The sequence below is a fragment of the Cellulomonas sp. APG4 genome, assembly GCF_009996735.1.
GTDB lineage: Bacteria > Actinomycetota > Actinomycetes > Actinomycetales > Cellulomonadaceae > Actinotalea.
In genome coordinates this window covers 1-43,613 of sequence record NZ_JAACYI010000028.1, presented here as the reverse complement: position 1 = coordinate 43,613, position 43,613 = coordinate 1, and the positions used below count along the sequence as shown (strand labels likewise).

45 protein-coding genes, 2 pseudogenes and 1 riboswitch are annotated in these 43,613 nt (G+C 73.2%); of the genes and pseudogenes, 24 read left to right on the top strand and 23 right to left on the bottom strand.

The features are described from left to right. A partial coding sequence (locus GXB85_RS16160) for a sigma-70 family RNA polymerase sigma factor (protein WP_161918692.1) occupies positions 1 to 1,028 on the bottom strand: 1,028 nt, incomplete at its 3' end. Positions 1,029 to 1,249: 221 nt separating this feature from the next. On the opposite strand from GXB85_RS16160, the gene GXB85_RS16155 reads away from it, so the two are divergent. Next, positions 1,250 to 2,017: a hypothetical protein gene (locus tag GXB85_RS16155; protein ID WP_161918691.1), complete on the top strand. Its 768-nt coding sequence runs from the start codon at positions 1,250 to 1,252 to the stop codon at positions 2,015 to 2,017. 115 nt (positions 2,018 to 2,132) lie between these two features. Here the strand turns inward: GXB85_RS16155 and GXB85_RS16150 are convergent, their stop codons facing one another. Genes GXB85_RS16150 through dnaK form a run of 4 tightly spaced genes read right to left on the bottom strand, consistent with a single transcriptional unit; the run spans position 2,133 to position 6,116 of the window. Next, complete coding sequence (locus GXB85_RS16150; protein ID WP_161918690.1) at positions 2,133 to 2,543, bottom strand: heat shock protein transcriptional repressor HspR; 411 nt, start codon at positions 2,541 to 2,543, stop codon at positions 2,133 to 2,135. Continuing rightward, on the bottom strand, positions 2,543 to 3,568 hold the full coding sequence (locus GXB85_RS16145; protein ID WP_161918689.1) for a DnaJ C-terminal domain-containing protein: 1,026 nt from the start codon (positions 3,566 to 3,568) through the stop codon (positions 2,543 to 2,545). Before GXB85_RS16145 ends, GXB85_RS16150 begins: the two co-directional genes overlap by 1 nt. Positions 3,569 to 3,618: 50 nt before the next feature. Continuing rightward, entirely contained in the window at positions 3,619 to 4,260 is a 642-nt protein-coding gene (gene grpE / locus GXB85_RS16140) for a nucleotide exchange factor GrpE (RefSeq protein ID WP_161918688.1), read from the bottom strand. Further along, positions 4,257 to 6,116: a molecular chaperone DnaK gene (gene dnaK, locus GXB85_RS16135; RefSeq protein ID WP_161918687.1), complete on the bottom strand. Its 1,860-nt coding sequence runs from the start codon at positions 6,114 to 6,116 to the stop codon at positions 4,257 to 4,259. The genes grpE and dnaK overlap by 4 nt, the downstream gene beginning before the upstream one ends. A 183-nt stretch (positions 6,117 to 6,299) precedes the next feature. Between dnaK and GXB85_RS16130 the strand changes: the two genes are divergently transcribed. After that, positions 6,300 to 6,839 carry an N-acetyltransferase family protein gene (locus GXB85_RS16130; RefSeq protein ID WP_370524298.1) on the top strand — a complete coding sequence of 180 codons (540 nt, stop codon included), beginning with the start codon at positions 6,300 to 6,302 and terminating at the stop codon, positions 6,837 to 6,839. Between the two features lie 142 nt (positions 6,840 to 6,981). Beyond that, positions 6,982 to 7,836: an SDR family oxidoreductase gene (locus tag GXB85_RS16125; RefSeq protein ID WP_161918686.1), complete on the top strand. Its 855-nt coding sequence runs from the start codon at positions 6,982 to 6,984 to the stop codon at positions 7,834 to 7,836. A gap of 51 nt (positions 7,837 to 7,887) precedes the next feature. On the opposite strand, the gene GXB85_RS16120 is transcribed toward GXB85_RS16125, so the two are convergent. Next, positions 7,888 to 12,150 carry an S-layer family protein gene (locus GXB85_RS16120; protein ID WP_161918685.1) on the bottom strand — a complete coding sequence of 1,421 codons (4,263 nt, stop codon included), beginning with the start codon at positions 12,148 to 12,150 and terminating at the stop codon, positions 7,888 to 7,890. A gap of 252 nt (positions 12,151 to 12,402) precedes the next feature. Here GXB85_RS16120 and GXB85_RS16115 point away from each other — a divergent pair, with 252 nt between their 5' ends. After that, on the top strand, positions 12,403 to 12,969 hold the full coding sequence (locus GXB85_RS16115) for a dihydrofolate reductase family protein (RefSeq protein ID WP_161918684.1): 567 nt from the start codon (positions 12,403 to 12,405) through the stop codon (positions 12,967 to 12,969). Positions 12,970 to 13,015: 46 nt separating this feature from the next. Further along, on the top strand, positions 13,016 to 13,408 hold the full coding sequence (locus GXB85_RS16110) for a YbjQ family protein (RefSeq protein WP_161918683.1): 393 nt from the start codon (positions 13,016 to 13,018) through the stop codon (positions 13,406 to 13,408). 81 nt (positions 13,409 to 13,489) lie between these two features. On the opposite strand, the gene GXB85_RS16105 is transcribed toward GXB85_RS16110, so the two are convergent. Next, a complete protein-coding gene (locus tag GXB85_RS16105; RefSeq protein WP_161918682.1) occupies positions 13,490 to 14,449 on the bottom strand; it encodes a cold shock domain-containing protein in 960 nt (319 codons plus the stop codon). A 131-nt stretch (positions 14,450 to 14,580) separates the two neighbouring features. Between GXB85_RS16105 and GXB85_RS16100 the strand changes: the two genes are divergently transcribed. Both GXB85_RS16100 and GXB85_RS16095 read left to right on the top strand, forming a co-directional pair. Next, positions 14,581 to 15,042, top strand: coding sequence for a DoxX family membrane protein (locus GXB85_RS16100; protein WP_161918681.1), 462 nt, complete (start codon positions 14,581 to 14,583; stop codon positions 15,040 to 15,042). Next, complete coding sequence (locus GXB85_RS16095) at positions 15,039 to 15,674, top strand: TetR/AcrR family transcriptional regulator (RefSeq protein ID WP_161918680.1); 636 nt, start codon at positions 15,039 to 15,041, stop codon at positions 15,672 to 15,674. The genes GXB85_RS16100 and GXB85_RS16095 overlap by 4 nt, the downstream gene beginning before the upstream one ends. A 92-nt stretch (positions 15,675 to 15,766) precedes the next feature. On the opposite strand, the pseudogene GXB85_RS19005 reads toward GXB85_RS16095, so the two are convergent. Further along, positions 15,767 to 15,919, bottom strand: a pseudogene (locus tag GXB85_RS19005) (DapH/DapD/GlmU-related protein); the annotation flags it as partial. Positions 15,920 to 16,153: 234 nt separating this feature from the next. Then, positions 16,154 to 16,294: pseudogene (locus GXB85_RS19000) on the bottom strand (maltose acetyltransferase domain-containing protein); the annotation flags it as partial. Between the two features lie 160 nt (positions 16,295 to 16,454). Here GXB85_RS19000 and GXB85_RS16085 point away from each other — a divergent pair. Next, positions 16,455 to 16,784, top strand: coding sequence for a metalloregulator ArsR/SmtB family transcription factor (locus tag GXB85_RS16085; RefSeq protein ID WP_161918678.1), 330 nt, complete (start codon positions 16,455 to 16,457; stop codon positions 16,782 to 16,784). Next, positions 16,781 to 17,491, top strand: a complete 711-nt coding sequence (locus GXB85_RS16080) for a cation diffusion facilitator family transporter (protein WP_161918677.1) — start codon at positions 16,781 to 16,783, stop codon at positions 17,489 to 17,491. Before GXB85_RS16085 ends, GXB85_RS16080 begins: the two co-directional genes overlap by 4 nt. Positions 17,492 to 17,553: 62 nt before the next feature. Here the strand turns inward: GXB85_RS16080 and GXB85_RS16075 are convergent, their stop codons facing one another. Further along, positions 17,554 to 18,705: an alpha/beta hydrolase gene (locus tag GXB85_RS16075; RefSeq protein WP_161918676.1), complete on the bottom strand. Its 1,152-nt coding sequence runs from the start codon at positions 18,703 to 18,705 to the stop codon at positions 17,554 to 17,556. A gap of 69 nt (positions 18,706 to 18,774) precedes the next feature. On the opposite strand from GXB85_RS16075, the gene GXB85_RS16070 reads away from it, so the two are divergent. Next, on the top strand, positions 18,775 to 19,350 hold the full coding sequence (locus tag GXB85_RS16070) for a TetR/AcrR family transcriptional regulator (protein WP_161918675.1): 576 nt from the start codon (positions 18,775 to 18,777) through the stop codon (positions 19,348 to 19,350). A gap of 65 nt (positions 19,351 to 19,415) precedes the next feature. Here GXB85_RS16070 and GXB85_RS16065 read toward each other — a convergent pair whose 3' ends face one another. Next, a complete protein-coding gene (locus GXB85_RS16065) occupies positions 19,416 to 19,952 on the bottom strand; it encodes a hypothetical protein (protein ID WP_161918674.1) in 537 nt (178 codons plus the stop codon). A 32-nt stretch (positions 19,953 to 19,984) separates the two neighbouring features. Further along, positions 19,985 to 20,326: an HNH endonuclease gene (locus tag GXB85_RS16060; protein WP_161918673.1), complete on the bottom strand. Its 342-nt coding sequence runs from the start codon at positions 20,324 to 20,326 to the stop codon at positions 19,985 to 19,987. Between the two features lie 83 nt (positions 20,327 to 20,409). Here GXB85_RS16060 and GXB85_RS16055 point away from each other — a divergent pair, with 83 nt between their 5' ends. Beyond that, positions 20,410 to 21,033, top strand: coding sequence for a hypothetical protein (locus GXB85_RS16055; RefSeq protein WP_161918672.1), 624 nt, complete (start codon positions 20,410 to 20,412; stop codon positions 21,031 to 21,033). Between the two features lie 12 nt (positions 21,034 to 21,045). Here the strand turns inward: GXB85_RS16055 and GXB85_RS16050 are convergent, their stop codons facing one another. Further along, complete coding sequence (locus GXB85_RS16050) at positions 21,046 to 21,915, bottom strand: AraC family transcriptional regulator (protein ID WP_161918671.1); 870 nt, start codon at positions 21,913 to 21,915, stop codon at positions 21,046 to 21,048. 165 nt (positions 21,916 to 22,080) lie between these two features. Here GXB85_RS16050 and GXB85_RS16045 point away from each other — a divergent pair, with 165 nt between their 5' ends. Continuing rightward, positions 22,081 to 23,631: an SDR family NAD(P)-dependent oxidoreductase gene (locus GXB85_RS16045; protein ID WP_237728344.1), complete on the top strand. Its 1,551-nt coding sequence runs from the start codon at positions 22,081 to 22,083 to the stop codon at positions 23,629 to 23,631. A 204-nt stretch (positions 23,632 to 23,835) separates the two neighbouring features. Then, positions 23,836 to 24,765, top strand: coding sequence for a hypothetical protein (locus GXB85_RS16040; RefSeq protein WP_161918670.1), 930 nt, complete (start codon positions 23,836 to 23,838; stop codon positions 24,763 to 24,765). A gap of 153 nt (positions 24,766 to 24,918) precedes the next feature. On the opposite strand, the gene GXB85_RS16035 is transcribed toward GXB85_RS16040, so the two are convergent. Then, the gene (locus GXB85_RS16035) at positions 24,919 to 25,755 is read right to left on the bottom strand and encodes an alpha/beta fold hydrolase (protein WP_161918669.1); all 837 of its coding nucleotides are present in this window, start codon (positions 25,753 to 25,755) and stop codon (positions 24,919 to 24,921) included. A 131-nt stretch (positions 25,756 to 25,886) separates the two neighbouring features. Between GXB85_RS16035 and GXB85_RS16030 the strand changes: the two genes are divergently transcribed. Further along, positions 25,887 to 26,591 (top strand): TetR/AcrR family transcriptional regulator, encoded by a 705-nt coding sequence (locus GXB85_RS16030; protein WP_161918668.1) that lies wholly within the window; start codon positions 25,887 to 25,889, stop codon positions 26,589 to 26,591. Positions 26,592 to 26,815: 224 nt separating this feature from the next. After that, a complete protein-coding gene (locus tag GXB85_RS16025) occupies positions 26,816 to 27,862 on the top strand; it encodes an NAD(P)-dependent alcohol dehydrogenase (protein ID WP_161918694.1) in 1,047 nt (348 codons plus the stop codon). A gap of 19 nt (positions 27,863 to 27,881) precedes the next feature. Here GXB85_RS16025 and GXB85_RS16020 read toward each other — a convergent pair whose 3' ends face one another. Next, complete coding sequence (locus GXB85_RS16020) at positions 27,882 to 28,553, bottom strand: SRPBCC family protein (protein ID WP_161918667.1); 672 nt, start codon at positions 28,551 to 28,553, stop codon at positions 27,882 to 27,884. Positions 28,554 to 28,737: 184 nt separating this feature from the next. Between GXB85_RS16020 and GXB85_RS16015 the strand changes: the two genes are divergently transcribed. The 8 genes from GXB85_RS16015 to GXB85_RS15980 all read left to right on the top strand — a co-directional run bounded on the left by GXB85_RS16015 (position 28,738) and on the right by GXB85_RS15980 (position 35,835). Continuing rightward, entirely contained in the window at positions 28,738 to 29,826 is a 1,089-nt protein-coding gene (locus tag GXB85_RS16015) for an ATP-binding cassette domain-containing protein (RefSeq protein WP_161918666.1), read from the top strand. Beyond that, complete coding sequence (locus tag GXB85_RS16010) at positions 29,823 to 30,638, top strand: ABC transporter permease (protein WP_161918665.1); 816 nt, start codon at positions 29,823 to 29,825, stop codon at positions 30,636 to 30,638. Before GXB85_RS16015 ends, GXB85_RS16010 begins: the two co-directional genes overlap by 4 nt. A 10-nt stretch (positions 30,639 to 30,648) precedes the next feature. After that, entirely contained in the window at positions 30,649 to 31,254 is a 606-nt protein-coding gene (locus tag GXB85_RS16005; protein WP_161918664.1) for a YdeI/OmpD-associated family protein, read from the top strand. A 66-nt stretch (positions 31,255 to 31,320) separates the two neighbouring features. Continuing rightward, positions 31,321 to 31,731: a YciI family protein gene (locus tag GXB85_RS16000; RefSeq protein ID WP_161918663.1), complete on the top strand. Its 411-nt coding sequence runs from the start codon at positions 31,321 to 31,323 to the stop codon at positions 31,729 to 31,731. An 8-nt stretch (positions 31,732 to 31,739) separates the two neighbouring features. Next, on the top strand, positions 31,740 to 32,075 hold the full coding sequence (locus GXB85_RS15995; protein ID WP_370524297.1) for a YciI family protein: 336 nt from the start codon (positions 31,740 to 31,742) through the stop codon (positions 32,073 to 32,075). Between the two features lie 23 nt (positions 32,076 to 32,098). Then, positions 32,099 to 33,361 carry an RNA polymerase sigma factor gene (locus GXB85_RS15990; RefSeq protein WP_370524296.1) on the top strand — a complete coding sequence of 421 codons (1,263 nt, stop codon included), beginning with the start codon at positions 32,099 to 32,101 and terminating at the stop codon, positions 33,359 to 33,361. Between the two features lie 42 nt (positions 33,362 to 33,403). Next, positions 33,404 to 34,603 (top strand): EAL domain-containing protein, encoded by a 1,200-nt coding sequence (locus GXB85_RS15985; protein ID WP_161918660.1) that lies wholly within the window; start codon positions 33,404 to 33,406, stop codon positions 34,601 to 34,603. A gap of 56 nt (positions 34,604 to 34,659) precedes the next feature. Then, entirely contained in the window at positions 34,660 to 35,835 is a 1,176-nt protein-coding gene (locus tag GXB85_RS15980) for a GNAT family N-acetyltransferase (protein WP_161918659.1), read from the top strand. An 11-nt stretch (positions 35,836 to 35,846) separates the two neighbouring features. Here the strand turns inward: GXB85_RS15980 and GXB85_RS15975 are convergent, their stop codons facing one another. The 3 genes from GXB85_RS15975 to GXB85_RS15965 are packed head-to-tail and all read right to left on the bottom strand — an operon-like array spanning position 35,847 to position 39,678. Next, complete coding sequence (locus GXB85_RS15975) at positions 35,847 to 36,878, bottom strand: ABC transporter ATP-binding protein (protein WP_161918658.1); 1,032 nt, start codon at positions 36,876 to 36,878, stop codon at positions 35,847 to 35,849. Then, positions 36,878 to 38,587 (bottom strand): ABC transporter permease, encoded by a 1,710-nt coding sequence (locus tag GXB85_RS15970; RefSeq protein ID WP_370524295.1) that lies wholly within the window; start codon positions 38,585 to 38,587, stop codon positions 36,878 to 36,880. Before GXB85_RS15970 ends, GXB85_RS15975 begins: the two co-directional genes overlap by 1 nt. Then, complete coding sequence (locus tag GXB85_RS15965; RefSeq protein ID WP_161918657.1) at positions 38,563 to 39,678, bottom strand: thiamine ABC transporter substrate binding subunit; 1,116 nt, start codon at positions 39,676 to 39,678, stop codon at positions 38,563 to 38,565. Before GXB85_RS15965 ends, GXB85_RS15970 begins: the two co-directional genes overlap by 25 nt. Before the next feature lie 65 nt (positions 39,679 to 39,743). Further along, a riboswitch (TPP riboswitch) is annotated at positions 39,744 to 39,879 on the bottom strand. Between the two features lie 48 nt (positions 39,880 to 39,927). On the opposite strand from GXB85_RS15965, the gene GXB85_RS15960 reads away from it, so the two are divergent. Further along, positions 39,928 to 40,359 (top strand): hypothetical protein, encoded by a 432-nt coding sequence (locus GXB85_RS15960; protein WP_161918656.1) that lies wholly within the window; start codon positions 39,928 to 39,930, stop codon positions 40,357 to 40,359. 87 nt (positions 40,360 to 40,446) lie between these two features. Here the strand turns inward: GXB85_RS15960 and GXB85_RS15955 are convergent, their stop codons facing one another. From GXB85_RS15955 to GXB85_RS15940, 5 genes are all read right to left on the bottom strand, one after another. Further along, positions 40,447 to 40,896 (bottom strand): hypothetical protein, encoded by a 450-nt coding sequence (locus GXB85_RS15955; RefSeq protein WP_161918655.1) that lies wholly within the window; start codon positions 40,894 to 40,896, stop codon positions 40,447 to 40,449. Positions 40,897 to 41,089: 193 nt separating this feature from the next. Continuing rightward, positions 41,090 to 41,368 (bottom strand): hypothetical protein, encoded by a 279-nt coding sequence (locus GXB85_RS15950; RefSeq protein ID WP_161918654.1) that lies wholly within the window; start codon positions 41,366 to 41,368, stop codon positions 41,090 to 41,092. Between the two features lie 467 nt (positions 41,369 to 41,835). Next, positions 41,836 to 42,102: a hypothetical protein gene (locus tag GXB85_RS15945; protein ID WP_161918653.1), complete on the bottom strand. Its 267-nt coding sequence runs from the start codon at positions 42,100 to 42,102 to the stop codon at positions 41,836 to 41,838. 265 nt (positions 42,103 to 42,367) lie between these two features. After that, positions 42,368 to 42,550, bottom strand: coding sequence for an IS3 family transposase (locus tag GXB85_RS18995; protein WP_370524294.1), 183 nt, complete (start codon positions 42,548 to 42,550; stop codon positions 42,368 to 42,370). 455 nt (positions 42,551 to 43,005) lie between these two features. Further along, positions 43,006 to 43,613, bottom strand: a 608-nt coding sequence (locus tag GXB85_RS15940; RefSeq protein WP_161918652.1) for an RHS repeat-associated core domain-containing protein, incomplete at its 5' end; no start/stop codon positions are given.

Here is a 43,613-nt window from a genome sequence, read left to right as displayed (position 1 = left end):
CCCCCCCCCCCCCCCCGCCGGCGGCCTCCCGCGGCGGTGTTCCCCCCCCCCCCCCGGGTCCTGCCCCCCGCCTGGGTGTTGACGGGGGGGGGTGGGCCCCCCCCCCCCCCCGCCGCCCCGCCCCCCCCCCCCCCCCCCCCCCCCCCCGCCGCACCCGCGCCCGCCGCACCTGCGGCCCCCGCGCCGGCACCGGCCGTCGCGGCCGCGGCACCCGCCGCACCGCCGAACCCGATGCCCTGGAGCACACCCAGGGCCACGGCACCGAGGACGAGAGGCGCGACGAAGGCGCGCATGCCGTGGTTGACGTCGCCCAGCTCGAGCACCAGGGCGCGGCAGGTGCCGCAGTCGTCCAGGTGCATCTCGACCATCGCGGTCTCGCGCTTGGCGAGGCCGCCGCGCACGTAGGCGCCGAGCTTCTTGTTGACGACCGTGCACGCTTCGTCGGTGGGCGCCGCGAGGTGCTGCTGGAGGTAGGCCTGCCGCAGCCCCTCACGCGCGCGGTAGGCGAGCGCGGCGACGCCGTTGGCCGTGAGGCCGAGGATCGGCGCGATCTCGGCCGGGCTGAGCTCCTCGACCTCGGTGTACCAGAGCACGGCCTGCCAGCGCTCGGGCAGGGACTTGTAGGCCTCGCTGACCACGCCGCGCTCGAAGCCCGCCATCGTGGGCGCCTCGGTCGACTCGACCTCGCCGAACGCGCGCTCGAACGTCTCCATCTCGTCGGTGGGTGCGGCGCGACGGCCCGCCTCGACGCGGGTGAGCGCCACACGACGCAACGCCGTGAAGAGGTAGGCGCGGAAGGCGACGTCGGGCCCGCCGCCCTGGGTGATCGCGGCGAAGACCTTGGAGAAGGCCTCGCTGACGGCGTCCTCGGCGTCGGCGGCGGAGTTGGAGTACTGGCGGGCGACGGCACGCGCGGCGGCGACGTGCCGCTCGAAGAGGACCCCGAACGCGCCGGTCTCGCCCGTGCGGACGGCGGTGATCAGCTCGGCGTCGCTGGACAGGTCCCAGCCGCTGCTGACGCTCGTCACCGCACCTCCTCCCGAGGGTTGCCGCCACGCGTACGGAGGGGGTTCCGCACGCTCCCCCAGGACGTATCGGCACGATGCGGCCCGATCTCGACCGGACAGAACCGACATGTGCCCAGTAGAGAATCCCATACCCCGTCAAGATCAGGTGGGCAGAACGGGTGAATCCGATCTCACCCGCCGAACCCGCGTCATGAGGCGCGCGGGCCTCGCTCTCATCCCGCGTGACTGCGACCGACCAGACCCACGCCGGCACGGCGCCCACCCTGCGCGAGCAGTGGCGCGCCGAGTCGCTCGAGTCCGTGTGGCTGCGCCCCGGTGACTGGTACCACCCCGCCGTCGACGCCGTGACCGAGGCGGTGGCGAGCGGGGCGTGCGCGAGCGCACCCGCGTACCGGCTCGGCGAGGTGCGCGGCGCCGCGGGCGTCGGCATCGCCGAGAGCCTCGACGACCTCGCCGTCCTCTACTCCCTCGTGGGCCGCGAGCCGGGCCTCGACGTGACGCGCGCACTCTGCGAGGGCTGGGCCGCCGCGATGGAGTCCGTGCCGGCGCAGGCGGCCTGCATGGACGCCGAGTCCGGGCTGCCCACGGTCGAGTACCTGGGTGTGCGGCTCGCCGAGACCTACAGCACCGTGCGCAAGCACGCGCACCACGCGTTCATGACGCACTGCCTGGTGCTCGTGGACGTCGCCGCGGAGGAGCTGCCGCCGTGGCGGCGCATGGCCCGCTCGGCCGCGATGGGCCGGGCCCTGACGGCCGCGCTCGGCAACGGCCACCCGATGGCGGCCCTCGGCGGCGGTGCCTTTGCGGTGCTCGTCGCACGCGACTGGGAGCTCGGCGAGACCGTGCGCCGCATGCGCGACCAGGTCAACGACCACGCCGCCCGCCTGCAGATCACCGAGCTCATGCGCACCCCGCCGCGCATCTGGATCGAGCCGCTGCCCGAGACGCACGACCGCGCGGTCGACCTGCTGCACCACCTGCGCCGCTGAGCGCCCCTGACCACCAGCATCCCCCCACAAGGGAACGGGGCCGGTCCGGACTCTCGTCCGGCCGGCCCCGTTCCTGTTCCCGCCCCGCCCGTCGCGTGCGTGCCCGACGGCGTCGTCAGCGGCCCGTGGGCCGCCAGACCACGAGCGCACCCGCGCCCGTCACGCGCGCCGGGCGGTGCCCGCGCGGCACCGCCACCACCTCGCCCTCGGGACCGGCGGCGAACACGCGGTGCCCGGGCTCCGCGACCGCGCGCAGCAGCTCGACCTGCTCACGCAGCCGGCGCACCTCGGCCTCGAGCGCGAGGATCCGCTTGATCCCCGAGAGGTTGATGCCCTCGTCCTGACTCAGACGCTGCACCTCGCGCAGGGTGTCGACGTCGCGCAACGAGTAGCGACGCCCGCGCCCCCGCGCGCGCCCCGGCACCACGAGCCCCAGGCGGTCGTACTGCCGCAGGGTCTGCGGGTGCATGCCCGCGAGCTCGGCCGCGACCGAGATCACGAACACCGGGGCGTCGTACGAGGGCATCAGTGCACCGCCCGCTCCCGCAGCTCGCGGCGCACGTCCGCGCCCTCGGTCGCGGTGCGGAACGCCTCGACGGCCGCGCGCGCCTCGCTGTTGAGCCGCTGGGGCACCACCACCTGCACGGTGACCAGCAGGTCGCCCGCGCCCGACGACGTGGTGACGCCGCGCCCCTTGACGCGCAGCGTCCGGCCCGACGGCGTGCCCTCGGGCACCTTGACGCGCACCGTGCCCCCGTCGAGCGTCGGCACGTCGACCTGGGCACCCAGAGCGGCCTCGTCGAAGGTGACCGGCACGGTGACGCGGAGGTTCTGCCCGTCGAGCGTGAACACCGGGTGCTGCTCGACGCGCACCTTGATGACCAGGTCACCCGCGGGAGCGCCGGCATCACCGGGCCGCCCCTTGCCGCGCAGCCGGATCTTCTGGCCGTCGCGCACCCCGGCCGGGATGCGCGCGGTGACCTTGCGCCCCTCGACCGAGAGCGTGACCGTCGAGCCCTCGACGGCCTGCCGGAAGCCGAGCGTCGTCGTCGCCTCGAGGTCCACGCCGCGCTGAGGGCCGCGCGCGGCACCGAAGCCGCCGCCACCGCCGCCGAAGAGCCCGCCGAGCAGGTCCTCGAAGCCTGCACCCCCGGCGCCACCGCCGGGTGCGCCGCCCTGCGTGTAGCGGACGCGCGGCCCGGCTCCGGCACCGCCGGGTGCACCGCCTCCGAACAGCCCTCCGAAGAGGTCCTCGAAGCCCGCGCCCCCGGCGCCTCCCGGCCCACCCGGACCCGCGGAGAACCGGGCACCGCCGCCGGCCATGGCACGCACGGCGTCGTACTGCCGCCGCTGCTCGGGGTCGGAGAGCACCGCGTAGGCCTCGCCGACCTCCTTGAACCGCGCCTCGGCGTTCGCGTCACCCGGGTTGTGGTCGGGGTGCAGCGTGCGCGCCTTCTTGCGGTACGCCTTCTTGATCGCAGCGTCGTCCGCGTTCTTCGGGACGCCGAGCGTCGCGTAGAAGTCCTTCTCGAACCAGTCCTGACCCGTCATCGCCTACCCCCTTCCCACGTGTCGTCGTGCCTCGTGCTGCGGTCGCCCACTCAGCCCTCGGGCTCGGAGACCGCGACGCGCGCGGCCCGCACGATGCGCTCGCCCACCTTGTGGCCGGGCTGGAGCACCTGCGTGACCGTGGGTTCGGTGACCTCGTCCGAGTGCTGGTGCATGAGCGCCTCGTGCAGGTTCGGGTCGAAGCCCTCGCCCTGCGCGCCGTACCGCTCCCAGCCGAACCTGCCGAGCGCGCCCTCGAGCTTCTCGGCGATCGACGCGAACGGCCCGCCCTCGAGCTCGCCGTGCTGCCGCGCGAGCTCGACGTCGTCGAGCACCGGGATGAGCGCCTCGACGACGGCGACCACGGTCTGGTCGCGCGCCACGAGGCGGTCCCGCTCGACGCGCCTGCGGTAGTTCACGTACTCGGCCTGGAGGCGCTGGAGGTCCTCGAGCCGCTCCTGGGCGAGCTTCTCGGCCCCCTCGGCGGGCACGTCACCCGCGGCCGGGGCGTCCCCGGCCGACGGCGTGCCCGCCGCGTCGCCCCCGGAGGAGGGCTGGGACTGGTCGCCCTCGCCCGCCGTCGTGCCGGGCTGCTCACGCACCTTCCCGGTCTCCGGGTCGATCTTGCGTCGGTCCGTGAACCGCGGCGCCGGCTCCTCGGCGCCGCGGTCCGATGGCGTGAAGTCGTCCGTCACTTCTTGTCGTCCTCATCCACGATCTCGGCGTCGACGACGTCCTCGTCGGAGTCCGTCGCCTCGGTCGCGTCGGGTGCCGGCTGCTCGCCGCCGCCCTGCTCGGCCTCGGCCTTGTAGATGGCCTCGCCGATCTTCTGGCTCACCGCGGCGAGCGCGCCCTGCTTGGCCTTCACGGCCTCGATGTCGTCGCCCTCGAGCGCCGTCTTGAGCTCGGCGACGGCACTCTCGACCTCGGTCTTGACGTCCTCGGGGACCTTGTCGCCGTTGTCCGCCAGCACCTTCTCGGTCTGGTAGGCGAGGGCCTCGGCCTGGTTGCGGGTCTCGGCGTCCTCGCGGCGCTTCTTGTCCTCGGCCGCGTGCTCCTCGGCCTCCTTGACCATGCGGTCGATGTCCTCCTTGGGGAGGGCCGAGCCGCCGGTGATGGTCATCGACTGCTCCTTGCCCGTGCCGCGGTCCTTGGCGGACACGTGCACGATGCCGTTCGCGTCGATGTCGAAGGTGACCTCGATCTGCGGCATGCCGCGCGGCGCCGGCGCGATGCCGGTGAGCTCGAACGTGCCGAGCGGCTTGTTGTCGCGCGCGAACTCGCGCTCACCCTGGAACACCTGGATGAGCACCGACGGCTGGTTGTCGTCGGCCGTCGAGAAGATCTCGCTGCGCTTGGTGGGGATGGCCGTGTTGCGCTCGATGAGCTTGGTCATCACGCCGCCCTTGGTCTCGATGCCGAGGCTCAGCGGGGTGACGTCGATGAGCAGCACGTCCTTGCGCTCACCCTTGATGACGCCGGCCTGGAGCGCGGCGCCGACGGCGACCACCTCGTCCGGGTTGACGCCCTTGTTGGGCTCCTTGCCGCCCGTGAGCTCCTTGACCACCTCGGTGACCGCGGGCATGCGGGTCGAGCCGCCCACGAGCACCACGTGGTCGATGTCGCTGACCGAGATGCCGGCGTCCTTGATGACCTGCTGGAACGGCTGCTTGGTGCGCTCGATCAGGTCGGCCGTCATCTGCTGGAACTGCGCGCGCGTGAGCTTGCTGTCCAGGTGGACGGGGCCGTTCTCGCTCATCGAGAGGTACTGCATCGAGATGTTGGTGCTCGTCGCGGACGAGAGCTCCTTCTTGGCCTGCTCGGCCGCCTCGCGCAGACGCTGGAGCGCGATCTTGTCCTTGGACAGGTCGACGCCCGCGGTGTTCTTGACCTCCTTGATGAGGTGGTCGACGATCCGCTGGTCCCAGTCGTCGCCGCCCAGGCGGTTGTCGCCGTGCGTGGCGCGCACCTGGATGGTCGAGAACTCGTCCTCGTCCTTGCCGACCTCGAGCAGGGAGACGTCGAAGGTGCCGCCACCCAGGTCGAAGACGAGGATCAGCTCGTCCTCCTTGCCCTTGTCGAGGCCGTAGGCGAGGGCGGCCGCGGTGGGCTCGTTGACGATGCGCAGCACGTTGAGGCCCGCGATCTGGCCGGCGTCCTTGGTCGCCTGACGCTCGGCGTCGTTGAAGTACGCCGGGACGGTGATGACGGCGTCCGTCACGGGCTCGCCGAGGTACTCCTCGGCGTCGCGCTTGAGCTTGCCGAGGATGCGCGCGGAGATCTCCTGCGCGGAGTAGGTCTTGTCGTCGATCTGCTGCTTCCAGTCGGTGCCCATGTGGCGCTTGACCGACGAGATGGTGCGGTCGACGTTCGTGACCGCCTGGCGCTTGGCGACCTCGCCGACGAGCACCTCGCCCGTCTTGGAGAACGCGACGACCGACGGCGTCGTGCGCGCGCCCTCTGCGTTGGCGATGACCGTGGGCTCCCCGCCCTCGAGGACGGAGACGACGGAGTTGGTGGTGCCGAGGTCGATCCCGACCGCTCGTGCCATGGGTGATGCCCTCTTCCTTGGATGCGATGTTGAGCCTGCTGCGCTCAAGTCTGCGTCCCACCGAGTCGCGATGCAACTCCGAGGGCCTCAACTTGAGCCCACCAGACTCAACTCCGCTCGTGGTCCGCGTGTTCCCGCATCCCGCCAGCGATGTCCCGACTCCCCCCGGAGGACGTTCGATGCGTGAGCAGCGTCGGAAAGGAGGCGCGTGGACGCACGTGGGGTGCGAGGATCGCGGCCGTGATGCTCCGTGACGCGACCAGCGGCGACCTCGACCTGCTTCACGACCTGCTCCTCGAGGCATTCAATTGGGACGGGACGGCGCGGGTGACCCGCGCGGAGATGCTCGCGGACGAGCACACCGGGCGCTACCTCGGCGGATGGCGACGCCCGGACGACTTCGGGCTCATCGCGACCGAGGACGACGGGCTACCGCTCGGCGCCGCCTGGGCGCGCGCGCTGCCCGCCGCTGCGCCGGGCTACGGCTACGTCGCAGACGACGTCCCGGAGCTCGGCATGGCGGTGGCCCGCGCTCATCACGGCCGGGGCGTGGGGTCCGCACTGCTCGCCGGCCTCCTCGCGCAGGCTCAGCGCCTCGGGTGGCGGGCCTTGAGCCTCAGCGTCGAGGACGGGAACGTCGCCGCGCGCTCGCTCTACGCCCGGCACGGTTTCGTGACCGTCGGCCGCAACGGCGGCTCCGACACCATGCTGCGCACCCTCTGACGCGGCTGAGATCCTGGCGCCCAGATCGCTCACCTCGACGACTCCGTCACCTGCACGACGGGTCGCGGGTGCGCGCGCCGCGGCGCACCATGGGCGAGCCATCCCGCACAGCGGAGGAACTCGAGCAGAGCGGAGCCGCCCCGTGAACGCACCCCTCATCGGAGTGACCGGAGCCACTGGCAACGTCGGCGGCCTCGTCGCCGCGCACCTGGACGACGCCGGTCGCACCCAACGCCTGCTGGTGCGCGATCCGTCGAGCCCCCGTCTGCCCCAGCTCGCCTCGGTCGCCGACGTCCGACGCGTCAGCTACGGCGACCACGCCCTCTCGCGGGAGGCGCTGCGCGGGGTCGAGGTGCTGTTCATGGTCTCCGGTCACGAGAGCGCGAACCGCGCGGCCGAGCACGCCACGTTCATCGACGCCGCCGCCGAGGCCGGCGTGCGGCACGTCGTCTACACCTCGTTCGCCGCGGCAGCCCCGGACGCGACGTTCACCCTGGCCCGCGACCACCACGCCACCGAGGAGCACCTCAAGGCGTCCGGGATGCGGTGGACCTTCCTGCGGGACACGTTCTACCTGGACGTCATGGAGGACTTCGTCGGCGACGACGGCGTGATCCGCGGGCCGGCCGGCGACGGGCGGTGCGCCCTCGTGGCCCGCGCGGACGTCGCCAGGGTCGCGGCCGCCGTGCTCCAGGCGCCCGACGAGCACGCGGGGCGCACGTACGACCTCACCGGTCCCGAGTCGCTCTCGATGCACGACGTCGCCCGGATCATCAGCGAGGTGCGGGGCCGCACGGTGACCTTCTACGACGAGACAGTCGACGAGGCCTACGCGTCGCGCGCCCCCTACGGCGCACCGCCGTGGCAGGTCGAGGCCTGGGTGAGCACCTACACCGCCATCGCGAGCGACGTCATGGCCGAGCCCACCGACGCCGTCGAGCGCCTCACCGGCACCGCCCCAACCTCACTGCGAGAGCACCTGCGCCGGCAGGCCTGACCGCCGTCGCGAAGGGCCCCGACGGCGGCCACCGGCACCACCGGACCCGTCTCAGGCCGGGCGTCGCCGTCCGACGAGGATCGCCGCACCCGCGGTCAGCGAGAGCAGCGAGAGGGCCAGCAGCCCACCCACGTCGGACCCGGTGGCCGCGAGGCCCTGACGGCTCGAGCCCGAGCCAGTGGTCTCCGCCACGCCGCCGCCGTTGGTCGCCGTCGAGCCCGCGCCACCGCCTGCGGTCGGGCTCGAGGCCTGCGGCAGCACGCGGATGGGCACGCTGACGACCACGCCCGAGGCCGCCTTGACGACGACCGTGTGCTGGCCGGCCGGGGTGTCCGCGGGGATGCGCACGGCGAGGCGCAGGCCGCCCGCGGCGTCGGCCGTCGTTGTCGCGAGGAGCCGCGGCGTCGAGTGCAGCCAGACCTCGACGGTCTCGTTCGGCTGCAGCCCCGTCGCGCGGATGTCCACGCCGCCGCCGGCGGGTGCGCTCCGGACCGAGAGGTCCACGACCACCTCCTCGACGACGACGGTCCAGGGCACGAGGAGGCCCCCGCCCGAACCGTTCGTGAGCGTGAGGGTCACGGCGTGGGTGCCCGCGACCGTCGTCGTGCCCACGAGCCGCAGCTCGCCCGCGACGAGCGTGACGTCCAGACCTGTGGGCAGGCCATCCGTCGTGACGGTGGGGCGTGGGTACCCGCTCACGGCCGTGAGGGCGACGTCGACGGCGTCCCCGGCGCGCACCGTGGTGGTGCCGCCCCGCTCGACGACGGCGGGGGCCGCCGTCACCGTGAACGCGATCTCGACGGTGTCGCTGCCCGCGGCACTCGTCGCGGTCACCTCGACCACCTCCTCGGCGCCCACGTGCGCGGACGTGGGAGCGCCGGTGAACGTGGCCGCCGCCGCGTCGAACGTGAGCCACGAGGGCAGGGCCGACGTCGTCAGCGTCGGTGCCGGGTAACCCGCCACCGCGAGCGCGAGGGACGACGTCGCGCCGGCCGGGAAGGAGGCCGTGCGGTCGTCGCCCAGGTCTGGGGCCTGGTGGACGTCGAGCGTGAGGGTCGTGGTGCTCGGCGCACCGACACCGTTGGTCGCGGTGAGGGTGACCGTGTGCCGGCCGGCCTCGGTGGGCACACCGACGACGCGCGTGCCGCTGCCGTCGGTCACGACCGAGAGGCCGTCGGGCAGTCCCGTCGCGGTGACCGTGGGGGCCGGGTAGCCCGTGGCGCCGACGGCGATCGGCGTGATCGCCTGGTCGGCCACGACCACGGCCGCGGCGGGCGCGGTGACACCCGCCGGGTCCTCCACGACGACGCGCCAGGTCGCGGTCTGCGTCCCGTGCGGGTTCTCGAGCTCGACGTCGACGTCGAACGTGCCGGTCTGCATCGGGGTGCCGACCAGGCGCACCGACGCACCGCTCTGGCTCAGCGTCAGGCCCGTCGGCAGGCCGGCGGCCGAGGCCGTCGGCACCGGGTACCCGGCGCCCACGAAGGCCGCCACGTCCACGGGCGAGCCGAGGCGCGTCGTCGTGCGCGTGGGGGGCGTGACGAACGTCGGCGCCGCGGTGACGTGGACGGTCACGGTCACGTCGGACCCGGCGACCGGAGTGCCGCCGCGGGTGAGTGACAGGCGCACCTCGGAGGCCCCGGGGGCCACCGGCGTGCCGGTGATGGTGCCCGCCGCACCGTCGACGACGAGCCCGTCGGGCAGGCCATCCGCGACCAGCAGGGGCCGCGGATAGCCGCCGACCGTCACGGGGAGCGTCGTCGCGACGCCCTGCGGGACGGTGACCGTCGCGGGCGCGCTCAGCGTGGGCGGGGCGTGGATCTCGATGGGGAACGGCGCGGAGTCCGACCCGTGGGCGTTGGTCGCGGTGATCGTGGCGACGACGTCACCGCCCTCCGTGGGCGTGCCCGCGATCGTGACGACGCCACCCGTGGTGGTCGCCGTGAGACCGGCGGGGAGCCCGCTGACCGTGACGTCGGGCGTCGGGTGGCCGCGGTACGTGGCGATCGTGAGCCCGGCGACGGGGGTGCCGACGGGCCCGACGAGGCCCGCGAGCTCCCGGACGACCGTCGGGGGTGCGGTGACCTCGACGGTCACGTCGGCGACGGCGGAGCCGGCCGGGTTGGTGGCGGTGACCGCGTACGGACCGAACACGCCCGCCACGTCGGTGCCCGGCGATGCCACGAACCTGCCACTGGTGTCGTCGAACGTGAGCCACGACGGCAGGGCGGAGCCGAGGCTCAGCGTCGGGACCGGGTCGCCGGCCCACGCGAGGGTGAGCTCGTCCGTCGAACCCGCCGCGAGCGTGAGCCGCGGCGCGGCGTCGACGAACGACGGACCGACGAGCGCACGGACGGTCAGCGTGCGCACCACCGGGGCGCCCACGCCGTTGTCCGCGGTGATCTCGAGCACGGCGGTGCCGGACGCGAACGGCGTGCCGACCACGGACACCACCCCGGGCGTCGTCAGGTCGAGCGAGACGCCCGCGGGCAGGTCCGCCGCGCCCTGCACCGACACCTCGGGGGTCGGGAAGCCTGTCGCGACCACCTGGGCGCCGGTGAACGGGGTGCCCAGCGTCGTCGACACGGTCGCGGGACCCGCGAGCTCGGGGGCCGCCTGGACGGTCCAGCTCCAGTCCGTGGTGGCCGTCGCGAACGCGTTGGTCGCGGTGATCGTCGCGGTCCCACTGGTCTGGGCCGCGCTCGTCGGCCGCGACGGGGTCCCGGTGATCGACGCGGTGGACGCGGAGAACGCGAGCGCGAGGCCGTCGGGCAGGCCGGTGGCCGTGACGTCGTCGGGCGCGCCGGACACGGCGACGGGAAGAGCGGTCGCCTCGCCGGCGGTCACGAGGGTCGCCGCGGGGGTCGTGACGGTGGGCCGCGGGCCGACGGTCATCGCGAAGCTCGTCGAGCCCGAGCCCCAGGCGTTCGTCACGTCGACGGTGACGGCATGGGCGCCCGACGACGTCGGCGTACCGGCGATCACGCCGTCCGCGTAGGTCACGCCGTCGGGCAGGCCCGTGACGTCCACCGAGGGCGCCGGGTACCCCGCCACCGTGAGGGGCAGCGAGAGCGACTCACCCAGGACCACGTGCTGGTCGGCGACGGCGTCGACGGAGGCCGTCGCCCCGACCACCACCTGCCGGCTGAACGGTGCGGACCGGTAGTCGTTGCCCACCGTCGTCGCGACCGTGAAAGTACCCGTGGACGTCGGCGCGCCGACGAGCCGCACGTCGGAGCCGTGGACCTCGAGCGCCGTGCCCGGCGGGAGCCCCGTGGTCGGGCCGAGGATCCGCGAGCCGGGGGTCGAGGTGGCCGTTCCCAGCGTCACCAAGCCCGCCTCGCCGAGCGTCGCGTTCGCGCTCGAGTAGCCGACCGTGACGGGTGAGGGCACGACGACGGGGATGGTCGCGTCGGCGGTGAGGGAACCAGCGACGTTCGCGTGCAGGCTCAGGGAGGTCTCCGCGTAGGCGGTGCCCGGGTTCCCGCTGAGGGTGACGGTCGTGGCCGAGCTGGACTTGCTCGTCGAGACGGTCATCCAGGACGGCGTCGCGGAGGTCACGGAGACGTCCGGCGCGGGGTTGCCGGTGACGGTCACGGTCCGCGTGGTGCTCGTCGACGGCGGGAACACGAGCGGGGCGGTCGAGGTGAAGGCGGGCGCCTGGTAGACGGGCTCACCGTTGCTGGCGCGGAGCTCCTCGAGGGTCACCGCGACGTTCTGGTTCGAGGTGGTCGCGGCGACGAGCAGCGCGACGCTCTTCACCTGGGTGCGGTCGAACCCGCTCTGGAAGCTCAGCACCGCGACGTCGCCCTCGTACGCGGGGGTGTAGCGGACCGTCAGCCAGTCGGACGCGGCGCCACCGTTGCGGGACAGCCCGCCCACGGTCGCGACCCGCCCGTTCACGTCCGTGAGCCGCAGCCCGAACGTCACCGCGGGGGTCTGGTTCGGCAGCACGTCGCGGTACCGCATCTCGATGCGGTCGGCACCGCCGGCCGCGATGTCCACCGTCCCGCTGGCCGTCCACAGGACCTGCGCCTGGGCATAGGGGCAGCCCACTGAGTCGGGCACGCGCACCTCGAGCCGGAGCGTGCCGGCACCCGGGGTCTGGGTGGTGTTGCCCGTCACGTCGCAGCTGTACCCCTGCTGCACGACGAGCGTCCGGGTGCCCATCGAGGTTCCGCTGAAGTCGTCGATGACGACCCCCACGCCGGCCGCGGTGGCGGGCGCCACGAGCCCCGCCGCGAGCATGGTGAGCGCCAGGGCGGCGGTGGTGAACGCGGCGGTGGCGCGGCGGAGTCGTGCGGACGGGCGCATGCTGTCCTCGAGGTGGGGGGAGGGACGGGCGGGGGCCCGGCGGAGAGGGTTCGCATGAGACTAAAGACCCACGGCGGCGTTGTGTGGCGCGCGCGCGAGGTCAGCCGGAACATCCCGTTTCGTACCGGTCCGAACGGGTGACGGAAGCGACAAGTCGTCCGGTATGTGGTCACTCGCGGGCTCTCCAGCGGAACCCTTGTCGGCGAGCTCACGGCGGTGCGACGCTGGGCTCCCGCGCGGCCGGAGGCGCACATGGGCAAGCTCATCTACGCGGCGAACACCTCGCTCGACGGCTACCTCGAGGACGAGGCCGGCGCGTTCGACTGGTCGGTGCCCGACGACGACGTGCACGCGTTCTGGAACGAGCACGAGCGCGGTGTCGGCACCTCGCTCTACGGCCGCCGCATGTACGAGACGATGCGCGTCTGGGAGGACGACGACTGGCTCACGGACGAGCCCGCCGTCGTGCAGGAGTACGCCCAGATCTGGCGCGAGGCGGACAAGGTCGTCTACTCCACGACGCTCGACACGGTCTCGACGGCGCGGACGACTCTTGAGCGCCGCTTCGACCCCGAGGCGGTGCGGCGACTGAAGGAGGAGTCCGCCGCAGACCTGAGCGTGGGCGGCGCGACCCTGGGGGTCGAGGCGTTCCGGCACGGGCTCGTCGACGAGTGCGTGCTGCTGCTGCACCCCGTGGTGCTCGGCGGCGGCAAGCCTGTCCTCCCCCGTGGGTTGCGCCTCGCCCTCGAGCTCCTGGACCACCGCCGCTTCGCCAACGGCGCGGTGCACGTGCGCCACGCGGTGCGCGGGAGGGCCTGACCCTCGGCGAGCGACCCGGCGGCTCGCCGCATGGCACGATCACGCCATGATCGTGGTCACGACGAACGACATCCCCGGTTACCGCATCGAGGCGGTGATGGGCGAGGTCATGGGCCTGACCGTGCGAAGCGCGAACCTGGGCGCCAACTTCACCGCGGGCTTCCGGGCCATGGGCGGTGGCGAGATCACCGAGTACACCCAGGTCGTCTACCAGAGCCGTCAGCAGGTCATGCAGCGCATGGTCGAGGAGGCGCAGCGGCGCGGGGCGAACGCGATCGTCGCGATGCGGTTCGACAACGGCTCCATCGGCCAGGCCTTCACCGAGGTCTGCGCCTACGGCACCGCCGTCGTCGCCCACCCCGTCCCGGCCGGGCAGCCGGGCGCGACCGAGCAGTCGATGCACCTCACCCGCACCGCCCAGCAACCGCCCCAGCCCTGACCCCCGCTCCCGAGGTCGCCGGGTGCGGCCGACGACCTCGGGCGGGGGCGGCGACCTCGGCGCGCGCTGGGATGGGGCCGGTCAGAGGCGCTCGACGGCGTCGGCCTGCGGGCCGCGGTCGCTCTGGCGCACCTTGAAGCGCACCCGGTCGCCCTCCTGCAGCGGCTCACCGCCGCGGACCACCGACACGTGGACGAACAGGTCGGCGCCGCCGGCGTCGGGCGCGATGAAGCCGAAGCCGCGGTCGGCGTCGTAGCGCGTGACGACGCCCTCGCCGGCACGGGCACCGCCGCGGGCCGAGGCCTTGGGCGCGCCGGCGCGGTCACGGGAGGTGGGCGAGCCCGCGCGGTCCCGGCCGGCGGGGGCGCCCGTGCGCCCGGTGCCGCCCACCACGTGGACGTCGCGTGCCTGCGGGCCGCGATCGCTCGCCACCGTCTCGAAGCTGACCCGGTCGCCCTCCGAGAGCTCAGTCAGGCTGCCGAGGGCGCGGTAGTGGACGAACACGTCGTCCCCACCGGCGTCGGGCGTGAGGAACCCGAAGCCCTTGTCCGTGTCGTACCAGGAGACGGTGCCGTCCGCGCCGTCGGAGGCGGCGGGCCGTGCCGCCTCGGCACCCAGCGGCAGCAGGTGGTCGGCCTGCGGACCCTTCTCGCCCTCGACGACGAGGAACGCGACGCGCTGGCCCTCGGTGATCACGCCGCCACCCACGATGGCCGAGCTGTGCACGAAGATCTCCGCCCCGCCGCCGTCGGGCGTGAGGAAGCCGTACCCCTTGGCGGGCTCGTACCAGGTCACCGTCCCGAGCACCCCGAGGGTCGCGTCCGCGGCCTGGCCGCCCGTGACCCGCACCCGGCGGGCCTGCGGACCGCGGTCGCCCTCGCCCATCTCGAACTCGACGGTCTGGCCCTCGCGCAGCACCCGCGCCGCGTCGCCGCCGACGATCTCGGAGGCGTGCACGAACAGGTCCTCCTCGCCCTCCCCGAGGTCGAGGAAGCCGAAACCGCGGTCGGCGTCGAACCAGCGGACAACTGCGTGGGGCACGGTGAGCTCCTCGTGGATACAGATGGGATGCGCTCCAGTGTCCCAGCCTCCGCCCAAGGTCCGTCCCGCGCACGGCGGCGACGGCCGTCGTACGGTAGACGTACTCGTTCGTCTACCGTCTGGAGCGCCCGATGCCCTCGACCTTCCCCGCGACGCCTGCCGAGGCACCCGTCAGTGTTCCCCGGACCATCGGTCGGGTCTGGCTCGGTGCGACGCTCGCCTTCGCCGGGGTCAGCCATCTCACGTTCGCGCGCGAGGAGTTCCAGGCCCAGGTTCCGTCGTGGGTGCCTGTCGACCACGACCTCGTGGTGGTCGCCTCGGGTGTGGTCGAGGTCGCACTGGGACTCGCCCTCACACTCGCACCCCGTCGCCTGCGGCCGTGGGTCGGCGTGGTCGCGGCGCTCTTCTTCGTCGCGATCTTCCCCGGCAACGTCGCGCAGTACGTCGAGGGCAAGGACGGCTTTGGCCTCGACACCGACGCCAAGCGGCTCGCGCGCCTGCCGTTCCAGGCCGTGCTCGTCGCCTGGGCGCTGTGGTCGACCGGCGCCTGGGCCGCGTTCCGCGCCGCACGCACCCGGACGGACGCCCGATGACGGCGCCGGTCGCCCTCGACCACCCGGCGGCGCCCGTGGTGGGCCGTCCGTCACGCGACGGAGGGCAGTCCGACGCCGCCCGGCGCATCCTCGCCGCTGCGGGACCACGCTTCTACGCCGAGGGCATCCGCGCGGTCAGCGCCGACGTCGTCATGGCGGACGCCCACGTGACCAAGGCGACCTTCTACCGGCACTTCCCCACCAAGGACGACCTCGTGGTCGCCTACCTGACGACCGTCGCGGCCGCCGAGCGCGCGGCGGTTGCGGCCTGGCGCGAGCACCTCGCACCCGCCGAGGTGCTCACCACGTACGCCGACCAGCTCACCGCCCAGGCATGCGGCGACGGGTTCCGCGGCTGCCCGTTCCTCAACGCCGTGGCCGAGTACCCGGACCCGCACCACCCGGTCCGCCGTGTCGCCGACGAGCACCGGACCTGGCTGCGGACGACGGCAGCCGAGCTGCTCGCGGCGCTGGGCGTGCCGGACGCGGACCAGGCCGCCGTGCAGCTGGTGATGCTCCGGGACGGCGCGATGCTCGCCGGGACCGGCGTGGACGGCGTGACCCTGGCCCGCTCGCTGCTCGAGGCGGGACGCGCCGTCGTCGTGCGGAGCCTGCCGGGCCCGGTGGGCTGAGCCGCGGCCCGGGGGCGGTGGGGCCGCGGCCGGATCGGCCGTCGGATGCGTCAGTGCTGCGGGACGTAGCCGGTGCGGTCCTCGCCCGTGATCGGCCGGATCACCCGCGCGGGGTTGCCCGCGACGAGTGTCCCGGCGGGCACGTCGCGCGTGACGACGCTCCCCGCGCCGACGACGGCGCCGTCGCCGATGGTCACGCCCGGGAGCACGGTGACACCTCCGCCGATCCACACGCCGTCGCCGACGGTGATCGGCAGCGCGCGGCACGCACCGCCCATGCGCTCCGCGAGGTCGAGGGCGTGGTTCGAGGTGTACAGACCCACCTTCGGACCGAGCAGCACGTCATCGCCGATGGTGATGGGTGCGCCATCGAGCATGACGCAGTCGAAGTTCGCGTAGAACCGCGCGCCCAGGTGGATGTTGGTGCCGAACTCGCACCGGAACGTCGGCTCGAAGGTCGCCCCCTCGCCCACCGAGCCCAGCAGCTCGGCGAGCAGGCGCGCACGCTCCTCGGGCGGCCGCCCGTACGACGCGTTGTAGGCCGTCGTGGCGAGGACGGCGCGCTCGCGAGCGGCGATGAGCTCAGGCGTGAGGTCGTCGTACATCGCGCCCGTGGCCATGTGGGCGAGCTGCTCGGCGAGGCTGGTCATGACGGCGGGACCTCCGGGAGGCGGCAGGCGGGCGGGAGCAAGCATCCCGCACGGCCGCGCGACCGTGCCGGCCGACGACGACGTCGGGCACCCCGGTCGTGAGTACAGGCACTCGTGTACTGTCGATCGCGTGACGACGGCGACCCTCACACACACATCGGCGCTCGCGCGGCTAGGCCATGCGCTCTCCGACGAGACCCGCGCACGCATCCTGCTGTCCCTGCGCGAGGCACCGGCTTACCCGTCGGACCTCGCCGACGCCCTCGGCGTCTCGCGGCAGGTGATGTCGAACCAGCTCGCCTGCCTGCGCGGCTGCGGGCTTGTAGAGTCGATCCCCGACGGACGCCGCACCTGGTACCGGCTCTCCGACGCGCACCTCGCCCCTGCGCTGGGCGAGCTGCTCGCGCTCGTGCTCACCGTCGACCCGTCCTGCTGCACGGAAGGCTGCACCTGCGCATGAGCACCCCCGCCCCCACCCTGCCGCGCATAAGCGCGGAACGGCGCACGGTCCTCGAGCGCCGCATCCGCTGGGTCGTGGCCGCGACGATCAGCTACAACGCCGTCGAGGCCGTGGTCGCACTCACCGCCGGGCGCCTCGCGTCGTCGTCGGCCCTCATCGGCTTCGGTCTCGACTCGATCGTCGAGGTGCTCTCCGCCGCGGCGGTGGCCTGGCAGTTCGCGGGGCGCGACCCGCACCGCCGCGAGCGCACGGCGATGCGGGTGATCGCCGTGTCTTTCCTGGGTCTGGCCGCGTTCGTGACCTTCGACGCGATCCGCACGGTGCTGGGCGGCGCGGAGCCCGAGCACTCGACCGTCGGGATCGTGCTCGCGGCCGTGTCCCTCGCGGTCATGCCGGCGCTCTCGTGGTTCGAGCGGCGCACCGGTCGCGAGCTCGGCTCGGCGTCGGCGGTGGCCGACTCCAAGCAGACGCTGATCTGCTCCTACCTCTCGGCGGTGCTCCTCGTGGGGCTCGTCCTCAACAGTGCGCTCGGCTGGTGGTGGGCCGATCCTCTGGCCGCCGTCGTCATCGCGGGCTTCGCGGTGCGCGAGGGGCTCGAGGCGTGGCGCGGCGACGCGTGCTGCTCACCCGTGAGCGCACTGGTGCGGACGGACGAGGCCGGGGACGGCTGCGACGACGGCCGCTGCACGGACGGCTGCTGCGGCTGAACCGCGTCCGAGACGTCGGCAGCCGCATCCGCAGCGCTCGAGCCGACTCCCCGGCGGTGCGGTCACCGCGCCCCCGCCGCCGGCTCGCGGGTCGCTCGCACCCACGCGAGGAACTCCTCGACCGCGTCGGCGACGAGGCGCGCGCGCACCGAGGCGAACAGGTCGAAGGCATGCTGCGCGCCAGGCAGCACGGCCCGGACCACGGGGGCTCCCGAGTCCCCACGGAGCTGCGCCGCCCACGCCGCGGAGCCGCCCGGCGGTAGTGCGGTGTCGTTCGCGGCGTCCACGAGCATGAGCGGCGGGCTTGCGGGGCCGGCGAGGGAGGCCGGGTCGCTCGCAGGATCGGCGGAGCGTGGGCCCAGGTACCCGTAGAGCGACACGGCCGCCGCCACCGAGGTGTCGGCACGCTCGAATCCCCGTTGGAACCGCGGGTCGTCCGCGGTCAGCGCGGCCCCGATCGCGAGGTGCCCACCGGCCGACCCGCCGATCAGGTAGACCTCCGCGGGATCTGCCCCGTGCTCCGCGGCATGCGCACGCGCCCACGCGATCGCGCGCTTCGCGTCGACGAGGGGGTGCGGAAACGCTCCGCGCTCACGCAGGCGGTAGTCGACGCTGAGACAGAGCCAGCCCGCCGCCGCGAGCCCGCGGAGCAGCGCCACGCCCTCGCGACTCCGGCTACCCTGCACGAACCCGCCTTCGTGGAAGTGCAGCAGGATCGGGCGTCGCCCGACGACGCCCGGCGCGCGGTAGACGTCCAGGCGATGGGCCGGATCGGGCCCGTAGGGCACGCCGCGGATCCGCTCGACCCCCCGCCACCTCCGCTGGAACGGCAGGAGCACCCCCGCCAGCCACGCCCGGACGCGGCGGGACCGAAGGGCGAAGCCGAGGCCGAGCTCCTGCCGCCAACCCGCCCCGAGAGCGGACTCGAGCGCACCGTCCAGCGCGCCGGCGGCACGGAGCGCCCGCAGGTGGGCCCACACCAGCCCGCCCAGGACGAACGCCCACATCACCCACCAGACCGCCCCGAGGGCGCCGTCGGGCCGGTCGCTCGTGACCATCGTCGCCGCGAGCACAGCCGTCAGCAGCAGGGGCAGCTCGTTGGGCGCCATCGTCAGGACGTACGCGCCGAAGCCGAGGCGACGTCCCACGAGCCGCGGCCACAGCACGAGGGCCACGACGACGGTCCAGATCAGCGGGGTGACGATCGCGGACATGGAGCCCCCTCCCTGAGCGACGGATCCCGTTACACTACAGATGTAGTGAGCAAGGGTCGAGGAGGCACGGTGACACGCAGGGACGCGGTGCTCGACGCGGCGATCGAGGTGCTCGCGGACGGCGGGATGCGCCGCCTGACGCACCGCGCCGTCGACGAGCGTGCAGCACTGCCCGCCGGGGCGACGTCGAACGTGTGCCGCACGCGTGGCGCCCTGGTGAGCGGAGTGCTCGGCCGGATCGCGGAGCGGGAGCTCGCGCTCTGGGGTGCGGTCGTCACCGGCGCAGCCGAGCGCGGCGGGGTCGACAGCTTCGCTGACGCCCTGGCGACGCTCGTCGACCGCCTGGCCCGCGAGCACCCGGCGTTGACGAGGGCGCGGCAGGCCGTGGTTGCCGACCCGGAGGCCATGGCCGCGGCCCGCGACGCGCACGCAGGCGCCCTGGCCCGGATCCGCGCACGGCTCGTGGCCGAGCTTCGCACCCTCGGCCTGCCTGCCGCCGAGGCCGACCACTCGCTCGTGCTCGCGCTGCTCGACGGACTGCTCCTCGCGAGGGTCACTGCACCGGACGAGGGCCCTGACGTGCGTCGTGCGATTGCGAGCCTGCTGACCGGCCTCCGCGCCGGGCCGCCGTCCGCCGGCGCGTGACCCGGCGTGCGGAGAGTTCCTCACGCATGCCGTGAGGAACCTTCCACGGCTGGCGTCGCGCCGGCTCAGCCGCCCACGCCGACGTCGTTGTTCGGGGCGCCGTCGCCCTCGGGCAGGTCGCCGCGCTCGACGGGGGCGTCCGGCATCGGCGGGAGGTCGGCGAAGAGGGCGCTCAGCTCGCCCGGGCTCGGCACGCGCACGGACTCGGCCGCGCCGCGCAGCACCGCGGGCTCGACTCCCGTGGCCTCGAGGAGCACCTGCGCGCCGTCGTGCTCGACCGTGCAGCGGACCTCCTCCGCCGGTGCGTCCGGCAGCTCGGCGCACGGGACCGCCGTCGGATCGGCGACGCGGTCGCTCCCCAGCATCACCGAGCCGCCGCTCTCGGCGAGGTAGAGCGCGGACATGCCGTCGCTCCCCCACACGCCCACGGCCTGGGTGATCAGGTCGAACCCGTCGAGATCCACCACACGCACGAGCTCGGGCGCGATCCCCGTCCCCTCGACCCGCTCCGAGATCTCGGACGTGCTCGCGGGCGCCCCGCTCGCGCAGCCTGCGAGAACGAGCAGCAGACCGACGACGACGACGCTCCGGGCACGGGTCACGCCCGCAACCTAGCGCCGGTCGCGGCCCGCCGTCAGGCGATTGCGAGCACGGCCCGGATCTCGGCGTGCCGCAGCAGAAAGGCCCGCTCGTCGAGCCGCCGTCGGCGCATCCAGCCCGTCACCTCGGCGTTGCACTTGGACGCGTTGCACGAGCCGCACGCGGGCACCACGTTGTCCACGGTGTAGCGCCCACCGCGCGAGATCGGCAGCACGCAGTCCTTCTGCAGCGCCACGCCGTCGGCCCCGCAGTAGGCGCAGCCACCCCACGCCTCGCGCAGCGCGTCCCACTGCGCGTCGGCGAGGTCGTGCTCGACGAGCGCCATGCGCCGCCGACGACGGCGTGTGGCGCGCAGGCGGCGGGACGCGGTGGCCATGAGGTGAGCATAGGAACGCCGTCGGGCGACGCGACGCGGACCGCCGACGACGCGCCGGAACGGCTCGGCTACCGTCGCCGCTCATGACGGACACGGTGCGGAAGGCGTTCGAGGTCGCGCTGCAGGAGCGCCTGCGCGAGGCGCTCGCGGATCAGCCGCGCGTCGCGGTGGCCCGGAACGAGGTGCGGGTGCGTGCCGAGGCCGGACGCGCCGTCGTCGGGAGGCTCGCCCTCGACCACGTGACCGCAGCCCGCGGGTACGTGCTGATCGGCTGGGCGGCCGAGCCCGCCGAGCTCCGTGCGCTCCGGGAGGAGGTCCAGCCGCCGTACGGGTCTCGGCTGCTGACCGAGGCCGCGCTGGCGTTCACCACCTCGGGCGAGCGGTCGCGCGAGTTCGCCCCGACCGCGGGCGGCGCCGTCCTCGCACCCCGGACCGAGGCCGAGGTCGAGCCCACGTGCGACCGGGTGGTCGAGCGGATCACGGGCATCTTCCTGCCGCGCGTGCTCGACCTGGTCGATCTGCGGCCCGGCGTGGTCGACGGCGTGACCGCGAACCCCGACCACTACGCCTGGCCCGTGCTGACCGCCGTCGCGGCGATGCGCAAGCACGGCCTGAGCAGGGCCGACGTCGACGCCGAGCGCCTGCTGGGCCGCAAGGTCAGCCGCAACCGCGCGTTCGACGCCGGCCTGCTCGACTCCCTGCTCTGACGCCCGCCCCTGTCAAGCGGGCTCGACGGGCAGCCAGAGCTCGACGGTCGCGGTGCTGAAGTCGTCGGCGCGCTCGAGCACCGCGACGACCTCCGGCCCGGGGCGCAGCCGCCACGGGTTGGCCGGGAACCACTCGGTCGCCGTCGCCGCCCACACCTGCTGGAGGGTCTGCGGGTAGGGCCCCTCGGCGCGGAACACCGCCCACGCACCCGCCTCGACGGGCAGCACGTCCAGCTCTGCGGGCGGCTCGACGGCGTCCGTCACGGCCACGCCGTGCAGGTAGGTGAGCTCGGTGCCCTCGCGACGGTCCGGGTCGAGATCCGCGCTCACGGCGAGCAGGCCGCGCGGCTCGGTGTCGCCGAGCTCCTTGAGGCGCTGGTGCTGCTGGGGGTCCAGTGACGCGACGTGCGCCTGGATCGCGGGGTTGACGCCCGTGTGGACGAGCGGGACGCGGGCGGCGTGCCCGACGAGGCGGAACGCGGGGCGGGTGGCGAGTCGGACGTCCATGGGCAGTGCTCCTTCGACAGTCAGGCGGAACCTGAGAACGGGTTGGGTGCGGAAGGGACCGCCGTCCTGCCTGGCCCTGCCCGGGCTGACGCCGTGGACCGACGCGAACGCACGGCCGAACGCCTCGGCCGAGCCGTAGCCGTAGCGCACGGCGATCGCCAGCAGGTCGTCCCCGCCCGCGACCAGATCGGCCGCGGCCGTCGTCATGCGGCGCCGGCGCACGTACTCCGACACCGGCATGCCGGCGAGCGACGAGAACATGCGTCGCAGGTGGTACTCGCTGGTGCCGAGCGCCGCGGCGAGCCGCGCGACGTCGAGGTCGTCGGTGAGATCGGCCTCGACGAGGTCGACGAGCCGGTTGAGCCAGGTGATCACGGCACTCCCTTCCGCTCCCCAGGCTCGTGCCGCGGGGCGTCCGCGCGCCCGATCATCCTGGCCGCCTTCGATCAGGCGGCTCGCGGCTCCCCGTCCGCACGGCACGTACCATTCTTCGGGCCCGCGACTCCGCGCAGCCCTCCCCCACGCAGGACGGAACGGCGCATGAGCGCGCACACCACGACGCGGGCCGAGCAGACTGACGGCCCCCACGACGACGACGCGCGTCCGGGCGACCTCGCGGCGACCGCACCCGACGAGCCCGCGGTCGACCAGGCGGACTTCGCGACGTTCCTGCGGGTCATGGACCAGGTCGCCCTCCTGCCCCAGACGCACCCGCAGCACGCGGCCGCGCGTCGGGCGTCGTCGGCGCTCTTCAAGGCGGCCAAGAAGCACCGCCGCGACGAGAAGCGGCGCGCGATCGCCGAGGCCGACGCCGCCGTCATCGCCGCGACCGCCACGGGCAGCCCTGGCCGGATCGACGACGAGACCAACGGGATCCCGCTCACGTCGTCGGCCACGGGCGCGACCGCGGGGACCCTGCTGCGTGCGCGCCCCTGCTACGTGTGCAAGCAGGACTACACGGTGGTCGACGCGTTCTACCACCAGCTCTGCCCCACCTGCGCGGCGCTGCACCACGCCAAGCGCAACGCGCGCACGGACCTCACCGGACGCCGCGCACTGCTCACCGGTGGGCGCGCCAAGATCGGCATGTACATCGCGCTGCGGCTGCTGCGCGACGGCGCGGACCTCACGATCACCACACGCTTCCCGCGCGACGCCGTCCGGCGCTTCGGCGCGATGGAGGACTCTGGCGACTGGATGGACCGGCTGCACGTCGTCGGGATCGACCTGCGCGACCCGGCGCAGGTGGTCTCGCTCGCCGACCACGTCGCGGCGCAGGGGCCGCTCGACGTGCTGATCAACAACGCGGCCCAGACGGTTCGGCGGTCGCCGCGCGCGTACACGCAGCTGGTCGAGGCCGAGCAGGCGCCGCTCGACGCCGAGGGCGCACGGATGATCACGACGTTCGGGCACACGAGCGACGCGCACCCGCGAGCGCTCGCCGGCTCGGTGAGCGAGCTGTCGAGCCCCGCGCTCGCGATCGAGCGGGCCGCGCGGGCCGCCGCGGAGGACCTCGTCGCGCAGTCGCTGACGGCCGAGGCCGCGAGCCTCGAGCGTCTGGTCGCCGGGACCTCGATCGACGCGGGCGGGCTGATCCCGGACGTCGCCGCGACCAACAGCTGGGTCGCGACCGTGGACCAGGTGGACCCGATGGAGCTGCTCGAGGTGCAGCTGTGCAACCAGACGGCGCCGTTCATCCTGATCAGCCGCCTGCGCCCGGCGCTCGCGGCGTCAGCGGCTCGGCGCACGTACATCGTGAACGTCTCCGCGATGGAGGGTGTCTTCTCGCGCGGCTACAAGGGCCCCGGCCACCCGCACACCAACATGAGCAAGGCCGCCCTCAACATGCTCACGCGCACCAGCGCGGCCGAGATGCTGACTGACGGCATCCTCATGACCGCCGTCGACACCGGCTGGATCACCGACGAGCGCCCGCACCCCACCAAGGTGCGCCTCGCCGAGGAGGGCTTCCACGCCCCGCTCGACCTGGTCGACGGCGCCGCCCGCGTCTACGACCCGATCGTGCGCGGCGAGGCCGGCGAGGACCTCCACGGCTGCTTCCTCAAGGACTACGCCCGCGCCCCCTGGTGACCCCGGCGCCTGGCGGCCCGCCCTACCTCACCACCCCCCCACCCGCCGAGGCCGTACATGCACGGCGAGGCCGTACATGCGCATGTACGGCCTGGGTGCAGATGTACGGCGTGGCGGCAGGAGGGCCGTCAGAGGCGGGCCGGTAGCGCGCCTGGGGCTGTGGATGACGGGAGGGCGAGGGGTCGGCTGAGGCACGGTGGGGCGGTGGGACGACGACCAGGGGTGCGCATCGGACCCCCGATTGCGCCGCCGCCCGTCCACCTCGCGCGCGATCACGAGCGGAGCGTCGTCGCAGCCCTGGTGCGGGACGGGACCTGGCAGCGCGTTCGACCGGGCGCCTACGTCGACGCCGCGCTCCTGGGCGGACCCGACGACGCCCGGACTCTGGCACTCGCACGGATGAGCGCGCTCCGACGGCAGCTGACCTGCGACGCCGTCGTCAGTCACACGTCAGCCGCGCTGCTCTGGGGACTGCCGGTGCTTCGCGCGCCGACGACCACCCACATCACGCAGCGCTACTCCTCGCGGGCGGGCGGCCCCGCCGACCTGACGCGCCATCGCCCAGCGGTCGGCGACGACGACGTCGTCGCGTTGCACGGGCTGCGCGTGACGAGCCTCGAACGCACGGTGGTCGACTGCGCCCGCACCGAGAGCATCCGCGGGGGCGTCGTGGTCGCCGATGCGGCACTCCACCGCGGCGCCGACGTGCTGCGTTGCCACGACCTCCTGACCGGGATGGCCGGCCGGCGCGGCGTGGTCCGCGCGCGGACCGTCCTCGACCTGGCCGACGACGGCGCCGAGTCGGCGGGCGAGAGCCTCGCCCGCGTCGCGCTGCTGGCCGCCGGAGCACCCCCACCGCAGACCCAGGTGGCGGCGCCCACCCACCTCGGCACGTACTGGGCCGACGTCGGGTGGCCGGAAGCGTGCGTGCTCGCCGAGTACGACGGGCGGGGCAAGTACGCAGGAACTCCGGATGCCGTCCTGCGCGAGAAGCGGCGGGAGGACGCCCTTTTCGACGCCGGGTGGCGCCTCCTCCGCCTGGTCGCCGAGGACCTCCGCGATCCCGCGACGCTCACCCGTCGCCTCCGCCGACTCTTCCCGGCCCTGACACCTCGTCCTGCCCTGCTCCGGTAACGCGCCGCCCCACCCCGGACGTACATCGGCAGCGACGACGTACATGTGGATGTACGCCCCCGCTGCAGATGTACGGCGTCGGCGCCGGGGCGCCGCCGGGGTGGGGGCGGGGCGTCGGCGCCGGGGTGGGGGCGGGGCGCCGCCCGCCCGGGGTCAGCTGGCCAGGAAGGTCAGGAGCGCCTCGTTGACCTCTGCCGTGTGGGTGGTGAGGAGGCCGTGGGGTGCGCCCTCGATCTCGACGTAGGTGGCCGCTGGGAGCGCCTTGGTGAACAGGCGGGCGGTGGCGTCGACCGGGAGGATCCGGTCGCCCGTGCCGTGCAGGATCAGCGCGGGCACGTCGACCTTGGGGATGTCGGCGCGGAAGTCCGTGCCCCACGTGAGCGGTGCCGCCGCCGAGGCGACCGAGCCCGAGCCCGCCGCGACGTCCCACGCGTGCCGCACCTGCTCCTCGCTGATGCGCGTGCCGAGGTTCTCGTCGAGGTTGAAGAAGTCGTCGTAGAAGGCGGTGAAGTAGGCGTACCTGTCGGCGCGCACCTTCGCCGCGACCTCCTCGAAGAACGACGCCGGCACGGCGCCGTCGGGGTTGTCGTCGGTCTGCGTCAGGAACGGCTCGAGCGAGGCGAGGAACGCGGCCTTCGCGACGCGTGCCGAGCCGTAGGTGCCGAGGTACCGCGCGACCTCGCCCGTGCCCATCGAGAAGCCGACGAGGACGACGTCGTGCAGGTCGAGGGTCTCGAGGACCGTGTTCAGGTCTGCCGCGAAGGTGTCGTAGTCGTAGCCGATCGACGGCTGGCTCGACTGGCCGAAGCCGCGGCGGTCGTAGGTGATGACCCGGTAGCCGGCGTCGAGCAGCGCCGCCGTCTGGCCCTCCCAGGAGTTCCCGTCGAGCGGGAAGCCGTGGATCAGCACGACCGGCTGGCCCGTGCCCTTGTCCTCGTAGTGCAGCTCGATGTCGACCGAGTTCTCCGTACCGACGGTGATGCGTCCCATGATGAGCCCCTCGCGATCGTGGGAGAACGATCGTTCTCCGCTGATGTCCGCTACAGTAGAGAACGATCGTTCTCGGCGCAAGGGCCGAGAGATGACCGGCCGACGACGGCGCGGTGAAAGGTGGGTGGACCATGGCGGGCACGCGAGGGCGCGACGTCACGGACGAGGTGCCACGGACCGGGCGGGCGGGGACCGGGCAGGCGGGGTCTGGGACGACGAGCGCTCGGCGAGCGCGGACCGGGACGACGAGCACTCGGCGGGCGAGCACCGCGGCGACGCAGGTCGAGGTGCGCGAGCGGATCGTCGCCGCGGCCGACGCGCTCTACTACGCACGCGGCATCCAGGCCGTGGGCATGGACGAGGTGCGCACCGCTGCCGGGGTCTCGCTCAAGCGCCTCTACGCCGAGTTCCCCGGCAAGGAGCAGCTGGTGCTCGCCGTGCTCGAGTCGCGCCACCACCAGTGGGAGGACGGCCTCGGGCGCGCGGCCGCGGGGGTCGAGGACCCGCGCACCCGCCTGCTCGCGATCTTCGACTTCCTCGAGGAGTGGTTCACCGACGAGACGTTCCGGGGCTGCGGGTTCATCAACGCGTTCGGCGAGCTGGGCGCCACGTCACCCGCCGTCGCCGCGGCGGCACGCGAGCACAAGCAGACCTTCCAGGACCACGTGGCACGCCTCACGCGCGACGCCGGGGGCGACGAGACGCTCGGCGCCCAGCTCGCCCTGCTCGCCGAGGGTGCGCAGACGACGGCGGCCATCGCCGGCCGCGCGGATGCGGCGCGGCAGGCCCGACGAGCCGCCGAGGTGCTGATCGACGCAGCCCTGGGCGCGCGCTGACCCCACCCGCCCCACGGCGCGCGGTCTCACCCACCCTCGGCGCGCGGTCTCGCCCACTCCTCGGCCGGTGAGCCGCACACCTGCGCCGCGCCCATGCCTCGGCCGGCGAGGCCGCACATCTGCGGCGACGGCGTACATGCGCATGTACGGTCGCGATGCAGATGTACGCCCTCGGCGTGGCGACCGACCCGCCGCCACCCCACCGCACCACCCGGAGCGCACCCATGCCGACCACCGTCACCGCCTACGCCGCCACCGCCGCCGACCAGCCGCTCGAGCGCACCACGATCGAGCGCCGCGACGTGGGACCCCACGACGTGCGGATCGAGATCGCGTACGCCGGCATCTGCCACTCCGACATCCACACGGCCCGCAGCGAGTGGGGGCCGGCGCCGTACCCGCTCGTCGTCGGGCACGAGATCGCTGGCGTGGTCGCGGAGGTCGGGTCGCAGGTGACCAAGCACGCCGTCGGCGACCGCGTGGGCGTGGGCTGCATGGTCGACTCGTGCCGCGAGTGCGCGCAGTGCGAGCGCGGGCTCGAGCAGTACTGCCTCGCGGGCAACACCGGCACCTACGCGGCCATCGACCGCGACGGCACCGTGACGCAGGGCGGGTACGCGCAGCAGGTCGTGGTCACCGAGGACTTCGTGGTGCGCATCCCGGACGGCCTCGCGCTCGACGTCGCGGCGCCGCTGCTCTGCGCGGGGATCACCACCTACTCGCCGCTGCGGCACTGGAAGGCCGGGCCCGGCATGAAGGTCGCCGTCGTCGGCATGGGCGGGCTGGGCCACATGGGGGTCAAGCTCGCGCACGCGATGGGTGCCGAGGTGACCGTGCTGTCGCAGTCGCTCAAGAAGCAGGAGGACGGCCTGCGCCTGGGCGCCGACCACTACTACGCGACGAGCGACCCGACCACGTTCGAGCACCTCGCGGGCAGCTTCGACCTGATCCTCAACACGGTGAGCGCGCAGTTCGACATGAACGCCTACCTGTCGCTGCTCGCCGTCGACGGCACGATGGTGCTCGTGGGCGCGCCGCCCAAGGCGCTGCCCGTCCAGGCCTTCTCCCTGATCCCGGCGCGCCGCACCCTGGCAGGGTCGACGATCGGCTCGATCGGCGAGACCCAGGAGATGCTCGACTTCTGCGCCGAGCACGGCATCGGTGCAGAGATCGAGGTGATCGACGCGGCTCAGGTCAACGAGGCCTGGGAGCGCGTGCTGGCCTCCGACGTCCGCTACCGGTTCGTGATCGACACCTCGACGCTCGCCTGAGGACGCGCACGGGTCCGGCTCAGCGCGGCCCGCTCGTGGACGCTGCGGCGCCCGACGGCGTGCGCTCGGCCCGGTCGCGGATGCCGCGCAGCATGCGCTCGGTCATCACGAAGCTGACCCACGAGACGGGCTCGACCATCCGGCCGGCCCAGGAGGTGCGGTACACGTAGCGCTCGCGCACCACGAGGCGGGACGCGACGCCGTCGTCGGCGGGCTCGACCACGAACGCCCAGGTGAAGTCGAAGGGCATCGGGCCGTCGTCGTCCACGGGGGCCCCGCCGTAGAGAACGAGAGCACGCGCGGGCTCGAGCACGGCGACCTTGAGCGCGAACTCGGGCGCGAGACGTACCTCGTCACCCACCTCGAGGCGCTGCCACTCCTCGACCACGGCGTCGGCACTGTGGATGTCGCAACCGACGAGGTTCTCGAGGGCGTCGTAGGAGTAGAAGCCGCCGCGCCCCTGTCCGAGCTGCACGAGCCACGGCCACACCCGCGCGGGCGGGGCGTCGATGCCCACCGCGCGCGTCGCGACGAGGTCGGCGTCCGGCGTGAGCTCGTCCCCGGGCAGGACGGCGGCGCGCTCGGCCTCGGTGCTGCCGTACGCGAGCTGTGCGGTGCGGCCGGCGCGGTAGGCGACGACGGCGCCGACGGCGGCCAGGGCGAGGGGGACAGCGCGGCGGAGGATTCCCATGGCCTCCACACAACGCCGTCGTCGGGGCACGCACCAGGGACGTTCGGCGCGGGGCGCGCGGGATCTCGAGGGGCCGCGCGTGCACGGCCCGATGACTTCCGGGCCCGACGGCGGTCTGTCGGTGGGTGGCGGCAGGATGGTCGCCGCGGGCGGGCGGCCCGTTCACACACCCCGGGGAGGACCGATGATCCACGCACGCGGTCTGGTGCAGACGTTCCAGGCGAGACGCGGCAGGTCGACCACGGAGGTGCGCGCCGTCGACGGGGTCGACCTCGACGTGGCCGACGGTGAGGTGGTCGGCTTCCTCGGCCCCAACGGCGCGGGCAAGACGACGACGCTGCGCATGCTCACCACGCTGCTGCGGCCCACGGCGGGCACCGCGCGCGTCGCGGGGTACGACGTGGTGCGTCAGTCGGTCGAGGTCCGACGGCGGATCGGCTACGTCTCGCAGGCGGGCGGCGCGTTCAGCGGGGCGCGCGCGGGTGACGAGGTGGTCGACCACGGCATGCTCTACGGCCTGCCGCAGCGCGTGGTCGAGCAGCGCGGCAAGGCGTTGTTCGAGCAGATGGACCTGCCGGGGCTGTGGACCCGCATGCCCAAGAACATGTCCGGGGGCCAGAAGCGCCGCCTCGACATCGTGATGGGGCTCATCCACGAGCCGCGGCTCGTGTTCCTCGACGAGCCCACAACGGGCCTCGACCCGCAGGCGCGCGCCAACCTGTGGGAGCACATCAGGGGACTGCGGGACAGGCTCGGCGTGACGGTGCTGCTGACGACGCACTACCTCGACGAGGCCGACGCGCTCTCGGACCGCATCGTCATCATCGACCAGGGTCGCATCGTGGCCTCGGACACCGCGGACAACCTCAAGGCGCAGGTCGCGGGTGACCTCGTGGACCTCGAGGTGGCCGACCGCGCGCTGGTGCCGCAGGCGGCGGCACGCCTGGGCGCGCTCGAGCTGAGCGGTGACGTCGAGGTGGTGGACCGGCACGTGCGGGCCCGGGTGCCGCGGGCCGGGCGCACCATCCAGGGGCTGCTGCGCGACCTGGACGGCGCGGGCATCGACCTCGACTCGATCGAGGTGCTGCGTCCCACGCTCGACGACGTCTTCCTGACCCTCACCGGCCGCTCGCTGCGCGACGCCGAGGCGGCGGCGGACGCGACCGGCGGGGTTGACGGCGCAGGCGACGGCAGCGAGCCCGAGAAGGAGGCGCTCGCCGGCGCCGCGACCACCGGCGCACCCACTGCGACCCCCGACGGAGGCACCCGATGAGCGCGACCACCACCCTCGCGACCGACGCCGGGCTCGCCCCGGCGCGCAGCGGTCCGGCGACCTTCTTCCGCGAGAGCGCGATCGTCTTCCGGCGTCAGCTCCGGATGAACCTGCGCAACCCCGCGTGGGTGATCATCGGGATGATGCAGCCGATCCTCTACCTGCTGCTCTTCGGGCCCCTGCTCGAGCCCCTGATCGGGCAGTTCGGCGCGGTCAACGCCTACACGTTCTTCGTGCCCGGGATGCTCGTGCAGCTCGGCATCTTCGGTGCCTTCTTCGCGGGTTTCAGCCTGATCGGCGAGTGGCGCGAGGGCGTGATCGAGGCCGAGCGCGTGACGCCCGCGAGCCGCACGGCCCTGCTGGTGGGACGGCTGTACCGCGACCTGCTCCAGCTGCTGGTCCAGGCCGCGATCCTCGTGGCGCTCGGCTACGCGCTCGGCATGGTCGCGTCGGCTCAGGGCATCGCGCTCGGCGTCGCCCTCACGCTGCTGCTCGGCGGCGCGTGCGCGGCGGCGTCCAACGCCCTCGCGCTGACGACCAAGTCCGAGGACGTGATGGCGCCGATCATCAACATGGTGATGATGCCCGTGCTGCTGCTCTCCGGGATCCTCCTGCCGATGACCATCGGGCCGGTGTGGCTCCAGCGGGTCAGCGACTTCATGCCGATCCGGCACGTGGTGGACGCCGTGCGCTCGTCCTTCGCGGGCGACTTCGCGCTCTCGAGCCTGACGTGGGGTGTGCTCTGGTCGGTCGGCATGTTCGTGCTCGCCGTGTGGTGGGGCACCGCCACGTTCCGACGCGAGAACGCCTGAGGCGGAGCACGTGGCCGACGACCTGCCGGAGCTGCTCGTGCCCGACGCCGCCGCCTGGCACGAGTGGCTCGCGGAGCACCACACGCAGGAGACGGGCGTGTGGCTCGTGCTGCACAAGAAGGGCGGCGACGTCACCACGCTGACCTACGAGCAGGCCGTGCAGGAGGCGCTGTGCTTCGGCTGGATCGACGGGCAGGGGAAGCGTCGCGACGACGAGTCGTCGCTGCAGCGCATGACCCCGCGCCGCCCGCGCAGCCCGTGGTCGGCGCGGAACGTCGAGCGGGTCGAGGAGCTCGAGCGGACGGGCCGCATGCAGCCCGCGGGCCGGGTGCAGGTCGAGGCCGCCAAGGCCGACGGCCGGTGGGACCGCGCCTATGCCGGCTCGTCGACCATCGAGGTACCTGAGGACCTTCGCGCGGCCGTCGCCGCCGACCCCCGCGCGCAGGCGATGTTCGACGTGCTGACCTCGACCAACCGCTTCGCGATCATCTACCGGGTCGAGGAGGCCAAGCGGGCCGAGACGCGCGAGCGGCGCATCGCGGGCTTCGTCGAGATGCTCGCGCGCGGCGAGACGCCCCATCCGCAGAAGAAGAGACCCGAGGGTGTCGATTCCTGAGCACCTCGCGCGTCATGCTGTCGACGGCGCCCATCACGCCGTCGTCACCACCGACGAGGAGGAACGATGACCGACACCACCCAGGCCGGGGCCGGGCCGGCGCGCGAGTACGTGCTGCTGCTGCACGGCGACGAGAGCGTGTGGGCGAACGCCACCGAGGCCGAGCAGCTCGCCGCCTACGAGCTTCATGGTGAGTTCGCGCGGCTGTGCGGCGAGCGTGGGCACCGGATCACGGGCGGCGCCGAGCTCGAGCCCGCCGCGACCTCCCTGCTGGTGCGCCAGGAGCCGGGCGGCGAGCCGCAGGTCACCGAGGGACCGTTCGCCGAGACCGTCGAGCAGCTCGGCGGCTACTACGTGATCGCCACCGCGGACGTGCAGGACCTCGCGCGCATCGCCGGGATGCTCGTGACGGGCGACGGCACGGTCGAGCTGCGGCCGACCGTGCCCCCGCCTGCCGAGGCCGGGGCGGCGTCATGAAGTTCGTCGTGCTGCTTCACCAGGACGAGCGCGTCTGGGCCGAGGCGGATGCGGACGAGCGGGCGCGGTACATCAAGGAGCACGACGACTTCTCGGCTGCGGCCGCCGCGACGCCGGGCGTCGAGATCCTCGGCGGCGAGGCGCTCACCTCGGTCGCCTCGGCCACGACGCTCCGCCGCCACGGTGACCAGGTGACGATCACCGAGGGACCGTACGCCGAGACCGTCGAGCAGCTCGGCGGCTTCTACCTGATCGAGGCGCCGGACCTCGACGTGCTCACGAGCCTGCTCCCCCGCCTGCCCGAGTACACGCTCGAGATCCGACCGGTCGCCGACGTGCCGTGACAGAGCCAGCACCCGGTGGATCCGTGGGCGCCGCCCTCGAGGCGGCGCTCCGGATCCACTGGGCGCGGCTCGTCGCGCTGCTGATCGGCCAGTACGGCCGGCCCGACCTGGTCGAGGACGCGCTCGCCGAGGCCTTCGCCGCGGCAACCCGGCGCTGGCCGGTCGACGGGATCCCGGCGAACCCCGCCGGATGGCTGCTCACCGCCGCGCGCCGACGCGTCGTGGACCAGCTGCGCACCGAGGTGGTGCGGCGCCGCGCCGAGCCACTCATGGTCGTCGACGCGCGCACACGCCAGCTCGCGGAGGGCGCCGACGAGCCCGGGGACGATCTCGACGAGGACGTCGCACGCCTCCTGCTGACGTGCGCGCACCCGGCTCTCGGCCCCGACGCCCGTATCGCTCTCACCCTGCGCTTCGTCGTCGGCCTCGAGGCGCGCGAGATCGCCCGCCTCCTGCTGGTCCAGGAGGCGACGATGGCGGCGCGTCTCACCCGAGCGAAGAAGCGTCTCGCCGCGTCCGGCATCCCGTTCGCGCTCCCGCCGGACGACCGCCTCCCGGAGCGCCTCGACGTCGTCGCCACCGTCCTCTACCTGCTCTTCACCTCGGGCTACCAGCCCACCCATGGTGACCGGCCGCTGCGGGTGGACCTCGCCGACGAGGCCATCCGCCTCACGCGCCTCGTCGACGCCGCCCTCCCCGGCCACGCCGTCGTGCGGGCCCTGCTCGCACTCCTGCTCCTGCAGCACTCGCGCCGGGACGCGCGCCTCGACGAGGCCGGGGACCTGGTGCTGCTGCCCGAGCAGAACCGCGCACGCTGGGACCGGCGGGCGATCGCCGAGGCGCTCACGATCCTGGACGCCCTGCCGCCGAGCACCGGACAAGCCGAGGAGTACCGCCTCCAGGCCCTCATCGCGGCCGAGCACGCGAGAGCGCCGACGTCGGCTGAGACCCGATGGGTGGTCATCGCCGATCTCTACGCCGAGCTCGAACGCCGGACGCTGTCCCCCCTCGTCCGTCTCGCCCGCGCGGTCGCGGTCGCCGAGCACGACGGCCCGGAGGCCGGGCTCGCACTGCTCGAGGACCTCGACCTCGCGCTGCCGCGTCACCACCGCCTGCCCGCCGTCCGCGCCGAGCTCCTCCTCCGCGCGGACCAGCCGGACGCGGCGGTCGAGCAGCTCGACCGTGCGCTCGTCCTGGTCACCGCCCCGACCGAGCGTCGGCACCTCGAGCGTCGCCGCGCAGGCGCACTGGAGCGCTCCTCATCACCGGATGCGGCCGGCCGATAGTCCGGTGAGGTGGCATCGGCTGCCGGGAGGGGGCACACGCGCATGGGACGGTCGCGGTCGGAGGCCGAGGAGCAGGTCGCCGCGCTGCTGCACACCGCCCGCACGGCACTGGGCCTGAGCGTCTCGTTCCTCACGCGCATGGACGGCGAGGTCCAGACCCTCGAGGTGGTCGACACCCCGCTGCCGTTCACGTTCGACGGCGCCACGCAGGTCCAGGAGACGACGGTCTGCCAGGCGATCATCGACGGCCACCTGCCCGACGTGATCCCGGATCTCACGGCGCACCCCGAGGCACGCCGCCTGCCCGCCGTCGCAGGCTTCCCCCGCCTGCGCAGCTATGTGTCCGTCCCGGTGACCCTCAGCGACGGCCGCGCCTACGGCACGTTCTGCGCGGCCGGCCTCACCACGCACAAGAAGCTCGACACGCGTGACCGCGCCCTGCTCGAGGTGCTCGCGTCCGCTGCAGCGATGATCATCGAGCCCGGCGTGCTCGAGCGCGAGCGCAACGAGCTGATCACGCAGCGCCTGCGACCCGTGCTCACCGACGGCGGTCTCGACGTGGTGCTCCAGCCGATCGTCGACCTCGCGTCCGGCACCCGCGTGGGCGCCGAGGCCCTCAGCCGCTTCCCGCGCACGTGGGGCCTGACGCCCGACGTCGTGTTCGCGCAGGCGCACGACGTCGGCCTGGGGCCCCGCCTCGAGGTGCACGCCCTCGAGCGTTCGGCCGCCCTGCTCGACGAGGTGCCCGGTTACGTCGCGCTCAACGTCTCCCCCGCGACCCTGCTCACCGAGCCGTGCCGTGCCCTGCTGGCCCGCCTGCCGGGCGACCGCGTGCTGCTCGAGCTCTCGGAGCACGACCAGGTCGAGGACTACGCGACGCTCGCGGAGGTGCTCGCCCCGCTGCGCGCGGCCGGCATGCGCCTGGCGATCGACGACGTGGGCGCCGGATTCTCGTCGCTGCGCCACATCGTGCTGTGCGCGCCCGACGTCATCAAGATCGACCGCAGCATCGTGGACGGCGTCGCGCACGACGGCGTGCTCTCGACCCTCGTGCGCGCGCTGGTCCAGTTCGCGCACGGCAACGGCACGCTCGTGGTCGCCGAGGGCGTCGAGACCGAGGACGACGCCCGCCACCTCGCCGAGCTGGGCGTGGACCTGGGCCAGGGCTGGTTCTTCGGCCGTCCCGGCCCGCCGTCGGCCCTCGACCACCTCCCCACCCAGCGCACGGCCCGCACACCCTGACCGACCCTTGCCGATAATCGGTTGGCCGGCGCCGGGCGCGGGGTCAGGCTTCCGGCATGAGCACCGTGTCGCGCACTGAGGCGCCCGAGGCCGGCCACCGCACCGGCTGGCAGATCCACCAGGCCGCCGTGCCCGCGAGCCTGGACGACCCGCAGGCGTGGGCACTGCTGGGCTCGGTCGCCTCCGGACAGGCCGTGGACCTCGCGCTCTACGGCTACGACGACCTCGCGCCCGCACCTGCCGAGACGCACGCCTACCTCAGCAACCAGGTCTCCTCGATCCGCGCACTCCTCGTGGCCACCGCGCCCGACGCTCCCCCGCAGCCCGACGCCGTGGTCGGCTCCGTGCGCCTCGTGCTCCAGCGCGAGAGCAACACCCGCACCGCCTTCATGGAGCTGCGCGTGCGGCCGGACGCACGCCACCAGGGCGTCGGCTCGGCCCTGCTCGCCGCGGCCGAGAAGCTCGCCGCCGAGCACGGCCGCACCACGTTCATCGTGCACTCCGAGCACATGGGCGAGCCCGCGCGGGACGAGCCGCACCTCGCTCCGCCCACCGGCAGCGGACGCCTGCGGCCCGACGACGCCGCGGTCGCGTTCGCCCACGCGCACGGCTACCGCCTCGAGCAGGCCGAGCGCTACTCCGTCCTCGAGCTTCCGGTGGACCCGGCTCTCGTCACCCGCCTGCACGACGACGCCGCGGCGCGCGCGGGCGCCGACTACCGCCTGGTCGCGTGGACGGACCGCACGCCCGACGCGTGGGTCGACGACGTCACGCACCTGTACACGCGCATGAGCACGGACATCCCGTCGGCCGGCCTCGACGTCGAGGAGGAGGTCTGGGACGCCGAGCGGCTGCGCGCCATGGAGACGCAGATCGAGGCGTCCGAGAGCGGCTACCTGCTGGTCGCGGCCGAGCACGTGCCCACGGGTCGCCTGGCCGCGTTCACGATGGTCCAGTACCCGCTGGCCAAGCCCGAGGTCGTGTTCCAGGAGGACACGCTGGTGCTCGCCGAGCACCGCAGGCGGCGGCTCGGGATGCTCGTCAAGACCGACGCCCTGCGCCGGCTCGTCGAGCTGCGCCCCGGTGCCCGCCGCATCCACACCTGGAACGCCGAGGAGAACGAGCACATGCTCGCGATCAACGTCGCCCTCGGCTTCCGCCCCACGGGCGTGATCGGCATGTGGCAGAAGCGCACGGGCAACCCAGCCGACGACGGCGCCCCCGAGGGCTGAGCTGCTGCGCGCTACTCGGGCAGGACGGCGACCGCGGCGGGCTCGACCCGCAGCCGCACCTGCGCGCCCGGGCGGTGCGCGTCGCCGTCGGCGCGGGTCGCGGGCACGACGGCGGTCACGCGGCCCACCTCGGGCACGTCGACGTCGAGCTCGGTGACCCCGCGGCGGAAGCCCGCCGCGACCACGGTGCCCACCACCGCGCCGTCATCGTCGGGGACGAGCGAGCCCGGCCCAAGCGCGACGCACCCTTCGACGTCAACGCCCACACCCACCGCCTCGCGCACCGCCACCGACGCCCGCCCCACCTCGACGAACGCCTGGTACCCCAGGAACTCCGCGACGCGGCGCGACGCGGGCCGGTGCCACAGGTCCGCGGGCGGGTCCACCTGGAGCAGCCGACCCAGGTCCATGACGGCGATGCGGTCGGCCACGGCGTAGGCCTCGTCGTGGTCGTGGGTCACGAACACGGCCGTGGTGCCGGTCGAGGTCAGCGCCTCGCGCACCTCGCCCGCGAGCCGCTCACGCAGCGCACGGTCGAGTGCGCTGAGCGGCTCGTCGAGCAGAAGCAGCCGGGGCCGAGGCGCGAGCGAGCGGGCCAGCGCCACGCGCTGCCGCTCCCCGCCCGAGAGCGTCGCGACGTCACGGTCGGCGAACCCGGGGAGCCCCACGAGCTCGAGCAGCTCGGCCACCCGCGCCCGCCGCACCTCACGCGGCGCGCGCTGCATCTCGAGCCCGAACGCCACGTTCGCGCCCACGTCGCGGTGCGGGAACAGCTGGCCGTCCTGGAACATCAGCCCGAACCCGCGCCGGTGCACGGGGACGCCGGCGAGGTCATGCCCGTCCCACGCGACGCTGCCCGCGCTGAGCGGCTCGAGCCCGGCGACGGCGCGCAGCAGGCTCGACTTGCCGCTGCCGGACGGCCCGAGCAGCGCGACCACCTCGCCGGGCGCGACGTCGAGGCTCAGCCCGTCCACGGCGGTGGCGGTGCGCCCGTCGTCGTCGACGTAGTGCACGACGACGTCCCGCACCTCGAGCCCGGCCATCACACGTCCCCCGCGACGCCGGGGCGCAGCCGCTCGGCGAGCGCGATCGCCGTGGCCGTCATGAGCGCGAGCACCACGGAGGCGGCGAGCGCCATGCCCAGGTTCTCGGCGCCCGGCCGGCCGATGAGCCGGAAGATCACCACGGGCAGCGTGGGCCGCTCGGGCCGTGCGAGGAACGCCGTCGCGCCGAACTCCCCGAGGCTCACGGCGAACGCGAGGCCCAGCGCGAGGCCGGCCGAGCGCGCGGCGATGGGCCAGTCGACCAGGCGCAGCACGCGGCCGGGCGGCGCGCCGAGCACCGCGGCGGCCTCGTGCAGACGGGAGTCGATGGCACGGAGCACGGGCAGCACGGTACGCACCACGAGCGGGGTCGCGACCACGGCCTGCGCGATCGGGATGAGCACGGGTGACGAGCGCAGGTCGAGGTCGAGCCCCAGCGGCCGATCCATGGTGAGGAGGAACCCGAAGCCCACGGTCACGGCCGAGACCCCGAGCGGCAGCATCACCACGGCGTCGAGCACTCCGACGGCGCGGCGCAGCGGACGCGAGCGCGGGCGACGCGAGACCACGAGCGCGACCAGCCCTCCGACGACGACGGCGAGCACGGTCGCGTCGAGTGCGATGCGCAGCGAGGTCACCGCCGCGTCCCAGACGGTCACGCTGAGCGCGTTGGGGCCGCCAGTGGTGCCGAGGGCCACGTAGTTGTCCAGGCCCCAGCCGCGCGGGGTGCGCAGCGAGCGCAGCGCGACGGTGACGAGCGGCAGGGCGAGGAAGGCGAGCGCGAGCGCCGTGACCGCCACCGCGGCGCCGTCGGCCGCGCTGCGTCCCGGGCCGCGCAGGCGCAGCGGACGCTCGACGGCGGTGGTGCTGCCCTGGGCGAGCGTGCGTTCGCGCCGGCTGCGTGCGCGGCCCGCGACGGCGAGGGCGGCGGCGATCACCACGAGCTGCACCACGGAGAGCACGGCCGCGGCGCGCAGGTCGAGGAACTGCGTGGTCTGCACCCAGATCTCGGTCTCGACCGTGCCGTAGCGCGGGCCGCCGAGCACGAGGACCACGCCGAACGCCGTCGCGCAGAACAGGAACACGATCGCGGCGCCCGAGGCGATCGCCGGCACCAGCGCGGGGAGCGTGACCTGCACGAACGCACGCAGCGGCGAGGCGCCCAGCGCCCGGGCGGCCTGCTCGGCGCGCGGGTCGAGGGTGGCCCAGTAGCCGCCCACGGTGCGCACCAGCACCGCGTAGTTGAAGAAGACGAGCGCCGCGACCACGCCCGCGAAGGTGCCGTCCCAGCCCAGGAACCCGAGCGGCCCGTGCGGCGCGAGCACCGAGCGGAACGCGACGCCCACCACCACGGTGGGCAGCACGAACGGCACCACGACGAACGCACGGAGCGCGCCCCGGCCGCGGAACGTGCGCCGGTAGAGCACGTGCGCGCCGGGCACGCCCAGCAGCACGACGACGGCGGTCGCGACGGTCGCCTGCGCGAGGGTCAGGCCGATCACGCGCCAGGTGCGCGGGCGCGAGAACACCTCGACGAACCCGCTGAGGTCCAGGGCGCCGTCGGGCCAGAACCCGCGGGCGACGAGCGTGCCCACGGGCAGGGCGAAGAACAGCCCGAGGAAGGCCAGCGGCACGGCGACCGCGAGCCCCCAGGCTGCTCCGCGCCCGACGGCGCCCCGGCGGTTCAGTCGAGCACCGTGGCCGTCCACGTGTCGATCCAGGCGTCGCGGTTCTCCGCGATCACGCCCGGGTCGAGGGTCAGCGGCTCGGGCGGCAGGGGCGCGAACAGCTCCCAGCTCTCGGGCAGCTCGACCGTGGAGTCGGCCGGGTAGACGTACATGTTCTCCGGGATGTCGGCCTGCACCTCGGGGCTCAGCAGCCAGTCGATCACCTGGCGCGCACCCTCGGGGTTGGCGGCACCGGCCAGCACCCCCGCGTACTCGACCTGGCGGAAGCACGTGTCGAGCATCGCGGCGGTCGGGGCCTCGTCGGCGCCCTCGGGCACCTCGTACGGCGGGGACGACGCGTAGGAGAGCGCGATGGGCCGGTCGCCCTCGCTCGACGGGCCGGAGAAGTCGACGTAGTACGCGTCGGACCAGCCACCGGCCACCTTGACGCCGTTCTCGCGCAGGGCGGCCCAGTAGTCGACCCAGCCGTCCTCGCCCAGCTCGGCGATGGTCGCGAGCAGGAACGCGAGCCCGGGCGACGACGTCGCGGGGTTGGTCACGACCAGCAGGTCGCGGTACGCGGGGTCGGTGAGGTCCTGGAGCGACGTCGGCTCGGGCACGCCCTGCTCGGCGAACCACTCACGGTCGATGTTGAGGCACACGTCGCCCACGTCGATCGCGGTGAGGTGGTCCTCGTCGTCGACGGCGAGCTCCTGGACGTCCTCGCCGGCCTCCGGGGACGTGTACGGCTCGAGCACGCCCTCGTTGATCGCGCGCGACGCGAACGTGGTGTCGATGCCGTAGACCACGTCACCCAGCGGCGCGTCCTTGGTGAGGATGAGCTGGTTGACGAGCGCGCCGCCGTCGCCGGGGGCGCGGGTCTCGAGGGTCAGGCCGGTGCGCTCCTCGAAGGCCGCGATCACGTCCTCGCTGAGCGCGAACGAGTCGTGGGTGACGAGGACGACGGTCCCACCGCCCTCGCCGTCGTCGGCCTGGTCCGTGCCGCCGTCACCCTCGCCGATCGCCGAGCAGGCGGTCAGGGCGAGTGCGGACGCGGCGGTGAGCGCGGTGAGCCGCGCGGACGTGCGTGCGTGGCCGGGCCGGGGGCGGCGCCGGTGCGTGCTGGTGGTCATGCTCCTCCTCGTCGTGATGCACGAGGGGTGCCCGGGCGGCCCGCCGCGGGCGCGGCGTGACGCACGGGCTGAGAATCCCGACTCCCTACGCCGGTGCGAACCGGATCAGGTGCGAGGGTCTGCGGAGGTCCGCACTCTCAGCGTCCGGCCTGCCGCTCCGCGGGTGCGGTGCATGGGGCCGACGCTCCCCTGTCGTTCACCCGGGAGCCTACCTCCCGGCGCGCGGGGGCCGGGTCTACGCTCGGTGCCATGGCCACGCAGCTCTTCGCCGCCACCCACACCACCGCCGTGACCCGGGCCAAGGCCCTCGAGTCCGGCCACGCGACCGAGCAGGCCCTCGCGGTCGAGCTGCCGGGCCTCACGGGTCCGGACCTCGAGGTGCTGGGCGAGGTGGCCGCCGCCGCGGTCCAGTTCGGCACCGGCGACCTCGAGCCGGCCGAGGTGGACCTCGACCACGAGCAGCTGCTGCGCCTGCCGGACTTCCTGGTCGAGGTGCTCGCCGAGCTCGCCTCGAGCGAGGACCCGGAGCTCGCCGACGAGGTGGTCACGGCATGGTCGGCCTCCGAGGAGGTCGACCTCGACCCCACCGAGCTACGCCCGCTGCTGGACGCGGTGCTCGAGCTGGTAGTCGAGGCGCAGGACGACGGCTCGGACCTCTACCTCTGGGTGGACCTGGGCTGAGGCCACCAGCCCCCACGATCGAGGCCGTCAGCAGGATCATCATCGACGTGCACCCTTCACCTCCGCCCCGGGCCCCGCGGGGCCGCCTCATGTTGCGATCAAGATGGCGCTGAGGGCCGCCGCGAGATCGGTCGCCCAACTGATCGACCACCGCGCCAGCGGCCCCGGAGGCGCTGCAGGCATCAGCAGCGAAGCGAGGAAGTGGTACACGCAGAGGATGATCGGTGTGAGGACAGGAACTCCCGGAATGCCCAGTTCTCCGTAGCGATCCCCCCACTCCTTTCCACCGATCGCGTCGAGCGCGTACCCGGTTCCGAAGGCCAGGATTGACAGCACCACGCAAAGGATGAGCCAGCCGAACCCTGCTGCGCGGTGCTGGTGCCGCGGCGTGTGGCCCTGGCCGCCAGGCTCCCAGAACGCGCGCCACATCTGGCGACGCCGGGAACGCTCGCTTCTTGGGGTGTCCATCAGGTCGACGACACCGGCTGCGAAACCGCTGAGAAACGACTCTCCCCGCGCCCACGCCAGCGATCTCATTGGCTCCCCCATGTGAGTTGATCAGGTCCGACGGATCTCCTAGAGGCACGAGCAGTCATCGTCATGGTGGCCACAGCTTCGTGACGCCCTCAACCTCCGCCCCTGCCCGCGAATCACTCGCGTGACTCGACCTCCACCATCCAGCCCTGCGCGCGGCGATGTCTGGCGCCTGCCATTGGACCAGACCGGCTGTTCACTGCTTGGGGCTGTAGATGGCGAGCTCGAACTCCCCAGTGGTGAACTCATCGAGCACGAGCTCAAAGGTCTCACCGCTGATCGTCTTCACGTACGACCATTCCACGTCGACATACAGAGCTTCATCGGGCGCGACCCAACCCTTGCCCTCAACGATCGCAGCGACCTCCTCCACCGCACCCGCAACGCTCTCGGCGCTCACGGCGGCCGGGCCGCCCGCCGTCGTGTCGCACCTGACCTCGGTCGGCCGGAACCCCAGGTCCTCAACTTCGCGCACCAGCGTCGCGCATACTCGTCCATCGCCTGCTGGCACATTTCGTCACCGTCGGGCAGGCAACCACTCACGAGGGCAGCGCAGACTACCGATAGAGCCACCCACGCCGAACTCGAAGATTTGGCAGATTTCGAGTCATCTCTTGGCCAATCTACTCGTGTCGTAGTGCCAGCGCCGGACCCTCGACCGAGACGATCCGTCCCTGTGCATCACGGCCCAGCGACCAGCCCACCAGCTCGACCGGCTCACCCTCGACCAGACCCTGATACGCCAGGGCCGACTCCTCCTTGCCCAGCCGAACGTCGCCGTCTGCGTGAGCCCACCCGGCAACCACTGCGACACGATGGCGTCGTCCGCACCGACTGACTCAGCGCCTCGATCTGCACGCCAAGTCCGGCTAGACAGCGACGATCCGCCACGCGAGTCGAGCTCGCGCTGAGATGTCCGGCCAAGAGACGGATGAGGACCGGTCACTCCGATCCGGTTTGCCACGACCAGATCGAGCGCTGCAGTTCAGAGAACGCAACCTTCGGCTCGGAGTCCAGGCCTACAGCCTCCGCAGACTCTCGAATAGTCAGGTCGGCCTCAGCGCGGGCGCAATCTCCTGTTGGCTGCTGAGAAACAAAACCTGATTCTTCGCGAATCAGCGCACGGAAAATCTGGCCCTCGGAATCCCAGAAGCGGTACTCCTCCGCTCTGACGTCGTAATGTTCGGTTGCCAGCTCTGCATCCTCCATGCTGGCGAAGAGGAGAGGGTCGCCACTCTCACTTCGAATGATCGGCGGAGTCGCTTGGGCCACTACAAACGGTCCCTCCAGCTTCTGCCGGTCGACCTTCTGCCCCAAGGACGGTGGCGACCAACGCCTTGGCCAGGATTCCCCGCTCCTGAGCCTCTATGGGTCTCCACCCTACGGTGGTAGCAGGACCTCTCCTTGCCTTCGAGATCCTGTTGGTTGATGGGGTCTTGTGGGTAGGCGTAGGCGGTGGTGAACGGCCCCGGTTTTAGTGGAGGCTCTGGTGTGTACCGGGTTCGGTGGAGCCGTGGTACTGGAATCTAGGCACGGTGATCGGTTGTCTGCTCTCGAACTCTAGGGGCGCGAGCCCGCCCAGGGCGAAGTGTCGGCAGTTGTGGAAGATCTCCAGGTACTCGAAGATTGCGTTCGCGAGTTCCCGCGTCTCGGTCACGGTGATCCACCGCAACCTAGATGAGGAAGGCTATACCTCCGAGGATCATCCCGAGGGCCAGAGCCAGCAGAAGCGCGCTGCGCATATTCGGCGGCATGCGGGCGGGGAGGCCTTCGCGGAATGCGTTGGGGTCCTTCCGAGTGACGTAGGCCAAGTAGGAGTTTCGCCGCCAGGCAAGAAGCACGCCGCTCACCAGCCATGCGAAACCGACGCCGCGGTATACCTGCTCGGGCAGCGCAAGACTTCGCTCTGCCTGGCCTGCGTCTCCACTCGCGATGACGTCTAGGCTCAAGAGCGCGACTGCGGCGCCAAAGATTCCCAGAGCCAAGCCCGCCGAAAAAGCGGACGCGCCAAGGTGGCGCCCAGTATAGCCGCGCACCCATAGCGCTCCTATCACGCAAATGGTAGCGCCGGAAGCCAACCCTGCGAGTCCCAAGATCGCGATCATCCGGCGTTCACCTCCATCTGCCTGTGGCGGCCCTGTAGCCCGAGTAGGCGTTGTAGGCTACCTTGGCAGAAGTTCTCCCCGGGCGATACCTGAACGCGACGCGCAGTGACACGCTTCGATTTACTCGCCCACTTCGCCAGTTTCGGTGTTTGCCAGAGCCCTGCCGGAGAGCCGCACCCATTCTTGTGTGAGCGCCAGGAATCCTGCGAACAGCACGAGCTCCAGGCACAAAAATGCTCGCGACATCGAGGGCGGTGTGCGCCCAGAAATCCCCTCGAGACATCTCGCGCTTCTTTGCGCGAAAAGCGCCGTAGTAGTTGCTTCCAATGCTTGCTGCAGCGGCGCCGATCGCGATTGCAGCGCACACTCCCGCCGTTGCGACGATGCATCCGACGGCAGCGGCGACACCGAGAGCCGCGACTCCACGCTTGATCCACTTTCGTAGGGCAAACGTGCCGTCGAGGTCGTGTTGGTTTATGGGGTCTTGGGGGTAAGCGTAGGCAGTGGTGTTCCCGCCGACCACGGGGTCGACGGAGGTGAACAGGCCGGTGGTGGGGTTGTACAGGCGTGCGCCCATGAGCAGCAGGCCGGTGGTGTCGGTGGCGCGCTCCTTGG

What these genes read in the sequence shown, in the direction of transcription:
- GXB85_RS16150 (WP_161918690.1), bottom strand. Translation starts at nt 2,543, where the DNA reads ATGCCCTCGTACGACGCCCCGGTGTTCGTGATCTCGGTCGCGGCCGAG.
- GXB85_RS16145 (WP_161918689.1), bottom strand. Translation starts at nt 3,568, where the DNA reads ATGACGGGTCAGGACTGGTTCGAGAAGGACTTCTACGCGACGCTCGGC.
- dnaK (WP_161918687.1), bottom strand. Translation starts at nt 6,116, where the DNA reads ATGGCACGAGCGGTCGGGATCGACCTCGGCACCACCAACTCCGTCGTC.
- GXB85_RS16120 (WP_161918685.1), bottom strand. Translation starts at nt 12,150, where the DNA reads ATGCGCCCGTCCGCACGACTCCGCCGCGCCACCGCCGCGTTCACCACC.
- GXB85_RS16115 (WP_161918684.1), top strand. Translation starts at nt 12,403, where the DNA reads ATGGGCAAGCTCATCTACGCGGCGAACACCTCGCTCGACGGCTACCTC.
- GXB85_RS16110 (WP_161918683.1), top strand. Translation starts at nt 13,016, where the DNA reads ATGATCGTGGTCACGACGAACGACATCCCCGGTTACCGCATCGAGGCG.
- GXB85_RS16100 (WP_161918681.1), top strand. Translation starts at nt 14,581, where the DNA reads ATGCCCTCGACCTTCCCCGCGACGCCTGCCGAGGCACCCGTCAGTGTT.
- GXB85_RS16095 (WP_161918680.1), top strand. Translation starts at nt 15,039, where the DNA reads ATGACGGCGCCGGTCGCCCTCGACCACCCGGCGGCGCCCGTGGTGGGC.
- GXB85_RS16080 (WP_161918677.1), top strand. Translation starts at nt 16,781, where the DNA reads ATGAGCACCCCCGCCCCCACCCTGCCGCGCATAAGCGCGGAACGGCGC.
- GXB85_RS16075 (WP_161918676.1), bottom strand. Translation starts at nt 18,705, where the DNA reads ATGTCCGCGATCGTCACCCCGCTGATCTGGACCGTCGTCGTGGCCCTC.
- GXB85_RS16060 (WP_161918673.1), bottom strand. Translation starts at nt 20,326, where the DNA reads ATGGCCACCGCGTCCCGCCGCCTGCGCGCCACACGCCGTCGTCGGCGG.
- GXB85_RS16055 (WP_161918672.1), top strand. Translation starts at nt 20,410, where the DNA reads ATGACGGACACGGTGCGGAAGGCGTTCGAGGTCGCGCTGCAGGAGCGC.
- GXB85_RS16045 (WP_237728344.1), top strand. Translation starts at nt 22,081, where the DNA reads ATGAGCGCGCACACCACGACGCGGGCCGAGCAGACTGACGGCCCCCAC.
- GXB85_RS16035 (WP_161918669.1), bottom strand. Translation starts at nt 25,755, where the DNA reads ATGGGACGCATCACCGTCGGTACGGAGAACTCGGTCGACATCGAGCTG.
- GXB85_RS16030 (WP_161918668.1), top strand. Translation starts at nt 25,887, where the DNA reads ATGGCGGGCACGCGAGGGCGCGACGTCACGGACGAGGTGCCACGGACC.
- GXB85_RS16025 (WP_161918694.1), top strand. Translation starts at nt 26,816, where the DNA reads ATGCCGACCACCGTCACCGCCTACGCCGCCACCGCCGCCGACCAGCCG.
- GXB85_RS16020 (WP_161918667.1), bottom strand. Translation starts at nt 28,553, where the DNA reads ATGGGAATCCTCCGCCGCGCTGTCCCCCTCGCCCTGGCCGCCGTCGGC.
- GXB85_RS16015 (WP_161918666.1), top strand. Translation starts at nt 28,738, where the DNA reads ATGATCCACGCACGCGGTCTGGTGCAGACGTTCCAGGCGAGACGCGGC.
- GXB85_RS16010 (WP_161918665.1), top strand. Translation starts at nt 29,823, where the DNA reads ATGAGCGCGACCACCACCCTCGCGACCGACGCCGGGCTCGCCCCGGCG.
- GXB85_RS16000 (WP_161918663.1), top strand. Translation starts at nt 31,321, where the DNA reads ATGACCGACACCACCCAGGCCGGGGCCGGGCCGGCGCGCGAGTACGTG.
- GXB85_RS15985 (WP_161918660.1), top strand. Translation starts at nt 33,404, where the DNA reads ATGGGACGGTCGCGGTCGGAGGCCGAGGAGCAGGTCGCCGCGCTGCTG.
- GXB85_RS15980 (WP_161918659.1), top strand. Translation starts at nt 34,660, where the DNA reads ATGAGCACCGTGTCGCGCACTGAGGCGCCCGAGGCCGGCCACCGCACC.
- GXB85_RS15975 (WP_161918658.1), bottom strand. Translation starts at nt 36,878, where the DNA reads ATGGCCGGGCTCGAGGTGCGGGACGTCGTCGTGCACTACGTCGACGAC.
- GXB85_RS15965 (WP_161918657.1), bottom strand. Translation starts at nt 39,678, where the DNA reads ATGACCACCAGCACGCACCGGCGCCGCCCCCGGCCCGGCCACGCACGC.
- GXB85_RS15960 (WP_161918656.1), top strand. Translation starts at nt 39,928, where the DNA reads ATGGCCACGCAGCTCTTCGCCGCCACCCACACCACCGCCGTGACCCGG.
- GXB85_RS15955 (WP_161918655.1), bottom strand. Translation starts at nt 40,896, where the DNA reads ATGAGATCGCTGGCGTGGGCGCGGGGAGAGTCGTTTCTCAGCGGTTTC.
- GXB85_RS15945 (WP_161918653.1), bottom strand. Translation starts at nt 42,102, where the DNA reads ATGGAGGATGCAGAGCTGGCAACCGAACATTACGACGTCAGAGCGGAG.